General features: G+C 43.5%; 31 protein-coding genes and 3 pseudogenes. 14 read left to right on the top strand and 20 right to left on the bottom strand.

The genetic code is table 11. The features are described from left to right. From HMPREF9007_RS13865 to HMPREF9007_RS13895, 7 genes and pseudogenes are all read right to left on the bottom strand, one after another. The coding region (locus HMPREF9007_RS13865) for a RagB/SusD family nutrient uptake outer membrane protein (protein ID WP_008761428.1) at nucleotides 1-1,047 on the bottom strand (1,047 nt) is incomplete at its 3' end. Nucleotides 1,048-1,076: 29 nt separating this feature from the next. After that, complete coding sequence (locus HMPREF9007_RS13870; RefSeq protein ID WP_032850360.1) at nucleotides 1,077-4,463, bottom strand: TonB-dependent receptor; 3,387 nt, start codon at nucleotides 4,461-4,463, stop codon at nucleotides 1,077-1,079. A 125-nt stretch (nucleotides 4,464-4,588) separates the two neighbouring features. After that, nucleotides 4,589-5,614: a FecR domain-containing protein gene (locus HMPREF9007_RS13875; RefSeq protein WP_008761426.1), complete on the bottom strand. Its 1,026-nt coding sequence runs from the start codon at nucleotides 5,612-5,614 to the stop codon at nucleotides 4,589-4,591. Between the two features lie 77 nt (nucleotides 5,615-5,691). Next, a complete protein-coding gene (locus HMPREF9007_RS13880) occupies nucleotides 5,692-6,279 on the bottom strand; it encodes an RNA polymerase sigma-70 factor (protein ID WP_008761425.1) in 588 nt (195 codons plus the stop codon). Between the two features lie 93 nt (nucleotides 6,280-6,372). Beyond that, entirely contained in the window at nucleotides 6,373-7,827 is a 1,455-nt protein-coding gene (locus tag HMPREF9007_RS13885) for an AbgT family transporter (protein WP_008761424.1), read from the bottom strand. After that, nucleotides 7,817-8,545, bottom strand: a complete 729-nt coding sequence (locus HMPREF9007_RS13890) for a DUF5932 domain-containing protein (protein ID WP_008761423.1) — start codon at nucleotides 8,543-8,545, stop codon at nucleotides 7,817-7,819. The genes HMPREF9007_RS13885 and HMPREF9007_RS13890 overlap by 11 nt, the downstream gene beginning before the upstream one ends. A gap of 35 nt (nucleotides 8,546-8,580) precedes the next feature. Next, nucleotides 8,581-12,827, bottom strand: a pseudogene (locus HMPREF9007_RS13895) (DUF5113 domain-containing protein). Nucleotides 12,828-13,133: 306 nt separating this feature from the next. Here HMPREF9007_RS13895 and HMPREF9007_RS13900 point away from each other — a divergent pair. Continuing rightward, entirely contained in the window at nucleotides 13,134-14,072 is a 939-nt protein-coding gene (locus tag HMPREF9007_RS13900; RefSeq protein WP_008761422.1) for a ribose-phosphate pyrophosphokinase, read from the top strand. A gap of 88 nt (nucleotides 14,073-14,160) precedes the next feature. On the opposite strand, the pseudogene HMPREF9007_RS13905 reads toward HMPREF9007_RS13900, so the two are convergent. The 5 genes and pseudogenes from HMPREF9007_RS13905 to HMPREF9007_RS13925 form a co-directional block, all read right to left on the bottom strand. Then, nucleotides 14,161-15,331 (bottom strand): annotated as a pseudogene (locus HMPREF9007_RS13905) (phosphatidylinositol-4-phosphate 5-kinase). A gap of 83 nt (nucleotides 15,332-15,414) precedes the next feature. Further along, nucleotides 15,415-16,698, bottom strand: coding sequence for a pitrilysin family protein (locus tag HMPREF9007_RS13910; RefSeq protein WP_008761420.1), 1,284 nt, complete (start codon nucleotides 16,696-16,698; stop codon nucleotides 15,415-15,417). A gap of 3 nt (nucleotides 16,699-16,701) precedes the next feature. Then, entirely contained in the window at nucleotides 16,702-17,454 is a 753-nt protein-coding gene (gene kdsB, locus HMPREF9007_RS13915) for a 3-deoxy-manno-octulosonate cytidylyltransferase (RefSeq protein ID WP_008761419.1), read from the bottom strand. After that, nucleotides 17,451-17,831 carry a 2-amino-4-hydroxy-6-hydroxymethyldihydropteridine diphosphokinase gene (locus HMPREF9007_RS13920; protein WP_008761418.1) on the bottom strand — a complete coding sequence of 127 codons (381 nt, stop codon included), beginning with the start codon at nucleotides 17,829-17,831 and terminating at the stop codon, nucleotides 17,451-17,453. The genes kdsB and HMPREF9007_RS13920 overlap by 4 nt, the downstream gene beginning before the upstream one ends. A gap of 10 nt (nucleotides 17,832-17,841) precedes the next feature. Further along, nucleotides 17,842-20,181, bottom strand: a complete 2,340-nt coding sequence (locus HMPREF9007_RS13925) for a transglycosylase domain-containing protein (RefSeq protein ID WP_008761417.1) — start codon at nucleotides 20,179-20,181, stop codon at nucleotides 17,842-17,844. A 205-nt stretch (nucleotides 20,182-20,386) separates the two neighbouring features. Between HMPREF9007_RS13925 and pyrB the strand changes: the two genes are divergently transcribed. The 5 genes from pyrB to glyA all read left to right on the top strand — a co-directional run bounded on the left by pyrB (nucleotide 20,387) and on the right by glyA (nucleotide 24,642). Further along, nucleotides 20,387-21,328, top strand: coding sequence for an aspartate carbamoyltransferase (gene pyrB, locus HMPREF9007_RS13930; RefSeq protein ID WP_008761416.1), 942 nt, complete (start codon nucleotides 20,387-20,389; stop codon nucleotides 21,326-21,328). Then, nucleotides 21,325-21,786, top strand: a complete 462-nt coding sequence (pyrI, locus tag HMPREF9007_RS13935; RefSeq protein WP_008761415.1) for an aspartate carbamoyltransferase regulatory subunit — start codon at nucleotides 21,325-21,327, stop codon at nucleotides 21,784-21,786. Before pyrB ends, pyrI begins: the two co-directional genes overlap by 4 nt. Nucleotides 21,787-21,820: 34 nt before the next feature. Beyond that, nucleotides 21,821-22,387 carry a flavin reductase family protein gene (locus tag HMPREF9007_RS13940; protein WP_008761414.1) on the top strand — a complete coding sequence of 189 codons (567 nt, stop codon included), beginning with the start codon at nucleotides 21,821-21,823 and terminating at the stop codon, nucleotides 22,385-22,387. 16 nt (nucleotides 22,388-22,403) lie between these two features. Further along, nucleotides 22,404-23,141 carry a porin family protein gene (locus HMPREF9007_RS13945; RefSeq protein WP_008761413.1) on the top strand — a complete coding sequence of 246 codons (738 nt, stop codon included), beginning with the start codon at nucleotides 22,404-22,406 and terminating at the stop codon, nucleotides 23,139-23,141. A gap of 220 nt (nucleotides 23,142-23,361) precedes the next feature. After that, nucleotides 23,362-24,642: a serine hydroxymethyltransferase gene (glyA, locus tag HMPREF9007_RS13950; protein WP_008761412.1), complete on the top strand. Its 1,281-nt coding sequence runs from the start codon at nucleotides 23,362-23,364 to the stop codon at nucleotides 24,640-24,642. A gap of 386 nt (nucleotides 24,643-25,028) precedes the next feature. Here glyA and HMPREF9007_RS13955 read toward each other — a convergent pair whose 3' ends face one another. Further along, entirely contained in the window at nucleotides 25,029-26,696 is a 1,668-nt protein-coding gene (locus HMPREF9007_RS13955) for a formate--tetrahydrofolate ligase (protein ID WP_008761411.1), read from the bottom strand. Between the two features lie 206 nt (nucleotides 26,697-26,902). On the opposite strand from HMPREF9007_RS13955, the gene aspT reads away from it, so the two are divergent. Both aspT and aspD read left to right on the top strand, forming a co-directional pair. Continuing rightward, nucleotides 26,903-28,597, top strand: a complete 1,695-nt coding sequence (gene aspT / locus HMPREF9007_RS13960; RefSeq protein WP_008761410.1) for an aspartate-alanine antiporter — start codon at nucleotides 26,903-26,905, stop codon at nucleotides 28,595-28,597. 60 nt (nucleotides 28,598-28,657) lie between these two features. Then, on the top strand, nucleotides 28,658-30,286 hold the full coding sequence (gene aspD / locus HMPREF9007_RS13965; RefSeq protein ID WP_032850359.1) for an aspartate 4-decarboxylase: 1,629 nt from the start codon (nucleotides 28,658-28,660) through the stop codon (nucleotides 30,284-30,286). Nucleotides 30,287-30,292: 6 nt separating this feature from the next. On the opposite strand, the gene HMPREF9007_RS13970 is transcribed toward aspD, so the two are convergent. After that, a complete protein-coding gene (locus HMPREF9007_RS13970) occupies nucleotides 30,293-32,401 on the bottom strand; it encodes an outer membrane beta-barrel family protein (protein WP_008761408.1) in 2,109 nt (702 codons plus the stop codon). 405 nt (nucleotides 32,402-32,806) lie between these two features. On the opposite strand from HMPREF9007_RS13970, the gene HMPREF9007_RS28075 reads away from it, so the two are divergent. Further along, nucleotides 32,807-32,938 (top strand): hypothetical protein, encoded by a 132-nt coding sequence (locus tag HMPREF9007_RS28075; protein ID WP_346962712.1) that lies wholly within the window; start codon nucleotides 32,807-32,809, stop codon nucleotides 32,936-32,938. 793 nt (nucleotides 32,939-33,731) lie between these two features. Here the strand turns inward: HMPREF9007_RS28075 and HMPREF9007_RS0124975 are convergent. The 5 genes and pseudogenes from HMPREF9007_RS0124975 to HMPREF9007_RS27660 form a co-directional block, all read right to left on the bottom strand. Then, nucleotides 33,732-34,964 carry a hypothetical protein gene (locus HMPREF9007_RS0124975; protein WP_032850358.1) on the bottom strand — a complete coding sequence of 411 codons (1,233 nt, stop codon included), beginning with the start codon at nucleotides 34,962-34,964 and terminating at the stop codon, nucleotides 33,732-33,734. Then, entirely contained in the window at nucleotides 34,951-35,772 is an 822-nt protein-coding gene (locus HMPREF9007_RS27670; protein WP_277754659.1) for an AAA family ATPase, read from the bottom strand. Before HMPREF9007_RS27670 ends, HMPREF9007_RS0124975 begins: the two co-directional genes overlap by 14 nt. Next, nucleotides 35,769-37,040, bottom strand: coding sequence for a hypothetical protein (locus HMPREF9007_RS27665; protein WP_277754658.1), 1,272 nt, complete (start codon nucleotides 37,038-37,040; stop codon nucleotides 35,769-35,771). The genes HMPREF9007_RS27670 and HMPREF9007_RS27665 overlap by 4 nt, the downstream gene beginning before the upstream one ends. A 510-nt stretch (nucleotides 37,041-37,550) precedes the next feature. After that, on the bottom strand, nucleotides 37,551-38,288 hold the full coding sequence (locus HMPREF9007_RS13980; protein ID WP_008761406.1) for a hypothetical protein: 738 nt from the start codon (nucleotides 38,286-38,288) through the stop codon (nucleotides 37,551-37,553). Nucleotides 38,289-38,571: 283 nt separating this feature from the next. After that, a pseudogene (locus HMPREF9007_RS27660) lies at nucleotides 38,572-39,045 on the bottom strand (transposase). Between the two features lie 853 nt (nucleotides 39,046-39,898). Here HMPREF9007_RS27660 and HMPREF9007_RS13990 point away from each other — a divergent pair. From HMPREF9007_RS13990 to HMPREF9007_RS14000, 3 genes are all read left to right on the top strand, one after another. Beyond that, nucleotides 39,899-41,413, top strand: a complete 1,515-nt coding sequence (locus tag HMPREF9007_RS13990) for a HAMP domain-containing sensor histidine kinase (protein WP_008761405.1) — start codon at nucleotides 39,899-39,901, stop codon at nucleotides 41,411-41,413. A gap of 12 nt (nucleotides 41,414-41,425) precedes the next feature. After that, nucleotides 41,426-42,121 (top strand): response regulator transcription factor, encoded by a 696-nt coding sequence (locus HMPREF9007_RS13995; RefSeq protein ID WP_008761404.1) that lies wholly within the window; start codon nucleotides 41,426-41,428, stop codon nucleotides 42,119-42,121. A gap of 202 nt (nucleotides 42,122-42,323) precedes the next feature. Beyond that, complete coding sequence (locus HMPREF9007_RS14000; protein ID WP_008761403.1) at nucleotides 42,324-42,860, top strand: hypothetical protein; 537 nt, start codon at nucleotides 42,324-42,326, stop codon at nucleotides 42,858-42,860. Between the two features lie 150 nt (nucleotides 42,861-43,010). Here the strand turns inward: HMPREF9007_RS14000 and HMPREF9007_RS14005 are convergent, their stop codons facing one another. Beyond that, on the bottom strand, nucleotides 43,011-44,027 hold the full coding sequence (locus tag HMPREF9007_RS14005) for an SDR family oxidoreductase (RefSeq protein ID WP_008761402.1): 1,017 nt from the start codon (nucleotides 44,025-44,027) through the stop codon (nucleotides 43,011-43,013). Between the two features lie 248 nt (nucleotides 44,028-44,275). On the opposite strand from HMPREF9007_RS14005, the gene HMPREF9007_RS14010 reads away from it, so the two are divergent. Both HMPREF9007_RS14010 and HMPREF9007_RS14015 read left to right on the top strand, forming a co-directional pair. Further along, nucleotides 44,276-45,178 carry a helix-turn-helix domain-containing protein gene (locus tag HMPREF9007_RS14010; protein WP_008761401.1) on the top strand — a complete coding sequence of 301 codons (903 nt, stop codon included), beginning with the start codon at nucleotides 44,276-44,278 and terminating at the stop codon, nucleotides 45,176-45,178. 34 nt (nucleotides 45,179-45,212) lie between these two features. After that, nucleotides 45,213-46,112 carry an AraC family transcriptional regulator gene (locus HMPREF9007_RS14015; RefSeq protein ID WP_008761400.1) on the top strand — a complete coding sequence of 300 codons (900 nt, stop codon included), beginning with the start codon at nucleotides 45,213-45,215 and terminating at the stop codon, nucleotides 46,110-46,112. Nucleotides 46,113-46,438 lie beyond the last annotated feature (326 nt).

Raw genomic sequence — 46,438 nt, 5'->3', positions numbered from 1 at the left:
CTTTACCATATAGGGAGGACATATCGTCAGATACAACCGGTAATCACGGTCGCGGAACTGTCCGTAAATCTCCTTATCACCGCCATACCGACTGGTGGTAGTACTTACCGGACGACCATCCGTACACAGATAACTGTCTACCGCATCCTTTGTCGCCTCAATATAAGATTCACCGGTACGCACCATACGTGTCAGACCATGCATCAACTGACCGGTTTCATAGGCTTTATACAAGATAATGCCCGTTACCCCATCCAAAGATTCCGAATTGAAAAGCTCGTCATACCGTGGATGCACATTCGGATAAACCTTCAAAACTTCTTCCGACGCACGTACACATTCTTTCAAGTAAGTCTCGGCATCAGACAATCCATGATATTTCCGCCAAGTACCCTCGAACAAAGCAAAACGGGAAATAAGTGCCTGCACCACAGATATACCAATGGTGTTTTTGCCATCGTCCGCACCGATATGTGTCTCCGCATATTTCAGGTTGGACAGGATATTCGAAGCCACCAGATCGCGACTATCCCGTTTGCCGTACAGTTCCGGACTGTCTTCTTTCAACGCATTCTCCACCCAAGGGATATCTCCAAAGCGGGAAAGCATCTGAAAGTATTTATATGAACGGAAGAAATAGCCGACACTGCGCCAGTGCTCCTTCTCCGTATCATTCATCTGCGAACCATCGATATTGTCCAGCATCAGATTTACCCGGCGGATATAGTCGTAATCCCATTCCTTGACTTCATCTGTTGCCTTCGCCTTCTGGTATGCCCACTGCCCTTCATATCCGGACAAACCTTTGATCATATTGTCCGACTCAAAATCTCCGCGGAATATTTCGTCCGTCTGCCCCGTATCATACGTATATCCGAAGAATACATTATATAATCCCCATGCATACGTTTTGAAGTTATCATAGGTAGTAAAGACTGTCGCTTCCGTCTGTTGTCCTTTCGGATAAACTTCCAGAAAAGAGTCATTCAAACAAGACGACATCAGCAAACAGAGACTAATGCCCGTACCCAGTATATATTTCTTCATAACAATTACTCTTTTAAATAGTGAAACAATCAGAATGAAAGGTTGATACCAAACGAATACTGCCGCATATACGGATAGGTAAAACCGCGTTGTCCCAAGTCATCCGTTACCGAACGTTCCGGATCGAGTCCTTTCGGCAAATGATCGAATGTATAAAGATTCTCACCGCTAAAGAAGACAGCCAGATTATTGACACCGATCTTAGTCATCCACTTGGACGGGAAATTATAAGATAAGGTGATGTTCCGGATACTCAGGTAGGAACCATCCTGCAGATAACGGGTCTGAATACGTGTATTGGCAGCTGTATTTCCGGCAGCTTTCTCATACAGACGGGGGAAATAGCTGTCTGTGCGCTCCGGCGTCCAGTAATTCAGTTGTGTGTCATATACCGTCGTCCATGCGTCATAGTGCGGATAGAACAAGTCATTCATAATCCACAAATCACGTTTGCCTACTCCTTGCAACAGGAAAGATAAAGAGAACCCCTTCCAGCTTGCACCACCGTGGATGCCATACTGATAACGACGGGTACTATTACCGATGATCTTACGGTCGCCCGGATCTTTTGTCGTACTTGTGCCTCCGTTGATAATATCGTTGTCATCCAGATCTTTATACAGGATATCACCCGGATTCGGATTGTAGCCTTCCACTTTTGGAATGCCTGCTTTCAGCTTGCCATCGGCATCGAAATCATCAACAGTATACAGGCGGTCGGTAACATACCCCCAGATTTCACCCAGTTCCATTCCTACACGGTAAGTATCTTTATCGTTCTTGTCCTTACCGAAGAGACCTGTCTCGTTATTATACTTGGTAATCTTGGTTTTAGCATCATAAAGGTTAAAGCCCAGATTGTATTTCACTTTTCCGATCTGATCATTCCAGTCTACAGTGATCTCCCATCCTTTGGAACGAAGATCGGCAGTATTCTGCAAAGGAGCACTTGCACCCAGCACAGCCGGTAATTCCGCTCCCGGAGCGAGCATACCTTTCGTATCACGACGATACCAGTCGAATACAAGATTCAGCCTGTTGTTCAATAAACCCAGATCAAAACCGACATCGACAGTCGTCACTTTCTCCCAGGTAAAACTGTTACTGACCAATGCAGCTGGTTTAAGGGTAGTTACCTTGATACCCGAAACGGTCCAGTAAGCCTGCTCGGCATCCATGCCCGGAATATAAGCGTAAGGAGTGATACTCTGATTGCCGATATTACCCCACGAAGCACGCAATTTAAAGTTAGACAATACGGATGTCAACGGTTTCATAAACGCTTCTTCGCTCACACGCCATCCGGCAGAGACAGAAGGAAAGAAACCGAAGCGACTGTCTTTCGGAAATTTGGAAGAGCCGTCATAGCGTCCGTTCGTTTCAATCAGATATTTGCCGGCAAAGGAGTAGTTGATACGATAGAATAATCCTCTTACTGTATAGCGTTCGAATTTATCTTTAGCGAAATAATCTCCTGTAGCCTGCGATATAGAAGGAAGGTCTTCGTTAATCATGTTCATACGCGACATTTCCGCATAGCGATAGTCACTGCTCTCCTGATTGAAACCTCCCATCACGGTGACTTCATGCTTGCCCCATGTGTTATTGTAGTTTCCGTAGAAGTTCAAGGCATTATAATCGGTAATGCCGTTGGAGTTTTCATACTTAGAGTTTGCCGTCGAAGTCTCTTTCACAAAGTTACCTCCGTGGGCATAATAGAACTTCTTTTCAAACTTGGTCTTTTCATTACTCAGATGGTTGTATGTATATTCACCCACCAGTTTGACGTTCTTCAAAGGAGTAATCGTCACCTTTCCGAAGATACGGATATTGTTTTTCTGGATAGTCGTCGGATAAGCAAGATTAATCAGATTCCGGGGAGTATTAATCGGTAGTTCTTCTCCGTCGATATTCATTGTTCCGGTAGGGAAATAAGACGGGAAGGCAACGGCTGCTCCCCAGATTCCATATCCTCCCGAAGTCTCCGGCAATTCTGATTTCGAGTTCGTATATTTGATATCCAGTTCTGGAGTAATCCATGAGAATACGTCCGAACGGATATAAGAAGACACATTGTAACGTTTATACGCATCCTTGTCCGAGGCCAGCACTCCATTCTCATCGACCATACCGAAAGAGAAACGATAAGATATATCTTTCGTGCCGCCACCTACAGAAAGATTGTGCGTCTGCTGGAAACCGGTCTCCATCATATCATCAAACAGATTGGTTTCTGCCAGACTATAGCGCAATCCGTCCACCATTGCATACCCATCGGGATAAGCCGAAGGATTGGCATTGTATTCTTTTAATAAATCCAGCCACGTATCCACATTCTGTCCACTCTGATAGTTGATGGTTCCCATGTCTTTATAAGCCTGCACCGTCTGAAGCGGTGTTGCCTTACGAGGCATATTGGCAGGTCTGCTAAATGAGAAATTGTTAGAATAATTAATAGAAAGCCTGGTTGAATCCGATCCTTTCTTTGTCGTAATCAGAATGACGCCAAATGCGGCACGTGCCCCGTAGATAGCCGAAGAAGCAGCATCTTTCAAGACCGTTACTGATTCAATATCATTCGGATCGAGCATGTTGATATCCATTTCTACGTTATCCACCAGAACCAACGGTTTGCCATTCTTATCCAGACTGTTGACACCACGGATATTGAAACTCATTTCCTCTCCTGGTCTACCGGAGTTACCCGTAATCTGCAAACCGGGCATCGCGCCTTTCAAGGCATCGCTGACCGACACTACCGGACGGTCTCCCAATACTTCATCCATCTTCACGCTGCTTACCGCACCAGTCAGATTCGCTTTCTTCTGTACACCGTAGCCTACTACCACCACTTCGTCAATCAGACGGCTGTCTTCTTTCAGAGCAATGTGCAAAGGAGTCTGATTTTTGACAACGACTTCCTGCGTAGCATATCCGATATAAGACACGGATAATCGTGCATTCGGAGTCACCGACAGAGAAAAGTTTCCATCCATATCCGTAATCGTACCTTCCGTAGAATTCAGCACTTTCACATTGGCACCAATCACTCCTTCACCCGAAGGATCGGTCACTTTGCCTTTCAGGACAAACGCTTTTCCCTGTTCCTTTTCAGGCACTGCGGCATGGAATATGACCACCCGGTTTCCGTTCACTTCATAACTGATCCCCGTACCGGTCAGCAGTTGGGCCATCACGTCATTAATTGTACCCTTGTCCACGTTCACAGAGACTTTCTTATTCAGGTCAATGTCGTTATTGCGAATCAGAAAAGAATAATTTCCTTGCTTCCTGACTACTTCAATGGCTTCTTTCAAAGTAACGTTATCTGCTTTGACACTGAACTTCTTGTTTTGTTCCTGCGCTGAAAGTTGAAAACCTGTCAGGACATTACTTAGGGACAAAAGCAGAAACATCAATAATGTTTTTCTTATTATCAATCTCATTTTTATCACTATTAAAGGTTAACATATAGTTATTTATCGTAGCTGCGGACTGCCGGTATATCTATCGGCTGTGTCCATTTTCTTTCTCCTTCCTTTTATCTTACCCCCTTTCTTTTATCGGTAATAAAGATGGTGTCACCACTGACTTTCCACGTGTATTGTTTCTCAACGTTGATTTCGTGTAATATATCATAAATATTCTGATTGCTGTCGAAAGAACCGGAGAAGTGTTCGGCCTTCAGACGTTCGCTTTCTATGCTGATCTTCACCTGGAATTTACGTTCCAGACGATGGGCAATATCAGCGAATGAAGCATTCTCGAAGGTCAACCCGCCATCCAGCCAATCGCAGGCTTTACTTGCATTGGTCTTCAGCTTTTCCATTCGTCCGGTGTTCTTGTTATACAGTGCCTGCTCATTCGGGAATAATTTCATCACAGAATTAGCAGACGCCGATAAATTCACCCTGCCTTCCAGCAGAGACACCATCACATAATTATCGTCATCATAAGCACGGACATTGAATACCGTGCCGACTACCTGCACCTGCACATCGTTCGTCTTCACGAAGAAGGGAACCTCTGCATTTTTCGCAACTTTAAAGTATCCTTCGCCATCCAACGTCACATTACGTTCGCGGATACCAAACCCACGGTGATAGCGCAATACAGAACCTGCATTCAGAGAAACCTCCGTCCCGTCAGGAAGAACGATATTCGTTCTCGATCCGGCAGGAACCTTGATTTCGTAAGGAGAATCGGCGTTGGTATATACTTCCGTCAGATTTTCCGTATACGTATACCAGAAATAGTTGCAGCCGATCAGCAGAATAACGGCGGCAGCCACTTTCAGCCAGACAGGTATCAGTTTCCGGACAGGCTTCGAAGAGGCAGGAGCAGTCATTCTCTCCTTTATCCGCACTAAATTGGAGTTTTCTATTTCTGCAAACGACGGTACGGAAGAAAGTGCCCATACGGCAGACATTTCCCGGAAAGTCCGGGCAGCTGCTTCATTGGAAGCCAGAAAGGCAAGCAACGTTTCTTTTTCTTCATCGGTACTATTGCCCGACAAATAATTACTAATCTGTAATTCCAGTTCTTCTTTATCGTAATATTCTATCATAAACCGTTCTTTTTCTATGGTGTATATAACTAGATACGCAATAAAAAAAGAAACGTTTAAAAGAAAACCGATTTTTTTTAAAGAAACATCAAAATAGCTATCATATAGGGAGTACCAAGGGATTCGCGCAATTTAGTCAGCGCAATTTTCATCTGCACCCTGACGGTGGCGACATTAATATTCTGCTCTTCCGCAATTTCGCTGTACGATTTGCCTTCATACAGGCTCGCCTTAAAAACAGCACGGCATTTGGCAGGGAGTTCCTCTACTTTCCGCAGAATGATCTCGTTCATTTCACTGCTTTCCAATGCCTGCAATGGATTGTCGGAAGAAAGAATATGATTTTCTAGAAAAGCCCATATTTCCTCCATCTGTTCGGTCATTATGCGCTCATTAAAAGCGGAAGACCGCAAATAACTGATACTTGCATTCTGTATAGCCCGACGAAGATACGGAAGGGCAGGATAAGTGATATGGTGGCGATTCTGCCAGAAAGAGACGAAGACATCATTGACTATTTCACCGGCGACTCTCTTGTCATGTACATAGTAAACAGCTATCGCACACAGGTATAAATAGTACGTATGATAAATTTTATCAAATGCTTTGGTGCTACCGTGATTCAGTTGTTCGATTAGTTTTTCAGAGACTTCTGGTAAATTCATTCGTTCTTTTTCTTTAAGGGACGGGTGCAAATATAGCGATTAATTCAGAAACTCAAAATTCCGGTTATTAAAACCGGAACTTTGAATCGTGAATTATAACCCCATCGGTATCTTCAACAGATACCATACGATAAACAGCAATGTCCATGCTGCCAGAATGCACAAGGAGTACCTCCATGTATATTTCAGCAACGATCCGTATGTGATCTGTTTGTCATATTGCCGCATATACGTCAACACCAGCGGCATATAGAATAAGAAAGGAGTAATGGCATTCGTCGAACTGTCTCCGATACGAAAAGCACACTGCGTGACGTCCGGCGAAATCCCCATCTGCGCAAACATCGGGATGAAGATGAAGGACATAAATGCCCATTTGGAAGTGGCGGATACCATAATCAGATTGATAAACGCCGTAAACAGGATAAACAAGATGAGTGCGGACAAAGGAGCCGGCTCAAAAGAAGAAAGCAGGTCCGCTCCCATAATCGCAAGACACTTGTCCAAATGAGAATACTCGAAACAGGCAAACATCTGGGCAGCAAAGAAAGCAATAACGAAATACACACCCAGCAGTTTGATCGGCTGGGTAAGTCCTTCGATCACATCATTATCGCTGCGATAACGACCGGAACTGAACCCATAAGCCATCCCCGTAAAGCCTGCGCCCAGAGATAGCAGAAACAGGATACCGGCAATGAAGGGCGAATGCATCAAACCTCCGTTAACGCCACGCAGGATACCATAGGAAGAGAAAGTAAGCCACAAAATAAGGGCAACGTATATCCCTGCCACTACGACAGCCACCATCAGCGCACGACGTTCTTTCCGTGACAAAGGGCGGTAGGCTTCGACTTTCACACTTCCCTCATATTTTCCTAAGTTCGGGAGAAGCCATTTCTGAGTCACCCAATAAACGATCCCTGTAATTACCACTGTCGAAGCGCTCATAAAGAAGTAGTTGCACAGCGGCTCCGTGTTTCCCTGATATCCCATCAGTGTGAGCGCGGCTTCCTGAGTGGTATGCGCCAAGAGCGGGTCCATCGTACTCAGTACGATATTGGCACTATATCCGCAGGCCACGGAAACGTAAGCCGTCACAATCCCCGCTATCGGATGAAGTCCCACCCACTGAAACAGCATGGCGGCAATGGGAAGCAGAATAATATAACCGCCGTCACCAATGACGTTCGACAGCAATCCGAGGACAATCACCCACAGGATAACTTTTCTTTTCTCTTTCCGGTTTCCCACTCCCAGACGGATGCACGCATCGATAAATCCGGAATGTTGGGCCACACCCAGTCCGAACATGGCGATAATCACCATGCCAAGCGGAGCAAAACCGGTAAAATTCTTGATAGCATTCCGCAACCACCAGCGAATTCCCTCAGGACTCAGCAGGCTTTGCACCCGAATATCCTCCCCTGATTGCGGCAGCGTTACTTTCAGTCCGTAGATATCACATATCCACGAAAGAAAGACCACCGCCATTGTCAGCAGCAGGAACATCGTAGCGGGATGCGGCATACGCCATTTACTCTTCATCAGCTTCCAGATTATCCAGATCGATAATGCGTAATTCCAATGCACGGACAGCCAGACGGGTCGCGTTCACTCCCACCCGTTCTCCATTCGGGAAGAGACGTCCGATCAGGTCATTCTGTCGTTTCTCCAGTGATTTCACGCCAAATGGCATCCCTTTCAGGTTGGCAATCATATCTTTGGTGTAGCCTAATGCCAGATGGCGAAGAAAACGCTCGTCATATTCATCAATATCATAGTTGATTACCGCTTCCTGACGCTTGGCATCATTCGCTACCGACTTTTTGAAACGATCTACGATCTTCTCCAGAATCGGATAGTTGAATACCAGCTTCTTGCCGTCCATCACAGCTTGTACGTCTGTCTTGGTCAGCAATTCTCCTGTTTTGAGAATAATGCCATCCGCTCCTGCATTCAGCACATCCACCCACAGTTTTTCATTCAGTATTTCCCCCGTAAAGATCAATACACGAACCCCCTTATAACGTTTGAAAATATTCCGGCAGATATCAACGCCAATCGTCGTAGAACCTCCCAGTCCCAAATCCAGCAAAACCAGATCGGGAAGCTGTGCTTCCATCAACGGCCAGAACTCGCTTTCTGTCATTGCCGTGCCGATCACTTCTGCGTTGGGTATCTCATGACGGAAAATTTCTTCTGTGCCTTTCAATTCCAGTTTTACGTCCTCTACAATAATAACTTTAAACTTCTGTTCTTCCATTTTATTTATCTAATAACTTTTATGTGTCTTCTTCTTTATCTGCGTGGGATGGTGAAGTAAACCGTAAATCCTCCCCCTTCTGCCGGTTCGGCATTGATACGGCATCCCCTGCGCCCCGCAAATTCATCATGGTCACGGATTATCTGCTTGCATATCAGATATTCCGTTCCACGCAATTCTCCTTTTTCACCGGAAGTCATACGAGCCAAATTCGGATAGAACAACTGGTTCAGCTCCGTCACACTCTTCTCGCGTCTGGTATCCGTAAAAAGGAAACGGATATATTCGTTATCCTTACGAGCCTGCAAACATATCACTCCTTCTTCACGAACCGCCAATGCTTCATCAATCAGATTCTCAAACAGGAAACGCAACTGATTCACGTCACCGATCACTTTGGCTTCCATCGGTTCTATGATTAGTTCTACCTTTTCCATCCGATTTTTCGTGACCTTCCTGAAGTATTTTCCAGCAGCATCAAAAAGCTCCTGTACCGGAATCGTACTCCGGCGGAAAGTAACCTCCTCCAGCTGTCGGGCAGCGCATGAACTCAGAATCGTAAAGATCCCTTTATAATATTCTATCAGTTCTGTAATCGTTTCCACAGCTTCCCGTTCATCCTTTTCCGGAAGGTTCTGCATATTCAACCGACCAATAATCTGTTTAATCTTGTTTGGATAATAAATTGTCTCATGTTTAATCGTCGAAAGGCAGTTATCAAGCACCATGTTCTGCACATGAAGCATACTGTCTTCCCACGAAGCACGGCGTGTTTCCTCGTGTGCCGACTCGATATCCCGGTATTGCGTGGCAAGCTTTACCACTGCATTGAACACCACAATCGATACATAACGTGCTACCAGCTCAAAAAGAAGATGATCCGTTTCCTGTTGCGTTCCTTCCCTCCGTTCCAGATAAAGCACACCTACACATTGATGCTCACCTCCGGCTTCCACCATCAACGGAATCGCCTGCAAATTCTGTTCTGAGAGATATTCCCCTGTTTCAAAACATTGCTGCACCATTTCCGGCATTTCCTGCCCGGGACAGGAAGCATATTCCAGCCGATGCGTGGTTTCGTTATAAACTGCAATGCCCATCAGGCTGATTGTCAGCAACTCATTTACTGAGCCAAAAGCCTCATTCACGATGCGCTGCGGAATCTCTTTAAGTGTATTTTCCTCCCTCTGAAGCGCTTCCTCGTTCTCCTGAGTCTGAGGTCTGACCAAAGAGGCGGCAAAACTTTCTGATTTATCTCAAGCACCTGTTCCAGGTTCAGACGGTTCTGCAACATCTTCCTCATATACAAGAGATAATAGCCGATCAGAGAAACGATCAGCAAGACGAAACAGAGGATGATACCAACCGTCTTATTCGTGTTGGATCGTTCCAACTGCCTGCAATATCCTTCCAAAGTCTGGTCTTCTCCCTGTACCTTATATAAATCTGTAAAAGCAGAATTATTATAACTGTAGGCATCAATTTGTTTCAAAGCAAGGAATGCTACCGCCGCTTCATTTCTGATATCCAAAATCACATGATAGTCTGAATCAAAAAGTTCATTCCACCAAAACAGTTCGGCAGGGGTTCCTTTTCCCACCAGTTTCATGTATCGATGCGGCTTCGGGGTACGCGTATATTTCTTATAATGCTCATTCAGCGACATCATTGCCGAATCTATATACTGCAATGCTATTTCGTAGTTCTCATCCACATTGGCAAAATAAGCGGCATTGGCATAATCAGAGGCTGCATCAAGCAGATCTTCATAAGTAGAATCTGTAGTAATCGCAATGGAGTCACTATCCTGCAATATCGACGGAAGGGGTTCATGCAGACAAGAAGCCATTCCCAACGGAAGCAACAGGCAGAGCAACACGCCAATCACTTTACGTACTCCTGAAGGCAAGCGGAAATAAAAACGGCTTCCCTTTCCCGGTTCGCTTTCTATATCGAATACGCATACTCGGAACAGTTCATTCGTTTTCTTATATTTCTCTATGATTCCCTTGCAGTTCATCAAGCCAAAACCGCTTCCCTTATTCTCTTTCAGTTCTTCCGGATCTGCCGCGTCTTTCATGCCGATAGCACGCGAATCATATACCTTTTCACCAATGATATGCGCGATATCTTCTGCTGAAAGTCCTCTCCCATTATCTTCTACGGAGATTTCCACATACGCATCGGTAGCATGCGCATATACTTTAACCGTTCCCCCCTCAGGCGTATACTTACGGGCATTTTCAGCCAGTGTATTAATCATAAACAAGGTCAATGCACGATCGGCCTTTACCATCAGGGTGGTCGGTTCGATTTCCAGCTTTTGCTTTTTCATTTCAAAAGCACGCCGTCCTTTTCCCAGCAAATCAAACAGTTCATTCAGACTGAATGTCTCGATGTTCAGACTAAGCGTACCTTGCTTCATCTTGATCCAGAGTGCCAGAATATCATTGTATTCGTTGATGGTAGTCACCAGTTCATCAATGTACTGGTACTTCTCTTTCTTTATCTTGGCGTCATCAATATATCCTTTTTCCGTCAACTTATGTACTTCGTTCAGAATCCGGTCGATATAAGGATTAATCCCGTTGACGATGGCCATACAAGCCTTCTTTATCAGATTCTGACGTTTGTTTCCTGCAATATGCTGCTCGTAGATATACCGCTGTTTCTCCAGCTGATTTCGCTCGTCGCTCAACGTAGCCACCATTTGTTCATTTTCAGCAGCCCATACGATATAAGGTTCCACTACATGCACCAATGCCTTCTCGTCCCGGTTCAGTCGATGGGAAGAAGGTACCAGTGCAGCTTTTCCTTCTTCCGGAATTTCCAGCGTCAGACGTCCTTTCCCGAACAACTGGTCAATGCCTTGCTGAATCAGAGGTACGTTCATCGGTATGGAAGAAGTGATATCCCGACAAAGAGAGAGAATCCGTTGCAGACGCTCCACATCCACCTGATTCCTGATTTTGGAACGTTTGTTGAAGAACCACCAAAGGATAATCACCAGTACCAAGCCGACAATAACCAGAAAAAGAACGACCGTCATCTGTCGCGAACCTGCTTCCAAAGACAAATAACGGCTTTCCAACTCCTTATCCTGACGGGTAAAGTTCAAAATATCCAGATAGATATTCCGGTTATAATCAGAAGCATCCTTCATCCCCAGCCCGGCATATGAAACGCTTAACTGCTCCCTTATCCGTGAGATCCATTCGGGAACGGTCTTCACCTTCTCCTGTCCAATCCATGGAACTCCAGTATAAGTAGTATCTCCCTCGGCAAACGTATATAATTTATCAAGCGTATCCACTTCATTATGATAATAAAGCATGTGATGATGGTTTACGCAGTTCAATGCTTTTGATAATGTATCCAAAGCTTCCTGATAACGTCCATGCGCATTCAGGTATTTGCCGATAGATACATAAGCTCCGGCAATCTGATACAAGTCATTATATTCGCGAAATTTCTCCAGTGCCAGTTGGGCCAAACGCAAAGGGAACAAAGAATCTACCGGAAAATCAAACTGATCCAATGCATGTGTACGCCTTGTCTTGAAAAACTCAAAATTAGACGGGGATGCCATCAGATTGGCAAGTCCCTGCATTCCATTCCCCTCAAAATACGGATGCTTGCTCTTCACGGCTGTCCGCCAAGTGAAATAAAGTTCGTCAAACTCGCGGAGTTTCCGTTCTTCCGGAGTATTCGCTGCGACCAAAGAAGCCGATCCTTTGAGATAATGATAATAAAGAAGCTGATTGGTATCGCTCAACGCTTCGTCTTCCTGAATATTATCAATAGAGATTATCGCTTCCTGCCGTTGCTGGAGATAGTAATAGTAAATGGAGGAAACGAGAAAAAATTCGGTAAATGCGTAATCCAGCCGAAGCGCTTCGTGACGGTCGGCAAAGAGGTCGCTCTCTTCACGGATACGCTTCATCCGTCGGAGGGCACTGTTCCGGTAATCATAAAATTCTTTGTTGAGCGCTGTCCGCTGGCAGATTTTCATCAGTCCGATGTCTGCTATCAACAGTTCAAGCTCATTTTTAGTCAGCTTGTATACCTCTTTATGATACGCCTCGGCACGGTCGAAATCCATATTCATGAAAGCACAGAACCCCAGATTATTGGAAGCTTCCGCTTTCCCCGACTTATACAGGTTTACTTGCCGATATGCTTTATAGGCGTATTTGTAGGAAGAGTCCAGATTACGGTAACGATAAGCATACGCTTTTCCATTCAGCGAGTCGATAAGCCTCACTTCTTTTGTGGGCACCATGTCGGTACACGAAAAAAGGGAGGAAAGCAACAATACTCCTATTATATATAATGGAGAATGGAAAATGGAAAATGGAGAATAAAAAGACAGGCGATAACTATCTTTCATTCTTCGCTCTTCATTTTCTGTTTTTCGTCCATAATTCTTCATTCTTCATTCTCAGTTCTTCGTTCTTACTTGCAAATCTACAAATATTTCCGATAAGTTGGAGAGAAAATTATTTTTTCTACAATAAGTCTTTCTAAATAATAAGAGAAATTCCTACCTTTGCAGGCAAATTAACAAATAGGTAACATCTATTACAAAATGAGCGAAAAAGCACCCTTTATGGTATTCTCGGGAACTAACTCGAGATATCTTGCAGAGAAAATCTGCGCAAGTCTCAATTGTCCTCTGGGAAACATGAACATCACCCACTTTGCAGATGGTGAGTTTGCCGTTTCTTACGAAGAATCAATTCGTGGCGCACATGTATTCCTTGTGCAGTCTACTTTCCCTAACTCAGACAACTTAATGGAACTTCTCCTGATGATCGACGCCGCCAAACGTGCATCTGCAAAAAGCGTCGTAGCTGTTATCCCCTATTTCGGATGGGCACGTCAGGACAGAAAAGACAAACCTCGTGTATCTATCGGAGCTAAATTAGTAGCCGACCTGCTTTCAGTAGCAGGTATCGACCGACTGATTACCATGGATTTGCATGCAGACCAGATTCAGGGATTCTTCAATATCCCCGTAGATCACCTGTATGCATCAGCCGTATTCCTCCCCTATATCCAGTCATTGAAACTGGAAGACCTGGTGATTGCTACACCGGACGTAGGTGGTTCAAAACGCGCCAGCACTTTCTCCAAATACCTTGGTGTACCTTTGGTACTCTGCAACAAGTCACGTGAAAAAGCCAATGAAGTAGCTTCCATGCAAATCATCGGTGATGTGAAAGACAAAAACGTAGTATTGATCGATGACATCGTAGATACAGCAGGCACCATCACCAAAGCTGCCAATATCATGATGGAAGCCGGAGCCAAATCCGTACGCGCTATTGCCAGCCACTGTGTAATGTCTGACCCTGCTTCTTTCCGTGTGCAGGAATCCGGATTGACTGAAATGGTATTTACAGACAGTATCCCTTACGCTAAGAAATGCGCGAAAGTGAAACAACTGAGCATCGCTGATATGTTTGCAGAAACAATCAAGCGGGTAATGAATAACGAGTCCATCAGTTCACAATATATCATCTAAATGAAGAATGATGAGTAAACGATAAGATAAAGAAAGCCGGCTAAACTTGAATTTAGCCGGCTTTCTTATTTATCTATAATTCTTTCTTTTAAAGAAGTCTTCCCATTTTATAGGTTCCTTTTTTGGTCACCTTTCCGTCTTTATCTGTTTCCACAAAAGGGCCATCTTTCTTTCCTTGTTTGAAGAAGCCTTCGAAGCGGTTACCGTCTTTGTCGATCTGAACGCCTTGTCCGTCTTCCAGTCCGTCTACGAAACCACCTTTATATTGCATACCGGCAACAGTTTTCAGAGAGCCCTGACCGTGAGGACGATTATTCTTCCAGTCTCCTTCGTAAACATCCCCGTTACTCCATTTATAGATACCTTTGCCTTCGCGTTTATTGTTTTTCCAGTCACCTTCATACACAGCACCGTTTGCCCACGTGAAGGTACCTTTTCCATCCTGCATACCGTCTTTGAAGTTTCCTACATATTTATCTCCATTGGCATGATAGTAAACGCCTTCTCCGGTACGTTCTCCCAAAAGATAAGAACCTTCGTAGCGATCTCCCGTATGGAAAAAATAAGTACCTTTTCCGTGCTGGATGTCATCTGCCCAGTCACCATCGTACTTATCTCCGTTAGTATATTCGAATACGCCTTTTCCGTGACGTACATCATCTTTCCAGTCACCGTCGTACTTGCAGCCGTCGTCCCAGTTCATGGTGCCTTTGCCGTTCTTCTTGTCATTCTTCCAGTGACCGCTGTATTTAGCACCATTCGCCCACGTATAAGTACCTTCGCCTTCACGCTTGTCGTTCGCCCAGTTGCCCACGTATAAGTCGCCATTATGATAATACATCGTTCCTGCACCATGCTGATAATCCTGGAACCACATACCGTCATAACGGTTATTATTCATAAAATAATAGATTCCTTTTCCGTGTTGCTGATCCTGGAACCACTGACCTTCGTACTTCTCTCCATCCGGAAAAGAATAGATTCCGTAGCCTTCACGTTTTCCTTTGATATATTCCCCTTCGTAGACATCCCCATTTTTAAAGACCGTTTTCCCTTTTCCGTTCGGTTTGCGTCCTTTCATCTCTCCTGTATAGACGCTACCATCTTTGAAAGTATAATTTCCGATTTTTATTTCTGTAGAGAATGTGTCTTTCAACTTTCCGAAGAACCCACCTTTGCTGGTATTATTATCTTGTGCCATCACTCCTCCCTGTGCAAGAAGAGTCAAAAAAAAGTGTAGTATATAGATATTTCCTCATTAGTTTTACTCGTTACTCATTAAAATTACAGTTTGGACAAAGATACAACTTCTCTCCCAAAAAGTGCCATACCGGAAAGCAAATTATGACAACTTTTTACCAGCAATGACCTCTTTTAATGTCTCTTTGCACAAATAGCGCTGTGCCAATTCCTGTATTTCCTGAGGTGTCACCTCATTTACAGCCTGCAAAGAACGGGAGAAATACTGGTCATCCAGCCCCGAAGTAGCAATAAAAATCCACGCATCCGCCAGCGAGAAAGGCGATTCGTAGCTCCGGCACATTTCACCCAGCATATAGTTGCGCACCATCGTCAGTTCTTCCATAGGAACAGGCTCCCGGTGTAGTTTGTCTATCTCATTATATACTTCCTGTATCAGCGGTTCCACGTATTCATTATCCGTTTCGGTCGAGATTCCCAGCAAACCGCTATCCGGATAGAACATAATTCCGGCAGAAATCCCATAAGTATATCCTTTCTCTTCACGGATATTAGACATCAGACGGCTGCCAAAGTATCCTCCGAACAGCGTCATCAGTACGCGTAATTTCAGATAGTCAGGATTCTGACGGGTAATGGTGGTACATCCCATCTTCACCGCACTTTGCAAAGCGTCTTCACGCTCTATGAATATTCGTTTTTCGGGAACGGCAACGAATGAAAATATCGGTTTTGATGCTTTCAGCTGATATTGTCCGAAAGGAGTCCCGAAAGCACCGGTCACCCGGCGGATGATATCTTCCGTCACCTTACCCGACAGGAAAATGGAACAGTTGCCCGAATGATAATGCCGTCCGTAGAAGTCACGGAGTACTTCCGGTGTAATGGCATGATAATCCTCCTCCACTACAATTTGCCCGCATGGATGCTGTGTCCCGTAAAGCGCCTGTAACAGGCCACGGTGTGCAAGGAAGTCTACTTTAGAAGTATTGACCAGATATTGCTGGATATTCGTATCCAGGATGGTATGCAGTTCTTTCTCCGGAAACACAGGTTCCTTAATCATGGATTCCACGACTTCCAGCGTTTTTGCCAGATACTTGTTCAACGAGTAGACAGTGATATAAGCATACTCCGACGAACTGGACAGTTCGAGCCATGAACCATAATAATCCAGCTTCTCTGCAATGGTTGCCGCCGTATACTTCTGCGTGCCTTCGCGTAGCATCCGGTTTGTAAACAGCGCCTGCAACTTCTGCGACTGTTGCCAGCGCCCTCCGGCAAAAAGAATATCCATACGGACTACCTCCTGTTCACCGGCATTGACAACCGTCAACGGGACACCGTTCGGCAAAGTAGTCCGGACGGGAGAAAGGATATGGAAATTTTTCAGGGCTTGTATTTCAGGTTGTATCGTACGATCCATAAATCAGCTTCTGTTCTTCAAAAATTCTTCTGCATGTTTCAGATCCTGCGGTGTGTCGATACCGATCGTTTCCACGTCACTGATGCCTACCTTTATTTTATATCCATTCTCCAGCCAGCGCAACTGTTCGAGTGATTCTGCCAACTCCAGAGAGGATTGCGGTAGAGCGGTGATCTCCTTCAATACTTCCGTGCGATAAGCGTACAGACCGATATGTTTGTAATAGGTATGTCCCTTCAGCCAGTCTTCCTTATCGGCATTGCGCTGAAAAGGTATGATGGAACGGCTGAAATAAAGTGCGTTCCAATTCTTGTTGAGCACCACTTTCGGGGAGTTGACATTCTCCAGTACGGCAAACGGTTCATCGGCTGTGAAAGGCTTCACCAACGTAGCAATCTGCGTGGTAGGGTCCTCGAAACAAGCCTTTACAGCATTCAGCTGGGAAGGCTGGATGAAAGGTTCGTCCCCCTGTATATTGACTACCACATCAAAGTCGCCCCCGATCTTTGTGCACGCCTCATAGCAGCGGTCGGTACCACTTTTATGATCAATGGAAGTCATGACTACTTTTCCTCCGAATGCTTTTACGGCAGCTTCAATACGTTCGTCATCGGTAGCCACATAAGCATCATCCAAGATGCCCGCTACTTGTTCGTATACACGCTGTATCACCGTCTTCCCCCCCAGCATAGCCAATGGTTTCGCAGGGAAACGGGTGGATGCGTAGCGGGCAGGTATTATTCCCAGAAATTTCATATCTGATTGTATTTTAATTCTTCTAATCCTTTCACAACATACTCTCTTTTCAGGTCTTCCGGCTTCAACACCCGGTCATCGAAAGAGAGCAAATCAATATCCAGACTGACTTTTTCTTCCTTCTTATCCTCCGGACGACGCCCGGCGGACTGCTCGATAGCTTTCAGCTCCTTGCGCACTCTTTCCTCCTCCGCTTCCGAGAAGAACATCGCCACCTGATTGGAGAACAATGCCGGACTTCTGAAAAACAAAGGGCGTGTCTCCTGTTCAGACGTAAAGCGGATGGTAGGAAACAAATCCACCAGTCTCCTGCGAGCCAGAAGAAGATTCTCTTTCCGGTTGTAGTTACTTCCGATACAAATGATACATTTATGCACGATGAGAGGTTTAATTAAACAAATCGTCCAGTCCCGTTTCTTCGAAGACTTCTCCGTCCGGTGTTTCCGAACCGGCACAAGGGTCAAAACCTTCGGGCAGTTTAAACGTTTCCGTCTGGCTGTATCCCAAAGTCGGGTCATCGTAGACTTTCTTCATATAAGTTGCCCAGATAGGCAATGCGGCGGCAGCCCCTTGTCCATAAGTCATTGTACCAAAGTGGATGTCACGTTCATCACCTCCTACCCAGCAACCGGACACCAATGATGGAGTAAAGCCCATAAACCAGCTATCCGAGTTATCATTGGTCGTACCTGTTTTACCGCCCATATCGGCCGTAATTCCGTAACGGCGAACACGTCCGCCTGTTCCTTCATTGATAACGGAACGAAGCATTACCAACATCTTGTATGCGCTCGAAACACTGATAACTTCTTCCATCTGCGGTGCAAACGTAGAAAGCACATTGCCGTCACTATCTTCAATGCGGGTGACGAATAACGGAGCTACCCGAATCCCCTTATTGGCAAAAGCTGTATATGCGCTTACCATTTCACCGACAGAAATTTCGCAGGGACCCAAACAAAGTGAAACAACAGGGTCGATCGCCTTGTTTCGTACACCAAAACTATGAATCAGCCTTACAAGGTTATAAGGATTCAGTTTACCCATCAGGTAAGCCGAAATCCAGTTATCCGAATTGGCCAGTCCCCATTTCAGAGTCACCATTTCACCATAACGTTTATTATTGGCGTTTCGGGGAGTCCATGCCTCTCCTGTTTCGGTAATCAGCGTTTGTTCTACATGACGCACCTGATCACAAGGTGAAAATCCGTTCTCCATCGCCAGTGTATACAGATACGGCTTGATAGTAGAACCTACCTGACGGCGTCCCACCATTGCCATGTCATATTGGAAATATGTATAATTCGGTCCTCCAACATACGCCTTCACATATCCGGTCATCGGGTCCATCGACATGAATCCTGTACGCAGGAAGTGTTTGTAATAGCGAATAGAGTCCATCGGAGTCATAATCGTATCCTTCTCACCTGCCCAGGTGAAAACAGACATTTCCTGAGGAGTATCGAATGCTTTGCGAATCTCCTGTTCAGAAGCACCCGCTGACTTCATTACATTATAACGTTCGGTTTGTTTCATGGCTCTGGTCAGCAATTCTTCCACCCGCGCCTGCGGCAATGCCCTTGCATACGGGGCGTTCTTACTTCCTTGTTTTTCTTTAAAGAACAGAGGTTGCAAGAAGTCGCCTAAATGTTCTTTGATAGCATCCTCAGCGTATTGCTGCATATGCGAATTGATGGTGGTATAAATCTTCAGACCATCCGTGTAGATATTATAACTTGAGCCGTCTTTCTTTTTATTTTTGGCGCACCAGCCGTACAGCGGATTTGTTTCCCATGAAAGTGAATCTTCATAATACTTCTGCATCTGCCAGCCGCGGTACTCGCTCTTAACCGGTTTCTTGGCAGTCATCACACCACGAAGATATTCGCGGAAATAGGTTGCCAGACCTTCTTTATGGTCTACACGGGTATATGCAAGTTTCAGCGGAAGTGCCTGCAAAGAATCACATTCCGCATCCGAGATGTAACCGGCTTTTTCCATCTGACGCAGTACGACGTTACGACGTCCCAATGCATTCTCACGGATTTTCGGATTTCGGGATACCGGATTATAACGGGACGGATTCTGACACATTCCCACCAACATCGCTGCCTGCTCTATTTTCAAATCTTTGGGTTCACAGCCGAAATAAGTAGACGCGGCTGTCTTTATACCGACAGCATTATTCAGGAAGTCGAACTTATTAAGATACATTGTCAGAATCTCTTCTTTCGTATAGTAACGTTCCAGTTTTACGGCAATCACCCATTCGATCGGTTTCTGCAACAGACGCTGCATAGTATTGCTTGCCACCTTTTCCGTAAACAACTGTTTTGCCAACTGTTGTGAGATCGTACTACCTCCACCCGCACTTTTCTGCAACAATAATCCACGCTTGACGATGGCACGGAAAAGTGCCTTCGCATCAATACCGGAATGTTCGGCAAAGCGAACATCCTCCGTCGCAATCAGCGCATGAATGATGTTGGGAGAAAGATCGGCATAGCTGCTGTATACACGATTATTTTTTTCCATTGAGAAGGTACCCAGTACTTTCCCGTCTTCCGAGAATACCTCAGTTGCAAATTTATAATTGGGATTTTCCAGTTCTTCCACAGGAGGCATATAGCCTATCCAGCCCTTAGAGATAGACACAAAAACAACTACGATAGCTATTAAAGCAACTGCCAACAATACCCAAAGAGCGTTTATTATTTTTCGAATCATGTTTCTTCTAGCTTAAAAAAGATGCTTATAATTAAGCCGCAAAGGTAGATAAAATATAGCATACAGCAAACGAGTTTTTGATTTATTTGATATTTTAAAACCAACCGAAAAACGAATAAAAAGAGAAAAAAAGTTTGTATTTTACATTTTCTTCGTACCTTTACACTCCGGTAAAACAAGTTCTATCCACATAAAAGATAACAAAATGGAAAACAGAAGTTTAGTAACCATTGCCGAACATTCTAAAGAAAAAATCCTCTACATGCTCGAAATGGCGAAGCAGTTTGAAATGAACCCCAACCGCCGGTTATTGCAAGGTAAGGTAGTAGCAACCCTGTTCTTCGAACCTTCCACCCGTACCCGTTTGAGTTTCGAAACAGCAGCCAATCGCCTCGGCGCACGCGTCATCGGATTTACTGATCCGAAAGCAACCAGCTCCTCAAAAGGAGAAACACTCAAAGACACGATCATGATGGTTAGCAGCTATGCGGATATTATCGTCATGCGACACTATCTCGAAGGAGCTGCCCGATATGCCAGCGAAGTAGCACCCGTACCCATCGTCAATGCAGGAGACGGAGCCAACCAGCACCCGTCACAAACGATGCTCGACCTCTACTCCATCTACAAAACTCAGGGAACACTGGAAAACCTGAACATCTTTCTGGTGGGAGACTTGAAATACGGACGCACCGTCCACTCACTACTGATGGCTATGCGTCACTTCAATCCTACATTCCACTTCATCGCCCCCGATGAACTGAAAATGCCGGAAGAATATAAGCTATACTGCAAAGAGCATCAGATCAAATACATTGAACATACCGAATTTACCGAAGAAATTATCGCTGATGCCGACATCCTGTACATGACCCGTGTGCAACGCGAACGCTTCACCGACCTGATGGAATACGAACGAGTGAAAAATGTATATATCCTGCGCAACAAGATGCTGGAGAACACCCGTCCGAACCTCCGCATCCTGCACCCGCTGCCCCGTGTCAACGAGATTGCTTACGACGTGGACAACAACCCGAAAGCATATTATTTCCAACAGGCGCAAAACGGTCTGTATGCCCGTGAAGCCATCCTTTGCGACGTATTAGGTATCACATTAGAGGACGTTAAAAACGATATTTTATTATGAGCGAAAATAAACAAGCATTGCAAGTAGCTGCCCTAAAAAACGGGACAGTGATTGACCATATCCCATCAGAAAAACTCTTTACTGTCGTACAGTTACTGGGCGTGGAGCAAATGAAGTGTAACATCACCATCGGCTTCAACCTCGACAGCAAAAAGCTAGGGAAAAAAGGCATTATCAAAATCGCCGACAAGTTTTTCTGCGACGAAGAAATCAACCGCATATCGGTAGTAGCACCTTACGTAAAACTGAACATTATCCGCGACTATGAAGTCGTTGAAAAGAAAGAAGTCAGAATGCCGGACGAACTGCACGGCATCGTAAAATGCGCCAATCCGAAATGTATCACGAACAATGAACCTATGCCTACGTTATTTCATGTGATAGACAAGGATAATTGCATCGTGAAGTGCCATTATTGCGAGAAAGAACAGAAACGCGAGGAAATCACCATCCTCTAGTTTCTCCATTCCTCATTCTTAATTTTTTATTAAATTGAAACAAGACTGGAAACCGGGAACGATGATCTATCCGCTGCCTGCCGTATTGGTGAGTTGCGGAAAAGATGAAAGTGAATATAATATTATAACAGTAGCATGGACGGGTACGATTTGCACAAACCCGCCCATGTGCTATATATCCGTACGACCGGAACGACACTCCTACGACATCATCAAGAAAAATATGGAGTTCGTCATCAATCTGACAACTAAAGATATGGCGTTCCCCACCGACTGGTGCGGAGTACGTTCGGGACGGAATTATCGTAAATTCGAAGAGATGAAACTCACTCCGGGACGCTGCACCGTAGTCAGCGCACCGCTGATCGAAGAGTCTCCCCTCTGCATCGAATGTCGCGTGAAGGAAATTGTTTCGCTCGGTTCGCATGATATGTTTATCGCCGATGTGGTAAACGTCCGTGCAGACGACCGGAACCTGAATCCCGAAACCGGCAAGTTCGAACTGGCGGAAGCGAACCCGCTGGTATATGTGCACGGAGGATATTACGACCTGGGAGAAAAAATAGGGAAATTCGGCTGGAGTGTAGAAAAGAAGAAATAAAGAAAAAAGTACTGCCATGAATATACTGCGCAACATAATTCTTTTCGGTTGGATGGCGATAGCTTGCACAGCTTTCGCCCAAGATCGTAACGCAGATAAAGTGGAACGTCCCAACACAAAGAAAATCAACTTTGGTATCAAAGCCGGATTTAATTCTTCCATGTTTATGGTATCCGAATTGAAAATCAAAGACGTAACGATCGACGAAGTACAAAATAATTATAAGATCGGCTATTTTGGCGCGATCTTCATGCGCTTTAATATAAAGAAGCATTTCATTCAGCCGGAAGCATCCTATAATGTCAGCAAAGGCGAGATCACCTTTGACAAACTCGGTTCGCAACACCCTGCCATCGAACCCGATTATGCTTCGGTACAGTCCGTACTTCACAGTATCGACTTCCCTATTCTCTACGGATATAACGTAGTGAAAAAAGGACCATACGGAATGTCTATCTTTGCCGGTCCAAAACTCCGGTATCTATGGGGAAAGCAGAACGAAATCACTTTCACAAACTTCGACCAGAAAGGGATTCATGAAAAGCTGTATCCGCTCAATGTCAGCGTCGTGATCGGTGTCGGCGTCAATATCTCCCGCATCTTTTTCGACTTCCGCTACGAACAGGGGATAGGAAATATCTCCAAATCCATCGTTTATGACAATATCAATTCAGACGGCAGCACGGGAGTCAGCCCTATCATTTTCCGCCGCCGCGACAGCGCATTAAGTTTCTCGTTCGGATTCATTCTTTAAAGAACATCCGACAGCCGGCTGATGAACTTTTGATAGTCGGCAACCGGCAAAAACAGACACCTCCTATTCATTCCGTACGATAAATTATCCATTATCTATTAATTTCCTCCATTTACTAACATTTTTCTTATAGTTCCTTCGTTCTTTATTTATTTTCACTAACTTTGTGCGCTTAAAATAGGTATCTCGAATTAAAAATTTAATCTTACTTATAAAAAGAATGAAAAGAGACGACTTAATTTTCGACATCATCGAAAAAGAGCACCAACGTCAGCTGAAAGGTATCGAGCTGATTGCATCTGAAAACTTTGTAAGTGACCAGGTAATGCAGGCAATGGGTTCTTGCCTGACTAACAAGTACGCAGAAGGTTATCCGGGCAAACGTTACTACGGAGGTTGTGAAGTAGTTGACCAAAGCGAACAAATCGCTATCGACCGCCTGAAAGAAATCTTCGGTGCCGAATGGGCAAACGTACAACCGCATTCAGGAGCACAAGCCAATGCAGCCGTATTTCTGGCTGTTTTGAATCCGGGCGACAAGTTTATGGGATTAAACCTCGCACACGGCGGACACCTTTCTCACGGTTCATTAGTAAACACTTCCGGCATTATCTACACTCCTTGCGAATACAATCTGAATCAGGAAACCGGCCGTGTAGACTACGACCAGATGGAAGAAGTTGCTTTGCGCGAAAAGCCGAAAATGATTATCGGCGGTGGCTCTGCTTATTCCCGCGAATGGGACTACAAACGTATGCGTGAAATCGCAGATAAAGTAGGCGCTATCCTGATGATCGACATGGCTCACCCTGCGGGTCTGATCGCTGCCGGACTGTTGGAGAACCCGGTTAAATATGCACACATCGTCACTTCGACTACACATAAAACACTTCGCGGACCTCGTGGTGGGGTCATCATGATGGGAAAAGATTTCCCTAATCCTTGGGGAAAGAAAACTCCGAAGGGTGAAATCAAAATGATGTCTCAATTACTGGATTCAGCTGTATTCCCAGGTGTACAGGGCGGACCGTTGGAACACGTAATCGCTGCCAAAGCCGTAGCTTTCGGCGAAATCCTGCAACCGGAATACAAGGAATATGCAAAACAGGTTCAGAAGAATGCTGCCGTACTGGCACAGGCTTTGATAGACCGTGGTTTTACAATCGTTTCCGGTGGTACGGACAATCACTCCATGCTGGTTGACCTGCGTAGCAAATACCCTGATCTGACAGGTAAGGTAGCAGAAAAAGCATTAGTTTCTGCTGACATTACCGTAAATAAGAACATGGTTCCGTTTGACAGCCGTTCTGCTTTCCAAACTTCCGGTATCCGTCTGGGTACTCCTGCCATCACAACCCGTGGTGCGAAAGAAGACCTGATGATCGAAATTGCCGAAATGATCGAAACTGTTCTGTCTAACGTGGAAAATGAAGAGGTGATCGCACAAGTACGTGCACGTGTCAATGAGACAATGAAGAAATATCCTCTTTTTGCTGATTAAGATTTCTTTCTTTGAGTAACCAAATGCCGGTAATGTGAATTAGCAGCATTTGTGTTCAACATTTCATAAAGAATTTCTTTTGAATTTTATAAGCCTGCTTTCTGTGAAGAAAACAGGCTTTTCTTTTTTATTTATTAACAGAATCAGACAAACTATCTGCTCGAAAAGATGTTTTCTTACTACAAAAAGAGAAATTGAAATACGCACTATACTCTTCCGGAAAGCAGCGACTTCAATCGTACAGTGTATCAGACAAGGTCAACATACCGGTACACTGGACTCTATATACAATCATCCCCGTCTTCCCAAACTATCAGAAGTGGAAAGACGGGGATTTATATTGGATAATTGACAGTACAGAAATATACTAAATGAAATAGTAAAAATCAGCTCAGTCCTTCAATTTCACCATCTACAATGTCGATATGCAACGCTTGCGGTTCTTTGGGCAATCCCGGCATACGAAGGATTTCTCCTGCAATCGCTACAATCATTTCGGCACCGTTATTAATCACTATATCCTTGATATGGAACTCGAAATTATTCACGGCGCCATAAATCTTCGGATCGGCAGAAAAAGAGTATTGCGTCTTGGCAATGCAAACCGGATAATGAGTGATTCCCATTTTCTCAATCAGCTTGATACGGTTGCGGGCGATGCTGCTGTACGTAATGACGCTGGCTCCATAAAGGTTGGTAGCCACTTTCTCAATCTTCTGCTGTATGCTGTCTTCTTCTTTATACGTATAACGCAAAGGTTCGGACGGATTATTTTCTATCGTATCAACTACGAGGCGGGCCATATCTACCGCTCCATCACCACCTTCGCTGAACGCATTATTGATGGCGTAACCTACCCCCAACTGTTCGCAGTGCTCGCGCAGCATTTCCATTTCCTCGTCCGTGTCGGTGGCAAACTTATTGAAAGCAACCACTACCGTCTGTCCGAAGGAGCGAAGATTACGAATATGTTTATCCAGATTGCGCAATCCTTCTTTCAGTCCTTCCATGTTCGGTTCCTTGATGCGGTCGAGACTGACACCACCGTGCATCTTCAGTCCTTGTGCCGTAGCGACAATCACAGTCAGTTTGGGCTGGAGTCCGCTTTTGCGGCATTTGATGTTATAAAACTTTTCAGCGCCGAGGTCTGCGCCGAATCCGGCTTCCGTAATCACATAGTCACCGAATGACATTGCCAGTTTGGTGGCAAGAATAGAGTTACAGCCATGAGCGATATTGGCAAACGGTCCGCCGTGTACGAAAGCGGCGGTACCTTCGGTCGTCTGCACCAGATTCGGATGGATGGCGTCCTTCAGCAATACCGTGATAGCTCCCGCCACTCCGAGATCTTTCACCGTAAAAGGCTGGTCATCATATGTAAAACCAAGCAGAATATTTTCAATGCGGCGGCGCAAGTCTTCCACATCTTTGGAAAGGCAGAGAATGGCCATAATTTCCGAAGCCGGAGTAATATCGAAGCCTGACTCCTGCGTGATGCCGTTCGACTTGGGTCCGAGTCCGACTACGATGCTGCGCAACGAACGGTCGTTCACGTCGAGCACCCGACGCCAGAGAATTTCTTTCAATCCGAAACCTTTCGCCTGATTCTGATAAAGATAATTATCGAGCAAAGCAGAAATCATGTTATGCGCGGAAGTAATCGCATGAAAGTCTCCCGTAAAATGAAGGTTGATCTTCTCCATCGGAAGCACCTGTGCATATCCCCCACCCGCTGCTCCTCCCTTCATACCGAAGCAAGGACCGAGAGACGGCTCGCGCAAAGCGACAATCGCCTTCTTTCCGATTTTGTTCAGTCCCAGGGCGAGACCGATAGATACTGTAGTTTTGCCGATACCCGCCTTTGTCGCTGTGATGGCAGTTACCAGGACAAGGTTACTTTTCTTCACTTTCTCCTCGTCGATCAGTTGTTCGGGAATCTTCGCGATGTAGCGACCATAATTTTCGACTTCTTCACGAGGGATTCCGATGCTTTCGGCAACTTGCTTGATCTTTTTCAACTCGACACTGCGAGCTATTTCTATGTCTGATTTCATACAGAATATGATTAGTTTTATTTGAAGTGACAAAAGTATAACAAAAAAGCGAAACTGAGAAATTTAAGACGCTCTCTCGTTTACCCGGGACTTCCGCACAATTAATTTATATTTTTAGAAACTATGACGATAACGTACTTAACCCACTAAACTCTTTTTGCACAAGAACTGTTGTTATGAACATAACCTAAACAAGAACAACATATATGGAATGGATTATTAATCAACTCAGGGATCATCCCGAACTTGCCATTTTCCTCACTTTATTCGCCGGCTTCTGGCTAGGCAGATTCAAAATAGGAAAATTTTCGTTGGGAACAGTAACTAGCGTGCTACTGGTCGGAGTACTGGTAGGACAATTAAACATTAGTGTAGACGGCCCGATGAAAGCTGTCTTTTTCCTCCTGTTTTTATTCGCTGTGGGCTATAAGGTAGGTCCGCAATTCTTTCGCGGATTGAAGAAAGACGGATTGCCGCAAGTAGGATTTGCCGTCCTGATGTGCTTTGTCAGCCTCATCGCCCCATGGATACTTGCCAAAATCATGGGCTACCATGTAGGCGAGGCTGCCGGATTGCTGGCAGGCTCACAGACCATTTCCGCAGTAATCGGTGTGGCAAGCGACACGATCAATCAATTAAGCATCAGCGATACGCAGAAAGCGACATTTATCAATGCCATCCCCGTAGCATACGCTGTGACTTATATTTTCGGTACGGCAGGTTCCGCATGGATTCTGGCTTCACTCGGTCCCAAAATGCTGGGCGGACTGGAGAAGGTGAAAGCGGACTGCAAAGAGCTGGAAGCCAAAATGGGAACTTCCGAAGCAGATGAACCCGGATTTTACACCGCCCTCCGCCCCGTCGTATTCCGTGCTTATAAAATAGACAACGAATGGTTCGGCAAAGGAAAAACAGTCAGCGAACTGGAGAACTATCTGGTGGAAAACGATAAACGGCTGTTTGTAGAACGCGTACGGCAAAAGGGCGTCATAGAAGAAGTCACCCCGGATATGCTTCTACAACCGGGCGATGAAGTCGTATTAAGCGGCCGCCGTGAATATGCAATCGGCGAAGAAGACTGGATCGGTCCGGAAGTGATCGACGCCCAACTGCTCGACTTTCCGGCAGAGACGCTTCCGGTAATGGTCACCCACCGCACATTCGCAGGCGAAAAGGTCTCCACGATCCGTGCGCTGAAATTCATGCACGGAGTCAGTATCCGCAGTATCAAGCGAGCAGGCATCAATGTTCCGGTACTCGCTCAGACAGTGATCGACTCCGGTGATATTCTAGAACTGACCGGAACAAAACTCGAAGTAGAAACTGCCGCCAAACAGATGGGCTATATCGATCGCCCCACCAACCAGACAGATATGATCTTCGTGGGACTGGGTATCCTGCTCGGTGGTCTGGTCGGCGCACTTGCCATTCACCTGGGAGGTATCCCGATCAGCCTGTCCACCAGTGGAGGTGCCTTGATCGCAGGACTCGTATTCGGCTGGCTGCGCAGCAAACATCCGACCTTTGGCGGTATCCCCGAACCTTCGTTGTGGGTATTGAATAATGTGGGATTGAATATGTTTATCGCTGTTGTCGGCATCGCTGCCGGACCTAGTTTCGTGACCGGTTTCAAGGAAGTAGGATTCAGCCTGTTTATCGTCGGTGCGCTGGCAACCGCCATCCCTCTTCTCAGCGGACTGCTGATGGGAAGATATCTGTTCAAGTTCCACCCTGCCCTCACACTGGGATGTACAGCCGGAGCACGTACCACAACCGCCGCACTGGGAGCTATTCAGGATGCATTGGGAAGCGACACTCCCGCGTTAGGATACACCGTGACGTATGCAGTCGGTAATACACTACTGATTATCTGGGGAGTAGCCATCGTATTGCTCATGTAAATGTCAGTATAATGAATGTATAGGAAATCAAAATTAAGTATCAAAACAATAAGAACCATTATGGAAAAGAAAACAACTGGCACAGCTATCACCAAGAACTTTGCCAAAAAGATGGAAACGATCAGCCCTTTCGAACTTAAAAACAAGCTCATCGAAATGGCTGACGAGAGTATCAAGAAAATGGCCCATACCATGCTGAACGCAGGACGAGGCAACCCGAACTGGATTGCGACCGAACCGCGTGAAGCATTCTTCCTGTTAGGAAAATTCGGACTTTGCGAATGTCGCCGTGTCCAATCCCTGGAAGAAGGAATTGCAGGCATCCCACAACAGGAAGGAATAGCCGCCCGCTTTGAGGCTTTCCTCAAAGAGAACGAGAAAGAAGCCGGAGTCAGGTTACTGAAAGAAACCTATAATTATATGCTGATGGAGCACGCAGCCGATCCGGACAGACTGGTTCATGAATGGGCGGAATCGGTCATCGGCGACCAGTATCCTGTCCCCGACCGTATCCTGCACTTCACCGAACTGATCGTACAGGATTATCTGGCACAGGAAATGTGCGACCGCCGTCCCCCTAAAGGCACATTCGACCTTTTCGCTACCGAAGGCGGAACGGCTGCCATGTGCTATGTATTCGATTCATTGCAGGAAAACTTTCTGTTGAATCAAGGGGATTCCATCGCCTTGATGATTCCTGTCTTCACGCCCTACATCGAGATTCCGGAATTACGCCGCTATCAGTTCGATGTTACCGAAATATCTGCCGATCAGATGACACCGGACGGGCTGCACACCTGGCAATATAAAGATGAAGATATCGATAAGCTGAAGAATCCGCAGATAAAAGCGTTGTTCATCACCAATCCGAGCAATCCGCCCAGTTATGCGCTGAGTCCGGAGACTGCCGCACGTATTGTCAACATCGTAAAGAATGACAATCCGAATCTGATGATCATTACGGACGATGTGTACGGAACATTCATACCTCACTTCCGTTCGTTGATGGCGGAGTTGCCGCATAATACACTCTGCGTCTATTCCTTCTCCAAGTATTTCGGAGCCACAGGATGGAGAAATGCAGTGATAGCCCTACACGAAGACAACATCTACGACAAAATGATTGCCCGCCTGTCGGAGGAGCAAACAGCAATCTTAAACAAGCGTTATGCAAGCCTCAGTTTACACCCCGAGAAGATGAAGTTTATTGACCGCATGGTAGCCGACAGCCGGCAGATTGCGCTGAACCATACCGCAGGACTCTCGCTGCCCCAGCAAATGCAGATGAGCCTGTTCGCCGCTTTCTCTCTTCTCGACAAGGAAGACCGGTACAAGGCAAAGATGCAGGAAATCATCCACCGTCGACTGCATGCACTCTGGGACAGCACCGGCTTCACGTTGATAGAAGACCCGCTGCGTGCCGGATATTATTCGGAAATCGACATGCTGGTATGGGCGAAGAAATTCTACGGTGACGAATTTGTAGACTATCTGCAAAAGACCTACAATCCGCTCGACGTTGTTTTCCGCCTTGCCAACGAGACTTCGCTCGTCCTGCTGAACGGCGGCGGATTTGCCGGACCGAAATGGAGTGTCCGTGTTTCGCTCGCCAATCTGAACGAAGCCGATTACGTAAAAATAGGACAAAGTATCAAGCGCGTACTGGATGAGTATGCAGAAAATAGGTAATACTTATTATTTAAAGCGGGAAGTATCCACCTCTTCCCGCTTTTTCTCCTTGTATCCTCCGAATTTGTAGTTGAAGGAAATACCGAAGGCACGGGTAGTCTTCATATAGTGATTCTTCACATTCTGTTGTCCGAAACGGACATTAGTCGAAATGGTGGAAGTATTAAATATGTCGTCGCATTTCAAGGTCAGTTGTGCTTTTCCCTTTGCGAAAGTATAGCGCAGGGCCGCATCCAGATTTCCCGAACGGGGAAGGTCGAAAATGCCTTGTATCGCTTTGTTCTGATAAAATCCGCTTAGAGTAAACTTCAAATCGGGTTTGGTGGAGAGAGTGAAGGTATTGTTCATTGTCAATACAAACGTATACAGTTTGCGGTCGAACGGGATATCCCAGAAATCACTGTCTTTCTGACGGTAACGAAAGCCGATTGCCGTGATGCGGGAGTCCAGCCATTTCTTCACTTTAAAGGGAACTACCATTACCAAGCCCGCCTGTTCCGAGAAGTCGAAGTTAAAGCATTTATAGATCTCGACCAGACGTTCCGGAGACTGGTAAAGCGTCTGCATTTCCTTGTTTTTCGTGCGGCTGTAATAGGCGGTCAGCACATATTTACCTTTTAATATATAGCTAATGTTAGCTTCGTAATTGGTTGCCGGTTTAAGGAAGGGATTTCCCTGAATTTCGGAATAAGCGCCCATGTAGGAAGTGGAGTTCTGCATACTCCAGTATTCCGGATATTCTTTGTCGCTGCTCAATGAAAATTGCAGGATATGTCCCGGAGCAGGCAAATAAGTCAGGTTGGCAACCGGATACAGGCTCCATTCGTTCCACATATCCGTATGATATTGCTCGGCAGCCAGAGAGACATCCGCTGAAAGTTTCTCACCAAAGCTCTTGCTGAGTCCGGCATAAAAGTTCAACGTCTGCTCGCGACGACGGGATTGCATGTTGTTGTCCGGCAGTAAAGTTTCCGTTTCGGGATCGAAATACATTTGATAACTATTGTCCAATGCGGTCGTATAAGCAACACCATAATTCAATCCCCAGTCTGCGCCCAAAGTATGTTCTTGTCCGGCATAGAAACGCCATTGGTTGATCCGTTGGTTATCTTTGCTCAGGAAGTTCAGTGTTTCTTCTCCCAGTGTGCTGTAAAGCAGCTGACTGCCGGGAGCATGATAATAGGTAAATTCCGCTCCGGCTTTCAGTCCGAAAGGAGTCTGATAGTCGAGTTTGGCATTATGGAGCTGTCCTTCCGAGTGCGAATCGGTGACCGAGTTCTGCGCACCGGTGACTGTGGCGTAAGGTTTGACATCGGTGAAAGCAGTGGTATAAACCAAGCTCAGCAAATGCTTGTCGGTAAAGGCATAGTCCATCCCAAGGCGTATCTGGTGATTGTTGTGGCGGGAAGTAGTGATATCATACATATTCATCGGATGCACCGAACCGTCGGCGAGCGTGTGAAGCGCTTCCTTGTCTGTCTCCCTCCGTTCGCGGCTGTAAGAGTAAGAGTAGAGAAGATCAGCAGAAAATTTGCGTCCGGAGTATAGAAGGCTCGCACGCTCTGCCAGAGATTCGTAGTGTAATTGGCTGTAGGCAGTATATAGTTCTCCCTGAAGAGAAGGTTCTTTTCCCATGCCCGAAGTCAGTATCAGATTGATCATCGGTCCGCGCACCTGATAACGTGCCGGAGCGGAATACATCACTTCCGCCTTTTCAATCCGACTGACGGGCATTGATTTCAGCAGGTTGCTTAATTGCTCTACAGAGAGGGTGGTCACTTTTCCGTTGATAACCACAGTGACCGGCTGCCCTCCCAACATCAGGGCATCATTCATGGAGACAACTCCCGGCAGGTTCTTTACCGCATCATAGGCATTGTCTACCGGCAGGCTGCCGACCAGTCTCGGAACGTCGTATACCAGTTTCCCCTGTTCGGCTTTTACTACCGGACGTTCGCCGGTGATCATGACTTCGGGAAGTTCCCGATACAGGCTGTCTATATAGGCTACATTTTTTACGCTGTCGGCAGGTTCCTGCGCTGTCTGTACCTGCTGTGCAGAAGCGTACATCCAATACATGAAAAGTAACAAAAGCAGTAAATAAGTTCGTTTCATATCGCATTTATTTTTGAGTATGCTGCAAAATACGGGAGAAAAAACGAAACTTTACGTTATCGCCGGCTTATCTAGTGTTATTTAGTCTTATCGCCAATTATCAAACAAAACAAAGAAAAGCAAGGTAGTATTAGCATTAACAGACTGATTAATAGCACTATGCCTCATTTAAGAAGATAGGCTTCAAAAGCCCCAATAAGCCTGTTTCGAATAAGTTTCAGTTACCAAATCGTTACCTATTTAAGAAATCAGTCACTGGCAACAAACAGATAATATACTTTATTTCAATACATTACAAAGCAACATTTTATTACACTGCTTCGTTTTTCATAGAGAACCAAAGAAAGTACTAATTTTATCACCTCAAAAAAGTTCTTATTGTAAGAGAAGAAATCGACATTCAAGGTGCTATTCTATTTAAAGAAAAATGCACCTAAAAAAGACAAGACAGTACCCATCACGCTCCGCACCACTATTGATGGAGTTGAGAAAACAAGAAGCGCAAAAATTAACGTAAAACCCGACTATTGGGGATAAAGCAAAAATATGGAATGATATTTTAGACTTCTCTTTCCACAGTAATTTTCATCGGATATTCTTTCCTATGAAGAATTCTTTCAAAGGCTGTCTGAAGTTAGATAGCAGCCTTTGTTTTTATCTGTACGATTATGTTTCTGTCTCACATAATCTCAAAGCTAGTACAGATCTAAAGAAAACGATCAATCTTCTCTTCCGTATGAAAGGGGACCATATCGTTTCCCTTACAGCAAAACTCTTCTCGTTAGCTATGAGCCGCATCTATATCATCACAGATAAGAAGGACACCTCGATTTTAATTTCGATTCCAGCATACCCGCAACAGGCACATGCTACGATTTTCATATTTCTGCCATCTGCTGTCCGAAAAAACGGGTATCAGGAACAGCTACAATGCCATCCAAATAGAATCCGGCCGAGAAGAGCTCAAAGGTATCCGTAGTGTAGACAAAATTTTCAATCTGAAATTCAATCCATCATTATTCTGCGACAAGCAAGTTATACTCATCGAGATATCCTTAATTCCAAAACCAGCTTTATCCAAATCAAAAAAAACTTATCAACTTGAGCGCACAATATCAGTCATTTTTTTTTACATTAAAAAACAACAGAGGAAGAGTAAGCCGGTAGACTGACGCTTCCCCCTCAAGGAAACTATCATAAATAAAGTTTTCTATTTAATGTTTACTTTGGACTTTATACATTCAAATGCCCAAATAGCAGCCTGATATAGAAAATTAGCTGATTCAGAATGCCTTTTCAGAATCGGATTAATAAGATTATGGGTTCAAGGTTATTTCTTGAACCCTTTGATTATATCCTTTTTCATTTTAGCGAAACATCGGTTATTATCAGACATAAATTTCTCTCCGAAAAGATCCTCCTTTATTTTTTCTTCCGTATAGCAGGTATCAGGATCACTTTTAGCAAAAACATTGTGCAACATCTTTATTTGCGCCGGAGAATAATCTTGTAAAAGATCAAATAACCGCAACGCTTCACCTTTGTGATAGTTGTAGCGTTCCCGAAGGTGAAACATATCAACAGATTTTTGGTATAAGGGATTATTATAATGAAATGTGATTTTAAAATCATCCGGACGTGCCTGACTATTAAGTATTGCGAATGTGTCTTTGGGGGTTACAGAGATTTCAACGGAATTGTCAAAATTATAAGTGGAACTAGTCGGACTAAGCGAACTCATTTCCGTTGCATCTTTACCCAATACCCCAGTACCCTTTAATCGCTCATTACATATCGGACAACTTGGCACAAAGTTAAATAACGAAAGCCCTACAATCGGACATCTGCTTTTCGACAACACATGATCCAAATCGTAATGATTTCTTTTATGGTTCTCTACTTGTTGGCTCTTCTTAATAACCGAAGATTGCCAAATAGATAGTGCATCGAATTTTCCTAGATTACCGGAATAAGGACGATTTTTCATCACTGTTTTTGCACTTTTCAAGGAAATAGGCTGTCCGTCTGCTTTGGGTATAAAATAAGCCAAATCTTCAAGAGAAGCTTTATCTAATAGCTCTTCCACATTTTGAAATAACATTTTATATCCGTAGGCATTTATATAAGAAATCTCACAATAATGACAGGTATGAATTTTCAATTTATCCGCACGTCTCATAAAGAAAGCGGAAATATCTGGCTGAAACCTTCTGATATTACTCGTTATCTCATCTTCTCCGGCTTCTTCTTCACCACTCTTTTTCTTGGTAGTTCTGGAATAGTGAAAAATCGCTTCTAAATCTCTGCATTCCTCTGATGATATTTTTGTCGTCTCTACAAGTTTCGTGAAATCACAATACAATTTTGCCAAAAAATCAAAGTCAGCGATCAGAATATCATCTATATTGTCATTATACAAATCAGGCTTAGAGCTTATTTTTCGCAATTTATCTCGCAATGGCTCCCATAGCTTTTGCATCTCACTTCTTTCCTTGTCAAATATTTGAAGATATTCCTTTTTCAAAGTGGCAATATCTTCTGGTCTATATTCAATTCTTCTCATCTTTTTCTAACTCAGCTATCTGGTTGTCGATATTCTTCAATTTAGACTCAGTTTCCTCACGTTCACGATGCAACTTCTGCAATGGAGTTTCCTCAAGTGAATATAATTCATTGAGCATTCTGTGAATAGTTGATTTCAGATAGGGATCTGCTATGATATTTTCCACATAACAGTAATAATCTTTATTGTCAGACAAATCCTTTAGGACACGTTCCCTATCTTCATCTCTTTTGCCATAAAGTGTGATAATACGATCAAGCGCTTCACGAGCAATTTCCCCCATTGGGTATTTCATAAAGAAATGGCTTTGGAGGATTTCATGAATATTTGCGCTGAATGTCTGCTGCATCTTTTTAACATGACGCCCATCTTCCAAATAGAGGATGTTCTCAAGCGGAACATCACTCAAGACAAAGGGTGAATGTGTCACAATTATAATGTTGATAGAACGTATTTTACGGCGATCTATATGGCACCAAGAAATCATTTTTAATAACTCTGAGACAAAGCTACGTTGGAATTCTGGATGGAAATAAAGCTCCGCTTCATCGAATATCAAATTTATATGACGATAAGGCACTCTATATTCATCTTTTTTGACACTTTGTATATTCTTTATGTGATAAATCACATAGCTAAGATTAAACAACATTTGTTTTTCCCCACTACTGAGCCGGGATAATCTAATCTCTTCTTTTATTTTCTTCTTTGTTTCACTTACTTGAACTCTTCGGTGTAATGTCATATCACAAAAGAAAAAAGGAGGAGGCAATAATTTGAAAACCTGATCGTAAGTGTCATATTTCATCTTTTTTTATCCTCGCTCGATAAAAACTGATTGTCAAAATCAAGGTTATATTTAATAAATTCCTTTGCATTGACTGTTATTGGATTTTCTACAGCCAGGTAGCCCCGCTTCAAAAAGGTAAGACACTGATTAATTTTTAGTGTAATATGATTATCCTCTTCAAGAGAGCGGATCTTGTCAATTATCATATTAACTTGTTCTTTACTGATAGAAGATGCATCCGAGAATAATTTAATGTTTATTATTCGACCAAAACTCTCATAGGTCATACATATTTTCAGAGTTTTATATCCAAGATAAAATAATATTGTTTCTTCAACAATGGGGTTATTATTATGTGCACATTTAAATTCCTTATTTATAATATCTTTCCAACAATTGGAAAATGAATTAATAAGAGAATCCACATTAGAAGAACTCAATTTTTTCCTTACTTTGTTCTTATAAATTTTTAGGGTATCATTTTTATAATTCTGATTGAAACAATATTCCAGCTCTAATGGTCTGTAGCCATTGATAAATGCCTTATTTTGGGATTCAAAAAGTAAGAAGAGAGTCATAAGGCGTTGACGTGCCAATTCTTTTTCATTAGTGACATCAATAATTCCACCTTCTTGTCTATACGGAGTCATTGTTATTGGTGCGAGATATCCATCATTCTTGTGAAAAAGTCCATAAAGCCATTTACCCTCATTACTTGAATTTTTACCAGTTTGAATATCCAAAGAATCATAGTCATCATCATTTAGTGAGTAAATACTATAATTCGTACTGATGGTATAGAAGAAGCTATCTAGTATGTTATAGCTTCTACGTAATGGACCTCTAACCTCGTTAGGTTGCCCGTCTTTATTGATTCCATAAAAATAGTGAACATGGTCATCTTTATTAAGTATGGAACCCACTGTTCCGTCCGTTTCGAAATACAGCTGCGCATCAAGACCTTCAGCAAACGTCAATTTACGTCCTTTATAGTCCTCACTATTAGGCAATAATTCACTGGCGAAGTTATTAATGATACGGAATAGCATTTCAAGTAGTGTCGATTTACCTGAACCGTTCGCACCGACTACACAACTTACACTTATGGTTCTTGGCAATGGATCACAGGTCTGATATAAGTTTTCAGCCATTGATCCTGGCTTACGCCATTCATAATTATTTTTCCAAACAGGTTCAACAAAGTTACCGAACGGATACCAACCTGGTTGAAGGTTTTTGATCACATTCTCTTTTCCACCATCTAAACGTATTCCTATAATATGCATAAATTTAAAGTTATTAATCTTCGTAATCAAATAATTAATAAAGCTGGAAATATTCTATTTTAACAAAATTAGCATTTTTAATCTCTACATGGAATTATTTTGAAGATTTTCATATCTATTATTTTTCAGCCTATTGGTTTCAAGTGATCATTTCCCGTTTTCCTAAAAAGACCTAAATTCCTAACTATGCAGATTTAGAGAATTCAAAATCCCGACAATGTCATAACTGGCCTCTGACTTCTTTAGTCATTATTTTGGAGTTAATAGCAATATTCAAATCTTCTCTGACTGTTGACTAATATCACTTCCAACCTGCACATTATTTTTTTGTTCTACGATAATAGGTACTTCTGTTTCTTCTTTTTGCAGAATAGATATTTATTTCACCAATAAATCCCATAGGTTATGATTATTAAGGTTGTACATATAATAAACTTCATCAGAATGTTCTCTGTTTATCTTTAATATTCAATACATCGTAGTCTTTTATGACTATTGGTATCCACTTTCTTAGGGTGCATACTTTATTTTTTCCCAGTCCCCGATCGTAATATCACCATCGTGCCGCTCAAATTTCCCGTCCAATTCCTGAACTACCTGTGCACATTCCGAATCCCGATTCAAATCAATGGATTTCTTAAATATCAAAGAGTGAGATTTTACGCAAATATAGAATGTCAGGCGGCTGCAATTATTCTTACATTTATCAGATGACCAAACATTTCTGATAGAGTCCTTGTATTTGTCAATGACGACGGGGAGCGTTCCCCTATCAATATTTTTCAAAACATGAACGAAATAATTATCGCCATTCTCTTTGATTAACTTTAGAATATCTTTTTCAATGTGCTTTAATGGGGCATTATGAGCCTTGAACTCTATCAGATTGGTCCGTTCTAGTTTTGAGTTATAAAGGCACACGTCAATACTTGCCGAGCAATAACCATCCATCTTGTTTTCTCCAGTCACGATGGGTTGAATATCCTTAAAACGATATTTCCTAACTGTTGGTACTTCTACCGCATAGTAACCGTCAAAGTCCTTTGCATTGTCGATGACACGTACAAACAAGAAACGTATCTCCTGTTCACTTATTCTCCTTCGATCCCTTTCATCATCATTCGATTTTAAAGGAAAAACGAGTTTCAATCCAGATTTTTTTGCCAAAGGAAGATTACCTTCTTCGCCTGCTAACATGAATTGCCCCAAAGATGTTTCCAATAAAAACTCTATTAATTGCGTATTCATAATGTATTAAATAATATGTTAATAGTAAGCAGTTATATACAACTCTACACTAGCCTTATTACTATAACTTTTAGTTATACCGGAGGAAAATCCTCCGGTACTTTAATTAGTCGCTAAGATAACAAATTATTTGCATGTCATCAATATAAATAGAAAAAATAGAAAAGCACTAATACCTAGTACAATTTTCCCGCTAGTACTCATAAGCTCTTCCGCTTTCCTTTTCTCTTCTTCTTTTATTCTAAGATTATTGTAGTAACCTTATTTTCCTCTTTTCCCATAATTAAGCTATGTTTCGCAACAGTAAATCAAATCTTTGAGAATCGATATTATTCCGGGGATTAAATCGGAAAACAAATTCATCAATATATTTCTTTCTTACATGATAGTATACCCTAAATATCATTCTCTTGAAATGTAACCATACATTTTCTATTCCATTTGTACTAATAACGTCTCTGTCCTCGTTAACATAGGTTGTTCCATAATAGTTCTTACTATGGTCTACATCTCTCTCTGTTAGTAATCAATATTAATATCTGAATAACCTACTCCATCGGTATAAATAACATTTCCCTTTGTTACATATTCATTTATAACGGAAAGAAATGTATCACCATGAATATTAAACAACTTTAGCAATAACTTTACCACTTTTTTCCAATATTCCAAATACAGGAACTTTTTCCTTATAACTACGTCTCTGACATTTCTCTACTTTCTTGTCCTTATGTCTGTTCTTGTTTTTTCTACCCATAAACACTTCATCAATTTCAGCCTCACCTGATAAGGTGTGATTATTCTCCATTCCCATATTTTATCTAATTTTATAAAGCATTTTCTACACACTCTTCTGCGTAATTTTAAATCTTTTGTCAATTGACATGAAGAAATACCCCGTTTATGAGACAAACACAACATCATAGCATAAAAACAGACTCCATAGGTTACTTCGTGTTGCAAAGAAGTTCCGGTCTTGACATCAAAAGATTTTTTAGTATTCTTATACTTGTATTTTCCATTACTACACTTATAGACCTTAGAAGTTTATCATAAGGAGAAATAACTTTATCTCCCCACCGCATCTTCTCAAAGTATCTGATGTAACTTTCTTCATCGGGAAAGTTTTCAGATAAAGTTAAAAGGGTAATATATCTATTCATAACATCAATTTAAACATACTAAAATTCAACGATATATGCAAGTAATTCACAATATATTTAGTGGAATGTTCTTCGCAAGGATGGTAAAAAACATCTTTGCAGAACATATAGAACTATTACCATAAATCACAAGAAGTATATTTGTCACATGAAAAAATAAAAGAAAACATTAAAGCTTTAGATAGAAGTTGATAATATTTTAATGCAATTAAAAGACATATCCCAAAAGAATAAAATAATATAGAATGCGATTTGTTATGCGGTGTTAGGTCGTATATAAATGCCTAAATCTATCTAAAAAAAAAGCTCGTTACTAAGTCGTTACCTATTCTTTTTTCATTTTTTACAGATAGATACCTAAGCAACAGACTGTTAATTCCACCTTTTAGTGTTATTTAGTCTTATCAAAGAGAAGAAAAATAACAGTTTCATACTATCTTTGTCCGTATGAAACTACCGTTGAAACATATCATTATCCTTGTCATCTGCTCGCTGACAGGCATCTTTGTTTACCAGACATATTGGCTGACAGGGCTTTACCGCACGATGAAGCAGGAAATGAACAATAATATCAAAGACGCCATGCGTACGAGCGACTTTAATGAAATCGTGCTTCGCGTCAACGAACTGCAAAAGGATAATGTGGAACATGGTTCGGTCACCGTTTCCGCCGGATATGGTGCAGACGGCAAGTCGCTGGTGACAAGCCAGACTGTCTCTTATACAGACAGTACCTACAAAGACACCCTGCATACACGCACGGAAACAGCAGTAGATACCCTGGCCGTCAATGACAATGATCCGGATGCCAGCGCCGTTGCCTCCAGCGAAAGCGGACTCGATGTATTATTAAAGAGACAGGACTCGATGAAAGAACTCATACTCAGCGTCCAACAAGGTATGCACTCCGGCGTGGACACCTACATCGACATCAACCTGCAAAAATATGACAGTCTACTGACCGATGTACTGAAAGCACACAACATAGATGTGCCTCACCGTACCTTATATATATACAGCGGAGCCACTCAGGATTCATCCCAGACATTCATAGATACACTGGGCATCGCAGGAGACAGCACCTATATCCCCAGCCCGAAAGCCATCCGCTACGATTACGAATTCAACAGGCATCACAGTCAACGCTACCAACTGATAATGGAACCCATCACCTCCCTGGTATGGAAACAAATGACCGGCATCCTGGTCACTTCATTTGTCATCTTCCTCATCCTCGGATTTTCCTTCTGGTTTCTCATCCGGACACTGCTGAAACAAAAGACGCTGGAAGAAATGAAGAGCAATTTTACGAACAACATCACGCATGAGTTAAAGACCCCGATTGCCGTGGCGTATGCCGCCAACGATGCGCTGCTGAATTTCAACCAGGCGGAAGAAAAAAGCAAACGTGACCAATATCTGCGCATCAGCCAAGAACAGCTACAGCGCTTGAGCGGACTCGTCGAACAGATTCTTTCCATGAGCATGGAAAGCCGCAAGACGTTCAGACTGCACCCCGAAGAGATTTGTCTGAAAGAACTGATTACTTCTTTAATAGAGCAGCACCAGCTAAAAGCGGATATCCCCGTACACATAACACTGGAAACAGAACCGGAAGCACTGACGATAGTAGCCGACCGCACTCATTTCAGCAATATCATCAGTAACCTGATAGACAATGCCGTGAAATATTCGAAACAAGAAGCAGAGATTATGATTCAGTGCCGCCAAACGGGGGAAACAGTGACTATCACCGTCTCCGATCATGGAATAGGTATTCCGCTTGACAAGCAGAAACATATATTCGACAAATTCTATCGCGTTCCGACCGGAAATCTTCATAACGTGAAAGGATACGGCTTAGGACTTTTCTATGTCAAAAGCATGGTCGAAAAACATGGAGGCACCATCACCGTCAAAAGTGAATCCGGCAAAGGAAGTACATTTACCATTACTATCTAAAACATCAAAAACATGAGCAAAAACGACATTACAGTATTGTTGGTGGAAGACGAACTGACACTCGCCATGATTATCAAAGATACGCTCGAGGAAAACGGTTTTACCATCCATACCGCCTCCGACGGCGAAGAAGGATTGCATCTTTTCTTTGAACTTCGGCCGGACGTGCTGGTGGCCGATGTGATGATGCCCAAAATGGACGGCTTCGAAATGGTACGCCGCATCCGGCAGACGGACAAGCAGACACCTGTACTGTTTCTGACTGCCCGTTCGGCCATCAACGATGTAGTGGAGGGGTTCGAGCTTGGGGCAAACGATTATCTGAAAAAGCCTTTCGGCATGCAGGAACTGATCATACGTATCAAGGCGCTGATGGGAAAAGCGTTCAGCTTCACGGAGACAAAAGTATCCAGCCGTTTTGAGATAGGAAGTTATCTGTTCGATCCGGTCGCGCAGACATTGCTGCATGCCGGAGTGAGACAGGAACTCTCCCACCGCGAGTCGGAAATACTGAAACGGCTTTGTGAGAACCGGAATCAGGTGGTCAATACGCAGGACGTTCTGCTGGAACTTTGGGGAGATGACAGTTTCTTCAATTCCCGGAGTCTGCATGTGTTCATCACGAAACTGCGGCATAAGTTGTCGCAGGATGAGCAAATACGTATCGTCAATGTGCGGGGAATTGGCTATAAACTCATTGCAAGCTAAGCTCTAAAATAGTGTCACTATCCTACTGGTATAGTGTCACTATCCCCACAGGATACTTACACTATCTTAGTGGGATAGTGACACCATCCCGACGAGACAGCGGCACACTCCTTTTTAAAGGATTTTTCTCTAAGAAAACATAACGGAAGCAGGCAGTCAGACTAAAAATCTCTATCTTTGTCATCAATCAACCTTTACGAAGATGAGAAAACTGATTCTATTTCTTTCGCTGATATTATCGGTCGGTTTTGCATCCGCACAGTCGGAAGTTCCTTCCGATAGTATTCGTCGTGCTCCGTCGAGCAATATAAAGGAATTCGGTGGCTTCCTGCTCGATATGGGATTAATGAATGTGGCCCCTCCCAAACTTCCGAAATTCAGTCTCGATGTACCGGATGTGAGTAAAGACTATAATCAGATATTCCGTCTGAATACAGACGCGACCTATACGCAGGGATTCACCGACGCATTTTCTTCCCCTTTCTCCGGTTTCGGATATGGGTATGGCTGGGGATTGTCGTCTTCACCGCAGTTCATGCAGATGGGTACCTTCAAACTGAAAAACGGATGGAAAATCAATACATACGGAGACTATGACAAAGACGGATGGAAAGTGCCCAACCGTAGTGCCATGCCTTGGGAGAAGAATAATTTCCGGGGAGCATTCGAACTGAAGTCCTCCAATGGTAATTTCGGTATCCGGATAGAGGTTCAGCAGGGACGGAACGGTCTTTATTAACTACGCTACTCATTATGATCGACTTGTTTCGGCTATTAGCATATCCTGATTAGCTATTAGCATAATCCGATTAGCTAATAGCTAATCAGGATATGCTAATAGGATATTTCAATCATCAATAACAAGATGAGTCACTTATTCAACTAACGTTTATTCTGCTTCAAAAGCTCTGTCTGCCGCAGCCATCGCGTCGGCTACACGGTCGCACCATGAATCGAACTCCGGATCAGGAGTCTGTGTTTCGGGGTGCGAAAGCATATATTGCACTGACTGTCTTAAACCGTCCGCCATCGAAGTTGTACAGATAAAGTCCGGCACAAGGCGTTTTATTTTCGAATTATCAAAGACTACCGTTGCGGCTTTGTCCCCCAGCAGTTCGCCCCGAAAGTCATAGTTCCCGCTATGTCTCGCAAGAAAATCGGAAGCCACATGGAGTGCGTTCAGAGGTTTCCCCAGCGCATCGGCAATGGTTTGATAAATCTGATTCCAAGTCATACTCTCATCTGTGGTGATATGGAAGGCATTCCCGATGGCATGAGGGTTAGCCATCAGTCCTACGTATCCTTTGGCAAAATCTTTGGAATGTGTCAGTGTCCACAAGGAACTTCCGTCACCGGGGATAATAACCGGTTTCCCGTCAAGGATACGTTTAAGTATCTGCCAGTTCCCCTTATTTCCATGCAGGCTTACAGGAGGTTTCGTTCCATTATACGTATGGCTGGGACGGACAATCGTAATCGGGAAACCGCTGGTACGGTATGCTGTCATCAACACTTCTTCGGCGGCAATCTTATGCCGTGAATATTGCCAGTAAGGATTCACTAAAGGGGTACTTTCCGTAATACGGTAATCAGCCAACGGTTTTTGGTAGGCGGATGCACTGCTGATAAAAATATATTGTTTCGTCTTATTACGGAACAGACGGATATCACGTTCTACATCTTCTGCCGTGTAAGCGATGAACTGAGCTACAACATCATAACTTTCATCTGCAATAGCTTTCGCCACAGCTTCCTCATCGTGAATGTCGGCAGTGATACTGCCCACACCTTCCGGCAGTTTTTTTGAGCCCCGGTTAAGCAGTGTTATCTCCCACCCTCTCTGTTGAGCCAATTCTACTACATCGGTACTAATCGTACCGGTTCCTCCAATGAATAATGCTTTCATAAAACAAGTCTTTTTAAATTCGCAGGAACAAATATATTAATTCTACTATTCACATCCCTTGATTATCCCGTTTTTTTGTTTCCGACACGCTGATATTTAGCTGGAAAAAGTGAGTTTGCCTCCTACTGCCCGCCGACATTGTATACAAATTACTGAATCTTATACCCAAATTACTGTTTTGCAAATCCGGAATGAGAAAGATACATTTAAAAGCTTTATCTTTGTGACAGATCAAAACTGTAAGCCGTATGGAAGAAATAACAAAAATTGAAAGCATTGACCAGTATGACCAACTGTTCGGACTAGAGACCTTGCACCCGCTGGTAAACGTGATCGACTTCTCGAAAGCGACAAAGACGGTAGACTACTATCGTATGAATATCGGATTCTACTCTCTGTTTCTGAAAGACGCAAAATGTGGCGATCTCAGATATGGACGGAAGTATTATGACTATCAGGAAGGAACCGTTGTCTGCATGGCTCCGGGACAGGTTATCGGGATAGATAACCGCAAGCAGACACCTGTTCGTACAAAATCTATCGGTCTTTTATTTCATCCCGATTTAATCCGGGGAACTTCTTTAGGGCAGAACATCAAACACTATAGTTTCTTCTCTTACGAAGTGAATGAAGCACTGCATCTCTCCGAACAGGAAAGGGAAATCGTGACCGACTGTATCCACAAAATACAAATCGAACTGGAACATGCCATCGACAAACACAGCAAGCAGCTCATTGTCCGCAATATAGAACTATTGCTCGACTATTGCATGCGCTTCTATGAACGGCAATTCATCACCCGTAATCAGGCAAATAAAGATATCATCGTGAAGTTCGAACAGTTATTGGACGAATATTTTCAGAATCAGACTGCACTTACCGAAGGACTTCCTTCTGTAAAATACTTTGCGGACAAGGTCTGCCTTTCTTCCAATTACTTCGGAGACCTGATCAAGAAAGAAACAGGAAAAACGGCACAGGAATATATCCAGCACCGGATCATAGAACTTGCCAAAGAACGGATATTAGAAGGCAGCCAGACGGTCAGCCAGATTGCGTATGAACTGGGGTTCCAGTATCCGCAGCATTTCAGTCGGTTGTTCAAGAAGAATGTCGGATGTACGCCAAACGAATATAAGCAACAGAACTAAAAACAGCTCCACTAATCAGGATATTAGTTACGTCATGGGAGATAAAGTACTTAAGATAGGAAGTGTGCATCAATGTAATTGCTGCATGGGGAGTAAGACGCTGCACCCTCTGGTCAGTGTCATCGACCTTTCAAAAGCCGATTTATCCTCCCATACGGATTTCAAATTCGGATTTTACACGATTCTGTTGAGCGAATGCAAATGTGAAGCCTACAGATACGGACATCAGTACTACGACTTCTCGGACGGGACACTTCTCTGTCTGACTCCCGGCGAGTCAATCAGTATGAAGGATAGTGACAACACACGTCCTTCCAAAGGATGGATACTGGCGTTTCATCCCGACTTGATCTGCGGCACTGTGCTTGGAGCGAACATTCGTGACTATACTTTCTTCTCTTATCGTCCCGAAGAAGCACTGCATGTTTCATTACGTGAAAAGCAGGTCATACTGGAACTTCTGGATAAAATAAATGAAGAATTGCAACGCTGTATCGACTGCTATAGTCAGAAGATCATTTCCAAATACATCGAACTACTGCTTGATTATTGCGAACGCTTCTACGAACGCCAGTTCATCACACGCAATGAGGCTAACAAAAAGATTATCGAACGGTTTGACCGTCTTTTGGATGATCATTTCAATACTATACAAAGTCAGTCTTCCGATCTTCCCACTATTGAGGAGTGCGTCAGAGTACTTCGTCTTTCTCCCGCATATTTCAATGATTTGCTGGAATATGAAACGGGGAAATCGTACAAAGAATATCTTCAGTTCAAGCGTTTCGAAATAGCTAAAGAGTGGTTGATAAATACAGATAAAACACTCAGCCAGATAGCGCAGGAACTCGGTTTCCGGAATCCGCAATATTTCAGCCGCCTGTTTAAGAAGATCACCGGTTGTTTGCCGAATGATTTCAAGATGCCTAACTGACTTTTCTCTTAATAAAAATAGAATTGAGAATTCAAATTCTTAATCAATGTTATAAAACATACTATTTTTCTTGGATAATTTGCAAAGTTCACAGAAGTCCGTATCTTTGCAATGTGTTTTTCATAGTATTAGATTTAAGGTTAACAAAGGTTGGAGCAAGGCGTTGCTCCTTTTTTTATGTCCATACGTGAGCTATTGGACTTTCGTATATAGTAGAATTACGTTATTTTTCAGTAGATTTGCAGTAACACTTGAAAAGGATACATTCAGATTATATTCTGAATATATAAATCAAAAAGTGCTCTTTTTTACGTTATATATTCAAG

The organism is Bacteroides sp. 1_1_14, from assembly GCF_000162515.1.
Classification (GTDB): Bacteria; Bacteroidota; Bacteroidia; order Bacteroidales; family Bacteroidaceae; genus Bacteroides; species Bacteroides thetaiotaomicron.
Note: the sequence above shows the minus strand (reverse complement) of the source record. Positions and strands in the feature narration are given on the sequence as shown.

What these genes read in the sequence shown, in the direction of transcription:
- HMPREF9007_RS13955 (WP_008761411.1), bottom strand. Translation starts at nt 26,696, where the DNA reads ATGAAATCAGACATAGAAATAGCTCGCAGTGTCGAGTTGAAAAAGATC.
- HMPREF9007_RS0124975 (WP_032850358.1), bottom strand. Translation starts at nt 34,964, where the DNA reads ATGAGAAGAATTGAATATAGACCAGAAGATATTGCCACTTTGAAAAAG.
- HMPREF9007_RS13875 (WP_008761426.1), bottom strand. Translation starts at nt 5,614, where the DNA reads ATGATAGAATATTACGATAAAGAAGAACTGGAATTACAGATTAGTAAT.
- HMPREF9007_RS13945 (WP_008761413.1), top strand. Translation starts at nt 22,404, where the DNA reads ATGAATATACTGCGCAACATAATTCTTTTCGGTTGGATGGCGATAGCT.
- pyrI (WP_008761415.1), top strand. Translation starts at nt 21,325, where the DNA reads ATGAGCGAAAATAAACAAGCATTGCAAGTAGCTGCCCTAAAAAACGGG.
- HMPREF9007_RS13925 (WP_008761417.1), bottom strand. Translation starts at nt 20,181, where the DNA reads ATGATTCGAAAAATAATAAACGCTCTTTGGGTATTGTTGGCAGTTGCT.
- HMPREF9007_RS13910 (WP_008761420.1), bottom strand. Translation starts at nt 16,698, where the DNA reads ATGGATCGTACGATACAACCTGAAATACAAGCCCTGAAAAATTTCCAT.
- HMPREF9007_RS14015 (WP_008761400.1), top strand. Translation starts at nt 45,213, where the DNA reads ATGGGAGATAAAGTACTTAAGATAGGAAGTGTGCATCAATGTAATTGC.
- pyrB (WP_008761416.1), top strand. Translation starts at nt 20,387, where the DNA reads ATGGAAAACAGAAGTTTAGTAACCATTGCCGAACATTCTAAAGAAAAA.
- HMPREF9007_RS14000 (WP_008761403.1), top strand. Translation starts at nt 42,324, where the DNA reads ATGAGAAAACTGATTCTATTTCTTTCGCTGATATTATCGGTCGGTTTT.
- aspT (WP_008761410.1), top strand. Translation starts at nt 26,903, where the DNA reads ATGGAATGGATTATTAATCAACTCAGGGATCATCCCGAACTTGCCATT.
- HMPREF9007_RS13995 (WP_008761404.1), top strand. Translation starts at nt 41,426, where the DNA reads ATGAGCAAAAACGACATTACAGTATTGTTGGTGGAAGACGAACTGACA.
- HMPREF9007_RS13990 (WP_008761405.1), top strand. Translation starts at nt 39,899, where the DNA reads ATGAAACTACCGTTGAAACATATCATTATCCTTGTCATCTGCTCGCTG.
- HMPREF9007_RS27670 (WP_277754659.1), bottom strand. Translation starts at nt 35,772, where the DNA reads ATGAAATATGACACTTACGATCAGGTTTTCAAATTATTGCCTCCTCCT.
- HMPREF9007_RS14005 (WP_008761402.1), bottom strand. Translation starts at nt 44,027, where the DNA reads ATGAAAGCATTATTCATTGGAGGAACCGGTACGATTAGTACCGATGTA.
- HMPREF9007_RS13885 (WP_008761424.1), bottom strand. Translation starts at nt 7,827, where the DNA reads ATGAAGAGTAAATGGCGTATGCCGCATCCCGCTACGATGTTCCTGCTG.
- kdsB (WP_008761419.1), bottom strand. Translation starts at nt 17,454, where the DNA reads ATGAAATTTCTGGGAATAATACCTGCCCGCTACGCATCCACCCGTTTC.
- HMPREF9007_RS13900 (WP_008761422.1), top strand. Translation starts at nt 13,134, where the DNA reads ATGAGCGAAAAAGCACCCTTTATGGTATTCTCGGGAACTAACTCGAGA.
- HMPREF9007_RS13880 (WP_008761425.1), bottom strand. Translation starts at nt 6,279, where the DNA reads ATGAATTTACCAGAAGTCTCTGAAAAACTAATCGAACAACTGAATCAC.
- HMPREF9007_RS13870 (WP_032850360.1), bottom strand. Translation starts at nt 4,463, where the DNA reads ATGTTTCTGCTTTTGTCCCTAAGTAATGTCCTGACAGGTTTTCAACTT.
- HMPREF9007_RS13970 (WP_008761408.1), bottom strand. Translation starts at nt 32,401, where the DNA reads ATGAAACGAACTTATTTACTGCTTTTGTTACTTTTCATGTATTGGATG.
- aspD (WP_032850359.1), top strand. Translation starts at nt 28,658, where the DNA reads ATGGAAAAGAAAACAACTGGCACAGCTATCACCAAGAACTTTGCCAAA.
- HMPREF9007_RS13890 (WP_008761423.1), bottom strand. Translation starts at nt 8,545, where the DNA reads ATGGAAGAACAGAAGTTTAAAGTTATTATTGTAGAGGACGTAAAACTG.
- HMPREF9007_RS27665 (WP_277754658.1), bottom strand. Translation starts at nt 37,040, where the DNA reads ATGCATATTATAGGAATACGTTTAGATGGTGGAAAAGAGAATGTGATC.
- glyA (WP_008761412.1), top strand. Translation starts at nt 23,362, where the DNA reads ATGAAAAGAGACGACTTAATTTTCGACATCATCGAAAAAGAGCACCAA.
- HMPREF9007_RS13980 (WP_008761406.1), bottom strand. Translation starts at nt 38,288, where the DNA reads ATGAATACGCAATTAATAGAGTTTTTATTGGAAACATCTTTGGGGCAA.
- HMPREF9007_RS14010 (WP_008761401.1), top strand. Translation starts at nt 44,276, where the DNA reads ATGGAAGAAATAACAAAAATTGAAAGCATTGACCAGTATGACCAACTG.